Origin of the sequence: Crocosphaera chwakensis CCY0110 (assembly GCF_000169335.1) — a bacterium.
GTDB lineage: Bacteria > Cyanobacteriota > Cyanobacteriia > Cyanobacteriales > Microcystaceae > Crocosphaera > Crocosphaera chwakensis.
Genome location: NZ_AAXW01000031.1, coordinates 1 through 56,631 on the forward strand (window position 1 = coordinate 1; position 56,631 = coordinate 56,631).

The window sequence follows — 56,631 nt, forward strand, 5'->3', positions numbered from 1 at the left end:
CCAAAAATAGTTATTATCATCAGAAACTAATAAATAATAACTCCATCTAAATAATGATAATTGTTTCACAATAACTTCCTTTTAAAATAAAGAAGGTCATAGATGACCTTCTTTGTTAACCTAACTAATTCCCCAAAACTCTTCTGATTCTTTTATTGATTCTCTTTGATTAATAATTTGATTCCAAATTTTTAAACCACCGATCAAATTAATGTATTCTTGTTGGTCTTTAACTTCAAAATCTCTAATACATTCTTCATGGTTATCGTGATTTTGTATCCAGCATTCTCTCACCAGTTTTCTGATTTCAGTTGACAGTTCTAAAAAAGTTCCCTTTACTTTAATTTCAGTGTAATAACGAGGCTCAAAATCAGAATAAACAATCAAAAAATTGTATGTTTCTACGGGAGATTGAGTTTTTGATGAAAGAAGTTCAATGATTTTTTGAGAGTCTCTTTCATTGAAAGTTCTAATTTCTAGTAACATAATTTTACTTTCATAAATATCATTATAAATAATTGCGTCAGCAATAAAAAATGAAAGTAAAGTATAATTTCTCTGCTTTATAAGTATTTTAACCAGTTAATGGTGTAAAATAAAATGAAGTGGCTTTGATTATTAATATTTTATTAGTAAAATTGTTAGTGATTAGTGTTATGAAAAACTCAGAAGACTTTGATAACTCGTTAGATTTTGAAATTCTTGATGAAAAAAAATGGGTTGAATTAAATCAAGCTAAAATCGAAGCTAGAAAACAATTATGGTCTTTGCCTCCAACTGAAGCACAAGAACAAGTTAATAGTATTTTGTTTCCGAATTTGTGGGAAGTTGACAGAGAGGCATTATTGACCTGGAATGAGAGTATTCCAAAAATTTTTGAAGATGACGAAATTAACCTCTAAAAATAAGTTCTAAAATTAAAACATTTATCTTTGTAATAGAAAAATCAAACTAGAAACATTTTTTCTAGTTTGATAGTATCTTAATTATCTAACTAAAATTAGTTTCCGTAAAATTCTCGCCAGTCTTGAAAAGTTTGATGTTTTCTTTCATATCGTTTGCCATCAAGAATTAAGTGGTAATCTTCCCAGGTAGCTTCGGGTAAACTAGGATTGAATTTCCATCCGAGAGGCTTGAATTTTGGAACAGTCTGCCAATCAGGACGGAAACAAAATGGCTCATTAGGCTGAAAAGGACGCTTAATGAAAGGTGTTTTAAGTCCTAACCAATCCTTGAGTAAAGTATTCCCGTGGGCTAAAATACTAAGGTAATATCTTTCACTAATTTTCCCTTTTTGTAATAAGGCAAAGAGTCTCCCATCGTGGATAAAATTATGGCAAAAATGGCACAAAGCTACGGTTCCTGTATATTCAGTTCGTCCACTGTTAAAGCAGATAGAATAACATTCGTGGCTTTCTAACCACTTTCTAAACTTAGCTTGAGAGGGAGAAACCCCACAACTCCAACACGCATTAAATTTAGCCTTTGCTGTTGCTTTGGTTTGCTCCCACCACTTTCTAGAAAGTAATTCCCTTGGTGGCATTCCGTGAAGAGGTTTGGGAATATTTGGGTGCATTAACAAATAAGGGTATGGCATGATTATTTGACAATAACTTCATAAAAAAAAATAACCGTCAGGATAAGTTCTGACAGTTATTTTGAGCTAATTAAATTGTGAATGTAACTGCATAACAACCTCTTTCATTTGAGATAAGTCGAGTTCTAATTTTGGATATCTAGAACATCCGAGACAAGCAGTAAAGAATTTACAGTCTGTTTCTTGTGATAAAGTTTCAATGAAATGTTTATCAATATACCAACCTTCGTGTCCAGTTACACCATTAAGTAAAATCAAAGCATATCCGTGAGTTCTTTGTTCACAAATCCAGTGGACTTGGCGTTTTTTCACTTGACCATTAAAAGTTTCTACTGCATCAATAGAAGCATAATGCTTATCAATAAGATAGCAAAAACCTTGTTTGTTTTCTTCTTCTATTCTTAAGTTTTCTAAGTTTTTTATCAACTCTTTAAAGCTCATTTTTGATTTGACCTTAATTATCTTCAAAAAAAATAAGGGCGTAAGCCCTATATTGTGCGACAATTATGATGCTGGACGTGCCATTAATCTAGCCCAACTACGAATTTGTTCAATATTCTCGTAATCTCTATTAGCTTGAGGCGTGATTTCTCCTAGCACGGTTTCTATGTCTTTAAACCGTAGTTTTCTATCATCGGCATGAGCCAAAGTCACAGCTTCGGTTATAAGATAGGCTAATTCTGCACCAGTGAAATCTTCGGTTTTGTCTATCAACATTTGCACCTGTTCAACACTAAGATTAATGCCAAACTTTTTGAGGTGAATTGTCAAAATATCCTCTCTCTCAGAGGCATTGGGTAAATCAACAAAGAATATCTCATCAAATCTGCCTTTGCGTAAGAATTCTGGTGGTAGGCTATTAACCTTATTAGCAGTAGCAACCACAAATACAGGTTGTTTTTTCTCCTGCATCCAATTTAGAAAGGTTCCTAAAACCCCCTTGGATACTCCACCATCATGGGTACTAGAACCTGCATCAAAAGCTTTCTCGACCTCATCGATCCAGAGGCAAACAGGTGCGATCGCTTCTGCGGTTTTGAGAACTCTCCTTAAATTCTTCTCGGTTTCACCCAATAACGAATGGTACAAACTTCTGATATCGAGGTGCATTACAGGTACTCCCAATTCAGAGCCAATGTTCTTAGCGATCAAACTTTTCCCACAGCCGGGAACTCCGACTAACATGACCCCTTTAGGTTGAGGTAGTTTCTTATTAGGTGAAGCAAAGAGTTTCTTGCGTCGAGCTAACCAAGTTTTAAGGGTTCTCAGTCCCCCAACTTTCACATCGGGTTCATTGGATAATTCTACTCCTAATCGTTTTAGCTTAGCGAGCTTAAACTGGCTAACTTGTTGTACTAAAACATCATGGTTCAGGTTGGGATATTTCTTAAGAGTGAACCTCAGAGCATCATTAATTTCTGCGATCGTTAATCCCTGGCAACTTCTGATTAACTTTTCCCCAACATGAGGTTTAGTTATACCTTTAGGAAAGCGATTAAACAGTTGTTTCAAGAAAGCTTTGATCACCGCAGCACTGGGTAAGCCATAATCTAAAATATGAATCAAACCCTCAAACATTGGTAAGTTAATGTCTTCTTCTAATAAGAGAATCGTTTGAGGAGTGATTTTAAGTTTATGTGCCAGATTAAATAATCTAGCAACTACTAACGGATCTGCCTTTTGCCCTGTTAGAAATTGTTGAAAATTATGCAAGACATAAACAGCTTTATCTTGAGTGTCCTCGATTTGCTCTAAGACGTTCAGAGGATCATTGGTATTAGGCAGTGGCTTAAATTCTCGTTGCCCACATTTTCCTAAGCCTTTGTCATAAGTCCAGAAAAAGACTTGATAGCCCCCGTTAGGATAATTAGCAGTATAAGCGGTTAATTCTCTGGTAAAAGAACTAACGCTACTAGGACTGCAAGTAATTCCCAAAAGACTAAAATTAGCTGTAACAAAATGTTCTAATTCTGTAAAGATCATAATACAAAAATAAGAAAAAATATCATTCCCTGCTATTTCGCAAGAAATGATATTTATCCTTAAATTAAGTTAGAAACTTGCCCTCCTTTAAATTTACCTTTGATAATTTGATGGTATAATCTACCTATAGAACCAGTGGTAGTCGTTAATCTTCCCCATAGACTTAATGGTGCCTCAAAATAACGGTAAGTTCCACCACTTTTAAACTGAACATAGAGAATTGAATTTTCATGGTCATATCCGATAGCATCTATAGATGTACTCGCTTTACACGGTAAATGCTCTATTCTTTTAATAAGAATACCATCAATTAATTCCTCTTGTTCAGTCTCATTTTCTGAAAAACAATGACTAAGAATATCCAATTCACTACTAAACATTTTTTGTCCTCCATGATAAAATAAGTGTGAGAAAATCTCACACTGTATTGTTAATTTTTTTAAGTAAGCTTTAACCTTGAAGTAATCTCCTTAATAAATGACAATCTTGTTTAGGAGTCACTTTCTCAAGTAGTCCTGTTTGGTCTTTAGGGACATATATATCAAGAGATGGAGATTTATTATCAAATTTGACTATTTCTCCACATAAAACTCTAGGTTTAAGACTAACAAAAACAATCTCATCCTCATCAGTAGCAAAAGAAGAAAAAGTAATAGTTATCGGTCTTTCTTGTGGATCTATAGGGTTTTCTTCCCAATCATTATCATCCTCAAAGACGAGATAACTCAGATAATCTATTGGTGTTTTCGGTCTATTGTTTTCTAATTTCATTGTAGTTAGTTTATCCTTAGACAAAATCTCATTCTTGAAAATGGCGTAAGCCAAAAAAAAGCAGGGTTAGTTCCCTGCTTTTATCTTTAATGATTCAAATGTTGTTGTTGATGGATTTGAGAATTTTGTCGATATTCAGGTTTAAATTCTCGATTATCTACTCCCCCTAATGCTTCTTCAAGAGGCTTCGTTAAAGACAAACAATTACCTCCTGATGAACCCTTAACTTCAATCGTAAAGTTTCCATTAGCATCAACGTTAATTATAATTTCTGAATTCATTATCTTTTACCTCTTAATGTGATTTGAACCTGACCGTTAATTGTTTCTTGTTGTTTAACTCTGTAGCCCAATCTTTGAGCAGTAGCAACAGCATAATTAGTGCCTAACTCTTGTTTAAAATTAGGCAATTTAGACCGTCTTAAATCGTAATCATCACAAACTAATTTGTAGGTATTTTCCTCATAAAGAAAGCCAATATCACTACTACTATTAATTTGCGATCGCTCTACTACAAGATGAGCTACTCCTTGACTACTCCAAGTGGTGTTAAGTTGAACAGGTTGCTGATGCTCTGTTACTTTTAATCCCATATTTTTCAAGGATTGAAGCAAAACTTTACGGTTATTGTACTGAGTCTTAATTGTCGAAAAGTGCGACATAATTAACTCCTTAATTGAATTAATATCAATTAAGATTTTGTCGCCAGACAAAAAAGTTGCTTAAATTCTTTGATAGTGTTTGAATGAAAAGGCTAATTTTTTTTGATTTCTTCGATTAAATCGTCTAGTTCAGCTAAGGATAGGTAACAAGAAATTAAACCATTAGAAGTTATCCAAAATACTTCAATGTGAGTTGATAAATTATTTGATTCATACATTAGTCCTTGATTGAGCCACTCAGCGCTAAAGCGACTGAGATTCCTGAAGTAGTCGCCCGCTTGTCGCATCCCTAAAGGGGGCTATCTGGCGGTCGGTTTCAGACGTAATGGCGAGCTGCTCTAAGGGGACTATGACTTCACCTGACTTTTGGACGCGCCTACTCATCTCGCAGCTTTTATTAGCTTCCCATGCCACCATCAGGACTGGCTCCAGCCCCGGATACTCTGATTGAGCATCCCGCAAGGAAAGCGTATCGTCATAAACGTGACGACTCAAGAATGCAGAAAAGAGATCGCGCTGCATTTCAAATCCACTCTCATCTTTATGAATCCGTTCTGATAGAGACTTCTTTATCCTAGTCCCCGTTAAGTGGGTTTGTGAGAGTGCGGTTTTCTGAGTCGAAAATCTTGTTACTAAACCGCCAGCACTTTCAGCCTTGCGGGTTAGTTCGCTCATGAAAAAACTTGGGGATTTATCTTTTATGGCTTTACCATATCGTTTCTGCCATCCCTTGACAGAAACTTTTTCAGTTTTGATTTGTTTGCCATGGCGTAAGACTTCGTTGACTAGCCTACGATTCTGGGACTTGGCATAAGCTGTTCGTTTACGTTCTATTTCAGCTTTTTTCGCTCTGATTCTTTGGTAGGTTTTCGAGCGGTTCCAAGGTTTCGTTTTGGCTCCTTTTTTAACTTTTCCCTTTTTGGTAACAGTTTTTCTTCCTTTCTTCGCCTCAAAGTCCGGCTCGAACTTGTCAAGATTATTGGCTCTTTGGGAGCGCTGCATCTTCCGTTGCAAACGAGCTATCTCTTTTTGGTAGGTAGGAACATTCTCAGCAAAGGGGAGAAGTCCTGCATCTTCATCGCTCACATAAGCAACGTTGGAGATGTTGAGATCGATACCGATTGAACCTTCTGCTACCTTGTTCTTTTCTTTGACGAAAGGCACTCCTTCGCAAATCAGTTGGACATACCAGCAACGTTTGCCGTTAAGGATACGCCAAAGCAATCGAACAAATTTGACTCTACTAGAAAGCCCATGACAGATAACTTCATTGTAGATATCAATTATCGCTGGAACTTTTAGCTTACCCCAGACCACCTGATTATCTTTCCAACGAAGCCCTTGCTTATTGCTCTTGGCTTCTACCGACTTAAAACGTGATGGAACTTTGAATCTCAGTTTTTTAGCACCACCAAATACGGTTCGTTCTACTGCATTGAATGCCCTAGTTGCTAGTTTCTGCTGGCACTGAGCATCAATCTTTTCAGCTATCCAATCAGATGCTTTTGCTGTTTGGGTAGCGTAAGACTGAATGTCATAATCAGAATATAGCTCTTTTGCTTTGGCATCCTTGTAAAGCCGATTGCGTTTTGATTTATTTTTAGCAGATTTTGGGAGAGATTTTGCCTCCTGCCATTCTAACGACGCTCTTGCTCTTTGAAGCCTTTTTTTTGTTTCCCCCAAACAGGCATTATATAACTGACGAGCAGCTTGAAACCTCGCCAGTAACTCTCTTTCAGTAAGGGAGTCAACTACTAAAGGTAGTTCGGTAACAAAGGATGGGGTACTTGCTTTCATACGGTCATTATACTACTATTTGTCGATATAAACAAGATATCGACAAATAGAAATGAGTGAAAAACTAAAATTCAACAGAAGAAATCATACAGTAGGATTAGCTACCGTTCACTTGGTTTGGATACCAAAACGAAGAAGAAAGGTACTGATAGGAGATGTCAAAAAACGCCTTCTAGAGATATTCGCAGAGGTAGCCAAAGACAATAGTTTTGTTATCCGCTCTCAGGAGGTAGCCCCTGATCATGTTCACTTGCTGATTGAATACAGCAGTCGAGATTCTATTGCTCAAGTAGTGCAAGCATTCAAGGGTAGGTCGAGCAGACTTCTAAGAAAAGAGTTTCCTGAACTATTAAAACTACCATCTCTTTGGTCTCGTTCATATTTTTATGAAACTACAGGTAAGGTTAGTAGTGAGAAGATAAGAGCCTATATTGAAGATCCGCATCACTATTAATTTATCCACTCGAATGATAAATCATTCCAACTGCTTTTCCACTCAGAGCTAAAGCTACTGAGCTATCAAGCGCGTCCCCTGTATCTTTATCAATATTTAAGACTTATTCCCCTCTCATGGATAGGGTTATTGTTTGTTTTGCTTTTATGTTTTTCATAAAATCCTCTTGAATTAACCAGCTTTTTGTAAGCTTCACTATGAACTGTCCCCAAATACTGTACCATTTTTGTCTTTAGCTTCTTGTTCTGGGATTGCTCACCGTTTTTGTGACTTTTTACCCGAAAACCTTTAAGCAACCGATAATAAGTATATTTTACGCCGTTTTTGATGAGACTGGTAGCTGAAATCCAAGTGTGGGGTTCAGCCACCTTTCCAAGCGATCTCAGTTGAGCTATTCGGGCTTTAATAGCTAGTGGGTTCATCTTAAACAAACAAGTTAATGCAGATTATATTAAAGTATAATCTGCATTAACTCAAAAGTCAATGGTTAACCGTGACTATTCCTCCCACTTGTACCATTACCATTGGGACTGGTAGTTGCTAACACTCTCATCCCCGTTACTCCTGTGGTCAGTTCGGCTGCTTTGATGAATTGCTCAAGTCGTTTTCTGGTGAGTTGGTTCTCTGCCAATTTTCGAGTTAATGCAGACATTTTCTTGATCCTCCCTGAAATGTTAAATTGTTGTCTGATAAAGTCAATAATTTCTGGTGGTTTCTCTGAAATAATTACCTCAATTTGACTGGCAAATAATACTTGTGTATCATCATCGATATCGGGTAAATTTTCTACTAATACGGGTAAATCTTTTGCATCAGTTTCTGTTTCGTCTTCGTCTTCTTCTGCACCTTTAAGAAATCTGGCAGACTTTTGATATTCATTATAATTTTCTTTTACTTCCTGGCTCATTTCAACAACTTCTTGTGCCAAATCTTCTAATGCTTCGGCTGGATAAATTGAACAAAGATCCTTAAATAATTTTCGTCCTTGTTTGAGCCAATCTTCTACTTCTTTATTAGCAGTCTTTTGGGCTTGGCTAATCTGCTGTTGGACTCGAACTTGTCCTTGAATTTCGTTGAGTTGTCGCTGTAAAGAAGCAATTGCTTCTAAGGATTGTTCAACAGCTTCGGCTTGATTGTCAATAAATTTCTGTAAGCTAGACATGATTAATTATCTCCTAAATAGTGAGTTGACTAAACTATTTGAAACGTAGAGAATGAATAGTTTAGTTAATGTTTTCATTGAAAATAATTGCGTCAGCAATGAAAAAAAAGAGCCTTAATAGTAAGGCTCTTTTCGGCTTGATTAGTGAATTTTTGAGACTAACAAGACGATTTCTTAGGTCAACATAAAATGGTAATCTTTCCATTAGTTACTCCTTCAATTATTTTCTTGCTCTTTTAAGTATTTCATTAAAGGTAAAGGTTCAATGAACTTTCCTTGAGTTCTATCAAACTCTTTCTTACCTCTTTCTAAGCAATTTCTGATTTTTAACCAATCATCGGTGAGAGGAATAGTTTGAAATCTTGATTGTTCATCGCATAATTGATCAAAAAGTCTTACACTTTCTTCCAGGTGATCGAAGATCATTTCAGCCATTTTTCGTAAAGTTCTTGTCACTCTCACTTTGGTCGCTTTCCTAGAAGAATTCCAGTGAATACTGCGCCACACGCGATTAAACGCCTCTGTTAGATTAGCTGCTGTCTCTAGTTCTAACAATAAAGAATTAACTGTTTCATCATCTAATTGCAAATCTTTTAGATGTTTAGCAGCAACACTTAAACTTGCCCAAGCTAAAATCATTGTAATCGGTCTTTCTTTCATTTTACTAACCCTAATTAAGAGAAAATAATTCCCAATTAGAGTTACGCCAGTAACAAAAAATAAGGGAGAATTATCTCCCTTAAAACCAAAGTGTGAAGATTATTCTTCTATGGATTTAATGGCTTTATTGATTTTAGTTTTCGTGATGAGTTTAACCACAACATCCCAATCAACTTCTCCAATTAAAACCTCCCAAAGTTCAGACAAAGGCTGATCTTGCTCTAGGGTTTCATAACTTCCAATATAAAGCTTTTCTAGAAACCAATCTTGTGTTATTTCAGCCCATTCAGCTTTGGGTAAATCTTTTAATTGAACTGCTAAATCGTAAGGAACATCGGTAACTAATTCCTTAAAGAAATCGTTATATTGGCTCATGTTTTTCTCCTATTTTTTCTAACTTAAAATTCTTTGCTTTCTAATTCATCAAGAGTCAAAAATTCTGATTCAGGAAACCAAGTTAATTCATAACCGGTTTTGTTCTTAAATCCATAAATTCCAAATAAGAAATAAGGAGGACTTGTTAAGCCTTTGCTAGTACGAGAAGTCGGTTCGACTAATCGAATGGTTGAGATAGTATAAATTTCATACTCATCATGAAAATCAATACCATTTTCAGAGCAATAGTACCAATCATCAGCAATTACTACTTTTTGTCCTACAGCATATTTGGGTTCGGGGTATTCGTAGAAATCATCGGGAAAGGATGGTTGTACTTTTATGACAATTTCCTTTTTCTTCTGTTGAATTTCGATCAAATCTGAGCGATCTGGTTCTTCTCTGTATTCAGCATAAGGAATTCCTTGATGTTCTACGATTTGTATCAATTGTTGTGCCATAATTAAAAGTGAATGATGTTTGATAGAAAGGGTTAATTTAACCCTTTTTTCACTCTCAAAAATTGGCGTAGCCAAAAAAAGACCGAGAAATTAATCTCAGTTTTTAAAATTTTATTCAACAAAAAAATTAGTCTTTAATAATTCTAAATTTGTCTTCTTCAGGAATTAAGGCTAATCTTGATCCTGAATCCCAAAGGACGTGAATTTGCCCTGTATCATCTACAAAATCTACGATTCCCTCTGATCCAGGTTGAAGTTTTGTGTAGGGATCATTGGTAAATATTAACTTAATTCTAGTTTTGGGTTGATATTTTTGTTTAATTGTTTCGACGTTCATTAGATTTTGTGTCTTAGCTTTTTTATTTTAAAAGTTGGCGGAAGCCAAAAAAATTTAAAATCAATACTCACCGTTCGCTCATTTTTCCAAGTGAGGTTCGGTCAAACAGGGAAAAAAGTTTGTCCAGTCAGGGGTTGAGCGAAAAAAGTCACCCAATTTTAGCCAGAAGCAAAGTAGTCAGTAGTATAAATAGACTCCTCTACATTCATTAACCTTAAGATTTTTTGTTGTACGAGGTTGAGTCCAGAAATTTCTATTGAGTCATCTCTATGTATATACAAAGTGATGTTATTAAAAGCCCTTAACATCTTTTCAGCAGTGGGACGTTTAGTGGTGCGTTTAGGATTTCCTGAGTAGAGTCGAGCTAAACTAGACTGAGATTGATGTAATTGACGACGCACCACAAATTCCATCAAAGTAAAAACCCTGAGAGCGATCGTTAACAAAAACATTAATCCTTTAATTTTCTTCTCGTCTCGAAAATAAATCGGTAGAGCAGATAAACGACCTTTTTTAAAGCGATGAAAACCCATTTCTGGTTGCCATTGTTGTTTATAAGCTTGCACGGCTTCTGTCAAAGATAGTCTTTCTGATGTGGCATTCGTTACATATAAACGCCAACCTGCCACTGTCTTAAAAGACTCAATTTCAGTTGACAAACGTTGATAGTTTAAGATTAAATTTATCTGGCGAACTCGTCGATAGGATGAGTCTTCACTGCGACTTCCACGACCTTTATAGACCTTTTTATAGCTAATATTTCTATCTATTGAGTATTCAACATACTTAGTTAAACGATAACTTTTAACAATTTCTTGTATCTTCTGTTCTAATCTTTTCTCGTCTTTACCTGGTCTTTTTTGTAGGGATAATAAGGCTTCTTCTCCTTTAGCTAAACGACTTTCTAAACCCTTTATTTGACGAGATGCCAAGGCATTCGATTTAAGAACTAGCCATCTTTCTTCCCATTGATAACGTTTTTCAGTTTCAGGTTCAACCCAAATATTTCCTAATGGCACTTCAAAACCCTTACCGATTTCTAAATCCTCTGATTCCCCCTCATCTGCTTGGTGCGGATAATCTCCGAGGGAACCTCGGAGTTCCGCATCCGCTTTTTCGACTATTTTAATCACTTCTGTTGGGGGATTTTTCACCCAATCAGCTAATAATTTTGGACGAGGTTGAGTCATAGCTAAGGGAAAACAATAGATTCCCCCCTCTCCCTGAATTTTAGCTCGATTAGACCAAGTTGACGCTTTAGAATCTGCTAAATATAGGAATTCTCTATGACCCAAGATTTCTCTCATTTTTCTCCACGTTGGCAGATATTCTGACTCATCTCCCCCATTTCCGGCTAAAGTGGCTCCTAATAATGGCATTCCCAATGGGTCTAATGTTGCCAACATTTGGCGGTATTGTCTTAAATCAGGTCGTTTATCTTTACTATACCCAAATTTAATCAGCGATTCTTCTTCAACGTCTTCTGAGATTTGATGATATACCGAAAAACTGGTGGTGTCACTTCTCGCTTGAGATGTGGGTAATTCATAGGCTTTGACCAAATGTTGGGATAATGACATCTCCATCTGGGGAAGGGCTTCTGTTAGTCCAATAATTCTCAATAAGTCTCCACAACGGTCATCCGTTGCTTCTTTTTCTCGGATTTCCCATTCAGTTATTGCTTTTAAACTTCTTTGATGCTCTGATACCCATGTTTCTAGGCAACAAATTCTATGGTCTGCCTCACTCACAATATAGGTTAATAATAACACCGCTAGTTGCCCGTAACTTAATCCTTTGCGATTGCCATGAGGGGCGGCTAGCTGATTATCTATGATTGACGCAATCTTCATTTGTTTTAGCCAATAAATAATTAAGGGGAGATCATCTATTCGTTCCGAATGTGTTTGTGCCGTAATTAATCGACTCCTTGTTGCCCAACACTTGACTCTACAAGGATTTTACCCCTTTTTCCCCACCTCACCCCTTCGATTTAAGCGAACGGTGAGTCAATAGATTGATTGTTTACTTTATAAATTTATGATATACTATTACTATAAGTAATATGTGTTTTAGGAGGCTAATTGCTGATAAATAGCAATTGGTTTTTCCTTTTTATTATTAGGATTATTATCTATTTATATAATAAAATTAAGACTCAGAATCAGGTGGATTAAGCCAATCTATATCAAAAGTTTGTAAAAGCTGTTTTTTCAAAGATTCAGGACTTTGTTCTGCTAGAAAATTAGGGTATTTATAGGGTGAAAATGTCAATACTTGTTTTTCTTCTGGAGTAAAAGAATCTGCTAAAATTTTTCCATCTCCTTCGATAAACCCAGTTTGTTCTAAAGAAGTCAATTGGTTTTGTTGATTTATTTTTCTTATAGCTTTTTCAAACTTTTTAAAATTACCTTTAATAAAACTCTCGTCATTATTGTTGTTAAAACTCTTAGCAATTTGTTCAGCAATATGCTTATTTTTCTGATTGTTCATTTTTGTTCTCCTTATTGTTTTTTATTGGCTTTTCTACTTTTTTTACTGACGGTTTCTCGGATTTATTCTCAGTCTCTTTCTCATTCGTTTTCCTAGAAATATCGTTGTTTTTGACTGGTTTCTTATACCAAGGAATCTCCTTTGTTGGTGGTTCCAAATCTTCTGAAAACCCAAAAGAATCCCTCGAAGGAATGAACTTAAACAATCCCTGAATAAACCACCGAGGGGGTAACTCTTCTTTGGCTATTTTAGGGTTAAACCGGAAGGGTGCAGATTCGTCGTCCCGTCTCATCAACACAGGAATATGGGCTGCTTTAAATTTTCCCTTGGGATCTTCTGCACCTTTGTTGCGGTAGATTGATATCACGGGTGTTCGTACCTGGGGAACAAATTGCCAGATACCTTTGAGCCTAAACTGTCCGGGTTCTTCATTCCAAGGGTTTTCCTCTTCCCATGCTGCCACCTGAAAGTAAATTTTGGGGGGTTTCCTCGGAATCATTAAACATTTGGGATACACACGAAAGAATAGGGTTTGATCGGGGTTAGCCTCTACTTGTTTCAACCAAGCTTTATAGCGATATCCTTGAAAGTAGAGGTCGTAACGCTTGCCACCTAACCGAATAAAAAAGTTACCCTCATCGTCTTTCTGTAGTTTTCCCTGGAGAGTCCCAATCCCTTGAAATATGGGTTTTTCTGTTGTAGCTTCATCTGTTGAGGCTTCTGTGGCTTCTGTGTTATTTTCTGGTTCTGAGGTGGTTGGGTTATCTCCATTACCCTCAACAGTTGTCGGGGCTGTTTCTTCTGGGGGTCGAGTTAAAGATTTCTGTTTCTGCTTTGGTGCGACGGTTGGATTATCTTCTATAGTTTCCTCTGTCGCTACTGATACTGTTGTTTGATCAGGGCTGGTGGGTTTCTTTTTAAGGCTACGGATTTGGGGTTTGGGGGACATTTCTTAATACTAATTAAGACTTACTTTTTAATTGATTCTTGATATTATGTAGGAATTAATTTATTAACAGTAAACAAAGTTAAGTTTATTGGGTATAACCATTTTAACTCAAAATTTAATAATAATCAATATCGAGTCAAGTTACCATAATAACTAACTAAAAAATTAGTTTAGAACTTTAAAAAATAATTCATTAAACTTACAAAAATACGAATAAATATACTATAATTAGATAAAAAGTATTTAGGTCAGCTATCATTATTTTAGGAATAAAGGCAGAGAAAAAAATGGAAGAAGTTTTATTATTTTCCTCAAAGAAAATAGCATTAGACGTTGCCTATCAATTACAATCAACTTGAGACGGTTGTAATGCTGTTATTTTTCAAAGAACTCTATTATTTAGATAAACAGATCAATTAGAAAACTAATTAAGAATCCGAACATTCCCAAGAAGATAGTTATTAATTGTAAGTTAGTTTTAAAATTGGGAATAAAGTAGGACAAATCTCTAAATTCAGGATCTTTGTAACAGGATTCTAGTTGCTCAAATTTTTCCTTTAAAAAATACTTCATAAAGTTTCTGGTTCCTAAGAATATAGCATAGCCTCCGTATATCAAATAGACTATATCCAACACTTTACTTAAAAAATCGAGCAAACTGAAGAAAATAAAGCAGTATATAAAAACCAATTTAATCCTGTCTTTTTTCTAAATCTAATAGCCGTGATAACTGAATCAAAGCTATAGCGAAGATAAATTTTTATTATTTTTAAGTTTTGATTATTCATTAGTTATTAAAGATAGAAAAAACTTTAATAATAGCAATTTTAGCAAACATTGCTAACTCCAGTAAAACCAAACTTCAAGGTCGTCCGGAAGTTCGTTCAGGTAAGCTAAAAAAGCTTTATTTCTCCAGGGCAAATTAGTCGATGAAACTTTATCTAAAGCCTGTTTCAGTTGTCGTGCCTGAACTCCCTTGATAGGATTTCCGTAAGGGTCTTCGGTAATAGAACCATACCCGTCTTCTGCTAAATAACAATCAATTTCTTTGATAGGTCTTCCAACTGTCTCAACCAAAGATTTAATTACCTCGAAAAGTTCGGGTTCAAAAGATAATCTAATTACATCGTGAGAAAAGTTACGACCTTGTAGATATTGGGGGAGTATCGCTAATTCTAATGACATTTTGGGTTTGAGTAATTGTTAGTATTAGTGATTTCTAATTATACAATTAATGATAGACGAAAAGAGAGTTTGCTTGTCCGACTTTCTCTTAATTTCTTCATCTAACAAAGATTCTATTTCTGAAGTTGTACGACCAAGAAGTAAATGAACAGGAAACCTCTCATCAGGAGGCGTATTATTGTAAATCTCAACTAAACTAATAGCATCACCTAAATCATCTTGAAACCTTGGACTTCCATCTTCTTTGGTTAACCAAATAACTCTACCTTGTTGATCAGCTAAGTTAATTAACTCAAAAAACTCAACGCATTTCTTAGCTGCTTCTTTGGATAAATCCGAAAGAGAAATCCTATCAGGATTGTAAACCGTTTCAGGCGTTGGATTTTCAAATAGTAGACTATAACCAGGGTATTTTCCATCATTGTTAAATACTCTACTTCTTCTACAGCTAAATATGAATGTATCAGAAGGATTATTTTCTATTAGCCCCTTTTTATAAGCTAAAATAGTCATTTTAAGAGAAAAGTATTTCATAGTAAATCCTCAAGAGTTTGTCTAGCCCAAGAAGGGGTAACATCAATTTCCAAACTATTATCTCGTTGCCATTGAAGTTGGTTTTTAGTCCAATATTGGAGTATTTTAACAGGAATAGAATTCATAGTAGCTCCTGCAGGACAGCAATCAATATTAGGAGGGGCGAAAGCTTGGATAACTTATAACCTTGTTAAATAATGCTCAAATACAAAACTCCATTTTGTAGTAATCATCGTTTTATAAAAAATATGTTTTTTATTATTAACTAATTCATGAGCCATTAAAAAACAAGGACTTTCGTTTTTATTTTTTCCTAAATATTCTTCTAAACGTAAAGCGGTTATTAAGTCTAAGTTAGCTGATATCAATAAGTCTTTATGTTCTATTAAAATTTGTGTAACAGAATCATTTTGTAGGGATTTAAAGGTAGGAACCCCCATAACCGTGAAAACACTTCTTAAACGAGCAAGACCATACCATTGCCATATTTGTCTTTCATTTAAACTCGTACCATCAGGACAAATAATCGATGTTTTTTCGGGAAACTTCTCTAAACTCTCACTAACTTTGAAAAACTCTTCAGAAGATTCTATAAAAGTTAAATTCGGCGGTAACTTTTCTCTTTTAATCTTGTTGTTCAGATCAATAATATAAACTGTAAAGTTTTGCTGGCTGAGATTATCAACGACTTGATTAATTATTGATAGTTCACAAAAGTCTTGTCCCACTAATAATAAACCTTGATTTTTTGTTGGGATAATTAAACTCTGTTTTTTAATAGTAAGGTTTAGAAAAAAATAGCCTTTGGTAGAATAGTCTTGTAATCTTTTTTTTAGATATTGCTGGTATCGGTTGAACTTCAAGGTTCTTATCCACCAACGATAAGATTCTTTAATTTTGTCTGTCCAACTTACAGGGACAACTAAATATTTTATTTTCCAAAAGTGAGCCACTCTCAATACAGGTAATAATTCTGACCAATCACCGAAAATGGTATTTCCAGCTATTTTTTTAGCTTTAAGGTCTTTAAGATTAAATTCTAATCTCTCAATAGTTTTTTCGTCTTCAAAAATGACTTTTATTAAATTCGATTTCATTAAATATTTTTCTTGAAATTTCAAATAATAATTTTTGTTTAATTATATTATAATATAACTAAACAATTTTGTGTCAAGCAAATGCTAAAAATCAAACAGGTTTTAAATATAAAATCTTTTACTTTGCAAAGACCTTGATAATTAACGTCTTCTTCTTCGCTGATATATGCAAAGGACGGGTCTTCTTTTATTTCTGTTTCAGTTACAAGATAAGGAATAAATATTTTCATGATGAAGTTAAAAATTACTTTTTATATATTAGCAGATAATTAATAGATTTTAATCTTAATTTTTATTAATTTCTTGTTCTAATATATTAGTAACTTGTTCTTTTTTTTGAGTTAAAATAGTCATTTCTTGTTCATAAGCTTGAATTTTACGATTAAGTTGATTAATTGTATAAAGATGAATTTTGGTAAGGAAATAGGTCAATATTTTAAACATAATTGAAATCAATTAGAAATTAAGAAATAAGAGGTAATGAGACATCCCATAAACCTTGTTGTCCCTTAATGGGAATAGGAGGAAATATTGGTTTAATATTATCTAATTGCCAAGCGAATCTTTCTGGTTCCCAGTGTCCACACATTTGTTCGGATTCAGATTGCTCATTGATAAACTCATCGGTCATTTCGATACAATCTGTCAGATCAACAATAGCAATGGCCATGCCTAATGGTAAACTGTCCCAAGGGTTTAATGTTAAATCAATGTTTAACATAGAAGCTAAGGATTCGTAGTTCAATCGTTGTTGTTTCGTGTTTTTCTTGGCAGCACAGATAACCAGTTTTCCTCGGTAGTTCGTCCCCCAACTGCGAGTTTCATAATGCTTAAACCCCATAGCAATTAAACTAGCCCAAGGTTGATGAAGAGAAATAGCTTTCACTTTATTTTTTGTGGGTTTAAGTTCAGAAAGTTCTTGTTTGATTTCAAGTAATCTTTGTAAAGCAGAATTAATTTTTTGCAGATCATTATTATCAAGCTCATATTGAATCGAAATTTGCTCAAGTCGTTCTTTTGAAATATCAGAAAAATCCTCTTCTAGTAATCGTCTATAAGCAAGATTTCCTTTGACTGTCCATCCATTTTCCAACAGCCACTTAATATCCATTTCTGCTAAAAAGTTCAAATCAGAATTTTTCATAAAATAATAAGAGATATTAATTTTGAGTTAACATAATTAACTGATTATCTTTAGGACGAAAATAATCGAACAGAGAAGCTCTACTTTTACAGAGGAGTAAACGTTAGCAAATTTTTAATTGATAGCTTTCTTCTGTCCACTCTGCTCCATAGCCAGCTTTTTTTTCTATGACAATTATCCTCATATCTTTTTTGGCAATATTAAGGGTAGACTTAATGGGTAAATTAAGTGGTGTTTTAACGTCAAATTCAGATTCTACCAGATCAAATGCTTTCTCAGGAAAATAATCTACACGAAAGCTAATGTAATCAGGTACAGAGTTTTCTTTACTTAAATAGTTAATAATAAAAATTTTTAAAGCTTCAAAAAAAGCAATATTTTCTTTATTTGTCACTTCTATTTTTCCCAATTGAAGAATTAGCGATAATTCTTTAGGAGTTGTAACCATGCCATTTTGTCTATGGCTTTCTAGAAATGAGTTCGTATCCCAAAATGCTACTACTATATCAGCAATTTGGCTTGGTGTTAGACTTTCCATTTTCTTCTCCTTTTTCAATATTACTTAAATATACTATAGCTGATTTTTTGTATTTAATTATTAAAAACATAAAAAGTTTAAATCACATTAATTAAGTTGACTAAGTTGATTCATAGCATACCGAAACCCATTAAGATAAGCTGGAGAATGAGGAGGATAATCACGAGTTATTCCATCATTGACGGCATCAGAACACCCTCTTGCAAATTCATCCTGTTCATGTTCATAAGCTGTTTTAAGCTTAATTTTTTTCAAGTTTCGATAACCATTCATAGAAATTGAGCAGTTAACCAATGTCTCAAGATTTTCTTTTTCAAAGTGTTTCCATTGAGGGCTATGATAACGTTTCTGATCATGATGGTAAAAAATTTCGCTGATACTTTCACTGAACATTAATTGCTTCTTCTTTTGTTCAGGAATATTATGAAACGGGTAATGCTCGAACCATCGAATCGGCTTAAGTAATTGGAAATGAAATTGAACGAGTGTGGCTAAATTCTCTGAACAGTTGGTGATAGAAGTTCCTGTATCCTCTTCGTTTAAATCTGAAAACAGTACAATTACAGGGTCTTGTTGCCAGATTCTCAGACGACATTTTGAGTCTAAAGGTTTATTTGGCTTATCGGGATAGCCAAAGCCATGCCAGGAGATAATTCTATCAATAGTGGGGTTGTTAGTCATGTTGACTCCATTTTTTTGTTATTAATTTATCTTATGATTTTTCAGAAACTCGTAATAACTTTTACCTTCAGAAGTCATCTTAATGAATCCTTCTTTAGTTCCTGTTCCATATTGAACACATTTATCGAAATCTTTAAAAGCTCCTTTCTTATAAACAAAAAGAAAGTTTTTTACCCAAACTCGATTAACTAATAGAGAAAGTATGTTGTAATGGGTTTGTCTTAAATATGTTCGTTTTTTAATGAAACTCATAGCGGATTTTTCAGAACGGAAATATAAAGTCTGCTCTCCATCTTTTACTCCATATTTTTTGTTAGGTTCAGTTCCTATTTTTCCTAGATACTCCATTTTTAACTCCTTTTTCTAAAAAGATAATAACTATTTTTTGGGTTCAGCAATGATGCGGAAACTCAAAGAATAACGGGGAACCTTCACAGGTGGTAAACCATGCTCCATCAAAGCATCGAAGCGAATTACATCCCCGTCATTTAATAGATGTGTGTTTGACCTGAATTTAAACTTAATTGAGTCTTTTTCACCAAATAGGTTAGGCTGGCTATCAATGATGTTGATAATGACTACCTCATGGTGAAAGACAGGTTTATCGATGTGGGAGCCGATGCCTACTCCGACGGGATAGTAGTACAATAAGCAGGAATTGGCAGCAGGATAATAGCGATCGCGTAAATCCCTTAGTAACGGAACTTCTTCAATAGGTGGTGCGTGAAAAATATTCCAGGACTTACCATAATTCAGAAGTTCTACCCCCAACCCGTGCCATTGTTCAAGGCGTTTCGTGTATTTGTCGTTGAAAAGCTCTGGGGTCAACGGCTGTTTCCTAGCCCATTGGATCAGGGGTTGGGTATCGATACGATCAATTATTTCGAGGGTGAAGCGAGGCATAATTATCCTAAAATTCAATCATTTTTACTGTTCTAAGCATTTTGCGATTTTAAAAAGTCTTCAATTCGTTTTTTTCTAGACATTAGTAGCTTCATCGCAGGAGTATTTTGAGCTATTCTGTCTGCTGAATCAAAGTGGTCTTTAAACTTTTGTACTTCAGCTTCCCAATCTTGAATAGTACCTCTTACTAATAAATCTCTTTGGAATTCTTTATTTTCAGATATCTCAATAGGCATATTCTTAAAATCATTTAGTGCCTGTTGAAACATTGGGCTTCTTAAAATTCGGTCTGTTGAAAAATTCATTTTTTGTTCCTCAAGATGACGGTAATAGTATAAAGGTTGTTTTAAACATCTTTTCTGTTTAAAACTAGAAGTGTATTACATCCTCTGGCAATAGTTAATCGTTCCAAATTACTATATTGAACGAACATTTCTTTTGCAGCTTGTAACGTTTTTTCCCGAAATTCAGGATCTTCACGATATTGTTTTTCTTCTTTGCGAGAGTAAAAAATAATCTCGTGTGGTCTGCAATAGTTGTATGGCTTTGAATGTAGTAACTTCCAAGCGTTATCTTTCATAGTTCATAATTTTAATTAATTAAATTAATAGTAGGGTGGGATTAAGGCTCTTGTGTTTCCAATTCTAGGATTTGTCTTTTCAGCTTATTAATGTGAGTACAAAGAATGTCTCTACCTTTAGGGTTGCCCTGTATCTGTGCTAAATAATGGTCAAGATGAATCTTAAGTTCTTGTAAGGTGCGTCGTTTCTTCATGGCTTTTAGCAGTGTTTTTTGCAGTTTCTAAAATCTCAGACGAAAAATATTTTGATGGGTATCGGGTAATATCGAGAATCAAGTAAAAAAGCTGGTTTTGGGCAATTTCAGCTAAGCGAAGATGATCATAAGACTCTAACGAAAGTTCAGTGGCTAAGTTTTCGGTTAGGGTGTCGATGGTGTTTTGATTAATCATTTTCTTGACTTTTGTTGGGTTTAATGGATGCAATCCTCGATGATTAAATTAAGGAGTGTGGTGTGAAAACTGTGTATATTTGAAGGGGAAAACTCCCCTTTTTTTCTGTGATTAATTGTTGTTGACTGCTTTAGTAAGGTGGGCATTACCCACCCTTTACCTTTAAAATTCAGCGTCTTGATGAGAACGATTGAAACTTGAGATGTAGAAACCTGGGAATTGGTCTTTATGAGGCTCAAAGGCTTTCATGACTGCTTTTTTGGTAAATTCAGGGACAACGAAGCTGATAATGATTTCTTGCTTTGGGAAGGTATGACCATCATCGGGATCTGTTTCTTGTTCATGGCTCCACAGAGTCACCGTAACTTCAATGGGATTGTGTTGTGGGTGTTGTTGGAGAGTGCGATCGCCGTCATGAATATGGGGATGAGAAGTAGGGGTGGTTTTCCCGAAAGCAGATGATTTCGGGGATGGTTGCAATCGGTGGGTAGGTTGCAAAGTAGATATTTGTAGCATAATAGAAAGAAAAGATAGTAAATAAATTTGTGTAAGAGCAGGAAAATGAGGATTTTTCGGCTCTTGTTTACTTTTGGGTCTAGCCCAAGTTTTGAGAGATAGAAAAATCTCTGTTATCTCTTCCCTATTCATATTAACCGCAGCGATTAATGAATGTCAAGTTCTGCGATTAATATATTCTGTGCTATGATGAATACGTAAACCGCAGGAGTTTATGAACATGATAGAGGGTAAGGTGATTTATGTACCTGTTACGGAAAAATCACCTATGCCAATCAAATGGCGTTTAGCTGTTCTTATGGCTGATCGAGAAATGGATTATAAAGCATTAGGGAAAGCTGCTAAGCTACACCCTAATACTATTTCCAAACTCAAAAATAATATACCTGAACGATTAGAAATGACTACACTAATCAAGCTTTGTAAGGCTCTTGAGTGTCAACCGGGAGAACTACTACAATATATTCCTGGCCCTGAAGACTTTGAAGAGGATGAGGATGAGACTAATGAGGTTACTACATAATCTGTATCAGTTCATAAAACCAGTGATTAGTATTGCAAGTGTTTTAGGAGTTTATTTTAGCTATGAATAGATCCAGCTAAGGTCTTCTGAGGGTATAACTGTTTATCTGAGGAGGAAGTGAAACTTAGAATTCCCCCATCCTGGTTTAAGACTTGTTCCCATTGGGAATCTCATATATATTAAAAGTATTCCTAAAAATAGGATCGTTAATGTACAGCAGACATTATTCAAGTAAAGAATCTTCTAAAAAGCCTGAAACGCCGACTCATTGGGGAATGCTCTCGACGTTTCTATTAGTAGGTTCTTTCTGTGAAATCTCTGCACCAACCAAAAGGAGAAGGTTATGAGATAAGAAAGAGATTAAATTTTTAGATACGACAGTAGCCGTAATGACTTTATCATAAAGAATCTTTGCGGTATACGCAACCCTTGTGTCAAAAATTGATCACTGTGGCTAAAAAACAGGGAATTAGGTAATAAATCTTAACTCTGATTAGATTAACTTTTTTATCTTGCAATTACTCATCCTTTTGGGCTGTTAAACCACCAGAAAGAAGAAAACCATGTACCCGAATTTTGCCTATCCCGATGACCAGGGGGACAAAGCATCCGATAAGCATTTACTAAATACTATGCTTTTCTTACAGGGCATAGAGTTAGTTAGATATTCAATTAAGTCGAAATAGGAAAGACTGGCGATGCTCTGTTCGTGGCCATAACTATGGAAGCTGGCAAGACAACAACTGGTGTTGCTACCTTCAGAACATACACCAGACCTCAAAGACATATATTTTTTATCATAGTTGTCTTAGCTTGAAAAATCCAAGTAGTAAGCCATTACTATAGGGCATCTCCAGTAGTACACAGTAACTGGAGTCCAAAATGAATAATATTAATGAACAACACCGTAACGAATGGGTCATAGGGTCAGGAGTTGACCTGGAAATCGTCTATCTCAACGTGAGATCGCTTATTGGTTCAGACACTTATGACTTCCTGTTATACAGTGAGAACGTACTCCGTAGAAACGATGGTCGAATTAACAACCGAACCCTAAAAGCAAACGGACACCTAGAGGACGGGGGATATGCTGTAAATGCCATTGATCTAGAAACAGGGGAGGACAATCTCTGGGGCCAATTTAAACCCAATAACCCCAAAGTCACCCCCGATGGCAAAGTGAGAAAATACGAGTGTCCCCCCTTTGAACCGGTCGAAGCGATTTGCTTGAAAGTCTCTCGGCGTATTGGGTTGAAAGTAGCTAAAAAGTCAGGTTTACTTAAGCAATACAGAGAACGTATCCGTTATCAATGGGCAGAAACCGAAGGCATCACTTACAAAGAATTTCTGAAACAAAAAGACCAATTGTTTTGGAAATGGGTAAAGGAGAATCTAAAGGTAGCGATCGCAGTGGTAGAGGGAACGAAAAAAGCAGGGGCATTGTTGTCCCAAGGAATCGCAGCCGTCAGCGTCCCTGGAATATGGAACGGTTCACCCAAAAACTCTGATGGGAATCCCACACTATTGCCACAGCTTCAATACTTAGCCCAACCAGGACGAGAAATCGTAATCGTCTTTGATCAAGACCAAAAACTCAAAACCCAAGCTGCGGTAATAGCAGCGAGGGAAAGATTAGCGTCGTGTTTCCGTGAAGCTTGTTGTAAAGTTTTGTTTCTGTCTTGGGATACTTCCGAGAAAGGAATCGATGATGCGATCGTTGTTAACGGGGCCCAATGGTTCGGTGAAGTATGGGAAAACAGATCCTCAGAACCAGCATCCATCAAAGTAAGCAAGTTAGAAATGAACAGACTGGAGTGGACAGAGAAAGGGTTAACAGACTATCTAGTGTCAATGTACAAAGACAGAATCATCTTTAATGGGGAAATCAAAGAATGGTATCTCTATGAAGACGAAACAAAAGGAGTATGGACACCAAGGACAAAAATGGAAGTAGAACAACGAATTTTGTTTGATTTGAATGACCTAACTGATGAGATAGACAATGTAAGAGAGCAAGTGCTAAAAGCAATTAAGGCAGTGGAAGAAAGTAATAGAGAGAAAAAAGAAAAGATAGAGATAATGAAGCAATTAAAAAAGCAGTTACCAAAAAGCAGAACGTATACGATAAGATTTGTCGAAAATTTGAGGAGACATATCTCGACGGTGCTACTAACAAAAAAAATGCAAACGAATAGTATTGAAGGAATAATACCGTTTCGTAATGGCGTACTAGACATAGCCAGAAAAGAATTACTACCCCATAGTCCTACCAATTACTTTACTTGGTCTTTGCCTTACGACTACAACCCTTTAGCCACAGGGGAACCCATCAAGCAATGGTTGCTCGAAATGATGCAGGGGGACGAATCCCTTGTCGAATTGATCAGGGCTTATTTACACGGGGTCGTAACGGGACGTGCAGACTGGCAGAAATTTCTAGAATTGATTGGGCCAGGGGGAACTGGCAAGAGTACCCTGATTAGATTAGCGATCGCCTTAGTGGGATTTTCTAATTGCCATGTAACAACATTGAAGCGGTTAGAAACCTCGAAGTTCGAGACAGCCAATATCAAGGACAAAAGACTGGTACTGGTAACGGATGCCGAACGGTACACAGGGGATGTCACCACTCTCAAAGCATTAACTGGAGAAGATAGCCTACCCTACGAGAAGAAAATGCAACAAGCAACTGGAGGATTTAAGCCCGATTGTTTGGTGATTATTGCCGGCAACGAGCATATCAAAACTGCCGACTACACCAGTGGACTGCAGCGTCGGCGTATCACCGTAGGCATGAAGCGAAAAATCAGTGAAGAGAATCAAAAGAACCTGATTAAGCATGATAACCAAGGGAATATATCAGGGGAATTTGTGCCATATATTCCTGGTTTTCTAAACTGGGTATTGGAGATGGAGAGTGAAAGTGCCTCTGAGTGCATCAAAAATGCCCATAAACGCTGCGTGAAGCTAACCTTAGAACGGATAGAGTCAATGGTAGAGAACAACCCCATAGCAGCGTGGTTAAACGAGAATATCATTTATGACCCCGATAGTTATACCCATGTGGGAAAAGCGATCGCTTCTAAAGAAAATGATGAGGTGTATATAGGAGCATCGAAGTGGCTGTACCCGAATTATTGTGCATTCTGTGAAGGCATCAAAGTGAATCCCATTAGCCTTAACCGATTCAGTACCCTGTTATTAGACCTTTGTAACCACCAACTGAACTTAGGGGATGTGACCAAAGACCGTAACCGAAACGGTGTTTTCATTCAGGGATTAAAAATCCGTGACCATTTGGATGATGATAAACCGTTTATAGAGGGACTGTGGTTGAAACGATTAACTGCAAAAGAAGCTCAAAAATCAACAGCCGTGACTGAAAGTGTGATGGCTGTTAAGCCCTATGTAATCCTCGAAACTCAGTCAGGAGAAGATTGTGATGGCTGTGAAGGCTCTTTTAAAGATTTTACTAAAAATGATTTTAATGTTGACCAACCTTTAAATTTGGAAAGGGAAAGTATTAAAGACAATGCAACTAAAAAAGGAGTATTGGAGAAATCCCCAAATAACCCATCACACCCGTCACATTCATCACCTGCAAGGGTTACAGAGGATAGCCAACCCATCACAACCCATCACAACCCCCCCAACCCCAGAAATCTCAGGGGAGAATTAATTAAATTGATTGATGTAGAAATGGCACAACTAGGATGGTCAACTAACACAGGGAAAGAATACTTGATGGCTAAATATGGTGTGAGTTCTCGTAAGCGTCTAAGTGATAATCAATTATTAGAGTTTTACCAAAACCTCAAAGCAACTTCAATGACCCCTCCTCGTCAAACCCCTGATTATGAAGTAGGTCAGATGTTGCAAGGATATATACCCCATCCTATGGGAATGATGAAAGTTAAAGGAAAAGTTGTTGAGGTGAATGGTGGCTTTTGGTTAGAAGATGAGCATGGGGTAAGTTATCCTTTATCTGTGATGGAGGGGATAACGGTGTTAGTTTAATTAAAGGGTTATCTATGATAATTAAGTTAAAAAGCCCCAAATATGGGGCAATGTACTCTATTAATTACTAAGTGCTTCTCTATACTAACGAATCCTAATAATTTATAGGGTAAAGAAAAGATAATTTAAGGTTGTTGATCATGTTATTCTAAAAAATAGTTAAGTTTTTAGAATAATGGATTATCCTCAATCAAAGTCTTCAAGTTCTAGCATCGGAACATTAGTCGCCATGAAATTAGAGGAGAATTGGGAATTAAAAGATTATAAAGAGAAAAAAGACTATCAATTATTTAAAAATCCATTTTTATTCGCCTGGGGATGTCATGATAAACAAATTATGAAGGCCGACTTAGATGAAGTTTGGGTAGATAAACGAATCCTTAATTCTCCTTATTCCAATCCTTCTAAAATTAAATATCTGTGGTTATTTGGTTATTTAGACATAAACGAAGAAGAAGATTATCAAATTAATCTGTTAGAAGAAATAGAACGAAAACTCGCTATTTTATTATTTGTTAAATGCTTCTGGCTTAACCGACTGATTTCCGTTAATAATTTAGAAAACAAATTTCTTGGCTTAAATGACAAGAGAAATCTTTTAACTTTCAAGGAACTTTTGAAAACTATCGAAAGTGAAACTCAGAAAATTAGTGCGGATCGTTTAGAGATTTATCCAAAAATTAATCAGATTTATCAAAAGCAGTTTTCGGAAAGTATTAGTGTTTATCAAGAAAAAATATTTGACTTAAAACCAGAATTAGATGAAGAGGTTGATTTGTTAGAAGAATGGATAGATGAGATTGTATATTTATTTATTGTTGAACAAATTTCTGAACAAGAAATTTTCGATTTAGATGAAGATGATTGTATTGAAAATGAAGATGGAGAATTATTTTTCAGAGAAGAACTAATTTTAGTTTTTCCAATTATTAAGTTAAAAATTAAAGAAATTGTGAGTTTAGACCAACGACTTTGGATACAAAACATTGAACTTAAAGCGAAATCAAAGTTAGTTGAGTTATATAAACAAGGAATAGAGGAAATCGATAAGACTACAGATCACTTGACTCAAAAAAGTAAGAAGATGAATATACAGCGTTCTCAAAAAGCTGATTCAAAAAGAAAAAAGAAAAAAAAAGGCTTTGGACTTTGAACTTTGGGACTGGTTATTTGAGGGTAGTGATTCCCATGTAGTGAAAAAATTTTGAGTAGTTCTTTTGCATTAATCAAGAAGCTGAAATACTTAACTCACCGTTCGCTTAAATCGAAGGGGTGAGGTGGGGAAAAAGGGGTAAAATCCTTGTAGAGTCAAGTGTTGGGCAACAAGGAGTCGATTAATTACGGCACAAACACATTCGGAACGAATAGATGATCTCCCCTTAATTATTTATTGGCTAAAACAAATGAAGATTGCGTCAATCATAGATAATCAGCTAGCCGCCCCTCATGGCAATCGCAAAGGATTAAGTTACGGGCAACTAGCGGTGTTATTATTAACCTATATTGTGAGTGAGGCAGACCATAGAATTTGTTGCCTAGAAACATGGGTATCAGAGCATCAAAGAAGTTTAAAAGCAATAACTGAATGGGAAATCCGAGAAAAAGAAGCAACGGATGACCGTTGTGGAGACTTATTGAGAATTATTGGACTAACAGAAGCCCTTCCCCAGATGGAGATGTCATTATCCCAACATTTGGTCAAAGCCTATGAATTACCCACATCTCAAGCGAGAAGTGACACCACCAGTTTTTCGGTATATCATCAAATCTCAGAAGACGTTGAAGAAGAATCGCTGATTAAATTTGGGTATAGTAAAGATAAACGACCTGATTTAAGACAATACCGCCAAATGTTGGCAACATTAGACCCATTGGGAATGCCATTATTAGGAGCCACTTTAGCCGGAAATGGGGGAGATGAGTCAGAATATCTGCCAACGTGGAGAAAAATGAGAGAAATCTTGGGTCATAGAGAATTCCTATATTTAGCAGATTCTAAAGCGTCAACTTGGTCTAATCGAGCTAAAATTCAGGGAGAGGGGGGAATCTATTGTTTTCCCTTAGCTATGACTCAACCTCGTCCAAAATTATTAGCTGATTGGGTGAAAAATCCCCCAACAGAAGTGATTAAAATAGTCGAAAAAGCGGATGCGGAACTCCGAGGTTCCCTCGGAGATTATCCGCACCAAGCAGATGAGGGGGAATCAGAGGATTTAGAAATCGGTAAGGGTTTTGAAGTGCCATTAGGAAATATTTGGGTTGAACCTGAAACTGAAAAACGTTATCAATGGGAAGAAAGATGGCTAGTTCTTAAATCGAATGCCTTGGCATCTCGTCAAATAAAGGGTTTAGAAAGTCGTTTAGCTAAAGGAGAAGAAGCCTTATTATCCCTACAAAAAAGACCAGGTAAAGACGAGAAAAGATTAGAACAGAAGATACAAGAAATTGTTAAAAGTTATCGTTTAACTAAGTATGTTGAATACTCAATAGATAGAAATATTAGCTATAAAAAGGTCTATAAAGGTCGTGGAAGTCGCAGTGAAGACTCATCCTATCGACGAGTTCGCCAGATAAATTTAATCTTAAACTATCAACGTTTGTCAACTGAAATTGAGTCTTTTAAGACAGTGGCAGGTTGGCGTTTATATGTAACGAATGCCACATCAGAAAGACTATCTTTGACAGAAGCCGTGCAAGCTTATAAACAACAATGGCAACCAGAAATGGGTTTTCATCGCTTTAAAAAAGGTCGTTTATCTGCTCTACCGATTTATTTTCGAGACGAGAAGAAAATTAAAGGATTAATGTTTTTGTTAACGATCGCTCTCAGGGTTTTTACTTTGATGGAATTTGTGGTGCGTCGTCAATTACATCAATCTCAGTCTAGTTTAGCTCGACTCTACTCAGGAAATCCTAAACGCACCACTAAACGTCCCACTGCTGAAAAGATGTTAAGGGCTTTTAATAACATCACTTTGTATATACATAGAGATGACTCAATAGAAATTTCTGGACTCAACCTCGTACAACAAAAAATCTTAAGGTTAATGAATGTAGAGGAGTCTATTTATACTACTGACTACTTTGCTTCTGGCTAAAATTGGGTGACTTTTTTCGCTCAACCCCTGACTGGACAAACTTTTTTCCCTGTTTGACCGAACCTCACTTGGAAAAATGAGCGAACGGTGAGACTTAAGTTGAGTTTAGTTCAGTGAATCAAAGATAAATTTATGAAGAAAGTTTCTAAAGAAATTAAACCTAAAAATACTGATAATAATGAGGACATTAATCCCGAAAATGAACTATTAGTTAGACAAACCAATAAATGGAAAAGGTACTCAACGACTTATAACGAAATCAGAGAGGAAATTAGATTAGATAGGCTTTGCTGAAAAAGTCACTCAAAAATTTATGCGGCCAAAAGCCAGTAATTTGCCTCTAAATTAATAACTTTAACTGCTATAAAAGAATTTAAAAAATCAGTTTTTGTTATCATTTTTTGCTTGTTTAGTTCAAGTGTTTTACTGGTAACAGAAAATGACAAAAGAAGTAATAATAACTGCCGAAGAAGTTGAGAAAGGTTGATTACTAAAAATGTAATAGCAATAGCAGTTTCTGATGTTTCTTTAAGCTTAGTTTTAACCAAATCTAGACTAAATTTTCTCTTCGCTTGTCCAAACTTTCCTTCAATTCTATTGCGAAATCCCTCATCTATTTTGGTTTGCCTTTTTTCTTCTTGACTGATATTCTTAGGGGGTCTTCCTAGTCCGATTCCACTTAATCTAATTCCTCTTTGCTTACACCAATCTTTATTAGCTTTACTTCGATAAATTCTATCTGCATGAACTGAGGATGGATAGCAACCATAAGTCTGTTTAAACTTTTCTACTTGTCCTTGTAAGTCTCCAGATTCATTAAAATTTTCCCAACTTATTCTATCTAAAAATATATAGTTATCTACATAACTTACTGAAAGTTTAGCTCCAAACTCTGTGGGTTTCCCTGCTTTTCCTCTCACGATAGGTCGAATATGCGGTTGATTTATACTGACAATTCTTTGGGAAACACTTTGAGTTTCTTTTTCCCACATCTGTTGTTGCTGTTCATAAACTTTTTTGACAACTTCTAGAAGATTTCTTTGTCTTTTATTTAGGCTATCTAGGGTAGCCCCCTCTAAGATAAGTTTCTCTATACTGACTAGATTCTTTTTAATATACTTAAGTTGTTTTCTAATCGCTTCTCTTCCCTCTTTTTTAGTAGAACGACGCTTTTTCGCTATTCTTAAATACTCAATTCTTGCTATATTTCGATACGTTCTTGGTTTTTTCTTGAGTCTTCTTTTTATGGATTTATAAAGACTGTCTATTATCTGTTCTGTAGCTTTTCTTCCTTGATTTAATATTTCTAAATCTGTCGGATATTTGATATCACCAGGGGCGCAGGTGGCATCTAATATCAGTTTACCTTTATTTTCCCTCTCTCCTATTTCTTCAGAGTCTGAGCTTGACTTTTCTTCTTTTTGTTCTGTCTTCTCTCTTCCCGTTTTGACCATCTCTTCATTAATTTTATTCACCATTTCTACATTTATCCTCTGTCTAAAATGCACCATCATTGAGGCTTCAAAGGGAGCTTCAAATGTATAGGCTTCTAATCCTATAAAGTATTGTAGATACGGATTTTCTCTTATTTGTTCTACTGTTTCCCTATCGCTTATTCCTAACTGTTCTTTGATTATTAACGCTCCTAATGCCATCCTAAATGGCTTAGCTGGCGCACCTTTTTCTATTTTAAACTGTTTTGCATATTCTTCTTCAAACTCATCCCAAGGTATCAACTCGGCCATGATCACCCAACGATTTTCTAATGATAACTTTGTTCCTGGTAGTAGTTCAAATTTTTCTGGGGTGATTGGCGAGTGCTGTTTCTTACGGTACATTTGTTTTAGTCAACCAGGTGCAAGGGACTTTTACCAATTTTAGAGCTTTTCGGGCAACTTTGGCGGCTTTTTTGTTGCACTTTTCGGGAGATAGATTAGTCTGTAACCTTGATGGATTAACTGTTCTATCCTTTATAAGCAAACTCTAGATAGTTACCAAGAATTTAATGATGAATATGGTCAAAATAAAGAAAGTGACCTTGTTTGTGAACAAGAAGATATAACAGAAGATTACTTGGATTCTATAATATTATATGATTAAACTTTTATTTGGATTGGTCGGAAAAGAAATGGGGAAACGAAAGAAAGGTTCTGGTTGGAAACACCCGAAAACGGGGGAATGGTGGCCATCAAAGAAGGACTATCATAAATACTGGGCTAAATACATCAAGCCAAAGTCCAGAAAGCAAAAAGAAAAAGAGGCTCAAGAAATGAAACAACTCGAAAATTCCACTTCTTTCTCTGAAGACTGGGAATATAACGGTTATTTTCTAGACAAAGATTAGCTCGAATGTTGAAGAGAAATTGAGTTAAAATATGACAAGGGTTGAAAAAATCAACAAAATGGATTCAAAAAACTATCATTATGTTCTGAGAGGAACAGTCAAAAAAGATGGGGAGATATTCTACTTAGAAATTCCTGATAAAACGCAGTTTAAAATTAAGCAACTACCAGCTAATTATCCCAGTGAAGAAAGTAGTTGGTTCACCACTCTAAATATGACTTCTGATGGAAAAATTATCTCAATTAACTTAGAGGAAATCTCTGATGAAGTAACAGAATCAGCTATGACGATGACGGGAAGAGTCACAGTTTTAGGGAGAAAGATGTCCTTTGCTCAACTTAAGGTTAGTCGTCCTCCTCTCAAAACCCTAAGAATTAGTGTCCATCCTGCCCATAAAGATATGAAAACAGGACAAACATGGTCAGTCACAGCAGTCCGTCAAGGGGATATTTTGGTGACGAAACAGTGTAAAATAATGGAAAAAGATAGAAAAGAGTAGCCTCAAAAAACTATTCTCATTCAAGGAACTTTTCTGCCGTTGCTTATGAAGATTAAGATTGAAAATCTCATTTAGTGATGGTAGAAGTTAGGAAATGGAGGGCAAAATTACCATCGAGTCCACCATTTAATTTTCTGTTTAGGGTATTCTTTAGTAGCAACAGTAAAAGTAACTGTTGAGTTCCAAGTTATAAGTTGCTCATTGTTATTGATAATTGCTATTATCATAATAAATATTCGAGTTCATACGGGAACGACTAAAACCTTCTTTTAGACTTTCTACGACGAAGCTTGGCTTTCGTCCCTCTCCAGAGAATCAACAAAATAGTACCAGGAACAAATAACAAAATTAGACCCATAAAATCTTGTGCTACTATGACGGCTACTATAGTTAAAAGTGCAAATCCTCCAAAAACAATCCAACCAGAAACGAGAATCCACCAAGGAATGCCTCCACTAGCTAGACCTCTAAAGGCTCGACCTCTGAGATAAATTTCTCCCATTGGATCATATCCAGAGGGAATTCGGTCTTGATAGGGGGACTCTGATTGTGAGGGAATATCTATAGAAAATTCGTCATCATCAATTTGATTATCATTGTTTTCAAATAATGACTCATGATTATTGTTATTACTCATGACTAACCTTTAATAAAGGAATAGCTATTTCTTATTGTACTTAAAATCATCTATGTAACTGTTAATAATTGTTGCTGAAACTGCTCCTTCATCCACGCTATTTCCTCTACCAACCCTTGCACCTGCGCTATCAATTCCCCTACCAACTTAGTTAGTGCTGGTTGTTTATCCTGTTGTCGTCTCTGAGAGGATGCGACACTAACTTGTTTTTCTAAGTTACGCAGCTTCTTCTCCAACTTCTGAATCTCGTTGCGACGTTTAATAGCCTCAACCATTTCCTGATACGCTGTACTCTCTTTTGTCCCCAAATACTGTACCATTTTGGTTTTTCGTTGAGGATTCGGGTTATCTTCGGTAGCAGGAGGGTAATAAGCTATCATCAACCTCTGATAAGTGTAGCGTTTACCGTTTTTCTTGGTAATGCTGGTGGTTCCAATCCAGGTGTTCGGGGGTGCGACTTTTCCTTGACGTAGTTGAGCAATACGGGCTTTGATGGCGGCTTGAGACATTGGTTTAGCGTTAGTGCTGACATATTTTATTGTAGATCAGCACTAACTAAAGGTCAAGGGGCGATCGCCATATAATCAAATATAGTGATTTCTAAAGAAAAATCAAGGATAAAGGGGTCAACTTCCTTAACGATGGCAAAATCAAGGGAATGTTGTTAAGAGATTACGAGGAATGGCGATCGCTTATTGACTAATTAAGTATATACACTGAACTCTGAATTTTTTTATCAACTAAATTCAGCAATTGCCGTTGGAACCTCAAATCGAGGGATTTTTAATGAATTCAAATGATGATAGGGTTATTAAATAAGTGCCTATCGTTTAAAAAGTAAATGACAAAAGTAATTGTTATTCATGGGATATCAGTACGAGAGTCTAAAGACGTTAAGACTTTTGAGTGTATAAAACAGAGACTATCTGAGGAGATTCCAGATATCAATGTCATCTATTGTGCATGGGGAGATTCTCTTGGAGGAAAATTAAATGCAGGGGGAGCATCAATCCCTCTCTATGATTCAACGAAAAAATCAGTGGAAGTGCCTTCGTTAGATGAAAATACTCTTCGTTGGATACGACTTTTTCAAGATCCTTTGTATGAATTACGATTATTATCTTTAGATTCACCAGAAGATGATTTTTTCAGTAACAGTAGTTTGAAAGATAAAGTTGCAGCTTTTAACCCGTCAGAGCAACTAACACAGCAATTTAATCAATGTGGGATTGAAGATATTTTTCAGCAAGCTATGAATAATGTGATTAATTCAAATCCCTATAAAAATCTAGTCAATATAGAAAATCAAGAAATAATAGCTAGAGCGGTAATTGCAGAAGCCATAGTTATAAGTGATAGAAATAACAAAGAAATTCCTCTCATAAATGACTTAAAGCTAAGAGAAGAACTGGTAGAAAGTCTAAGTAATGAAATTGATTCAACTTCAGAACGAGGTGGAACCGAAAATATTATTTCTAAGATATTTAAAATACTGATTCCATTAGGAAAATCAATGTTAACAAGATATCTTCGAGGTGAAAGAGGACTTATTTCTGATGGGATAACTCCATTTGTTGGAGATGTCTTACTGTATCAAGGACGAGGAAAGAAAATCAGAGGTTTGATTAAGTCATATATTGAGGAAGCGGATGAACCAGTTGTGTTATTAGCGCATAGTTTAGGGGGAATAGCTTGTGTAGACTTACTGATTGAAGAATCTTTAAGTGAACAAGTTAAATTATTAATTACTGTAGGTTCTCAGGCTCCTTATTTTTACGAACTTAATGCCCTTCAAAGTTTAGAGTTTGGAAAATCTTTACCAGAGCATTTTCCTTCATGGTTAAACATTTACGACTTACGGGATTTTCTAAGTTATATTGGTGGTACAATTTTTCCTGATAAGGTTCAGGATGTTCTTGTGGATAATCAAAAATCATTTCCTGATTCTCATAATGAGTATTGGAATAATACTGCCACATGGAAAGCCATTGTGGGGAGAATTAAGACGTTGTGAGTGAATCTATCTGTCAAAATACCTATGCTTTAGTTGTTGGAGTAGAAAAATATGAGAAGGGGTGGTTGTCACTAAATGGGCCGGCGAAGGATGCTTTAAATTTTGCTGATTGGTTATGTGGAGTAGGTGTTCCTCCAGAACAGATTTTTTTGCATATTTCTGAGTTAGAAGAAAATCAAGTATTAGTGAGTGATTTTAAATTAAATAAGGAGACAATAAACCTACAAAAAGCCACAAGAAACGCTATTGATGAATCTCTAATTAATAAGATTAGAGTATCTGGTGGAGAGACGCTATATATATTCTGGGGAGGTCATGGTATCACTGATGAAAATGGATTCCGTAGATTACTTTATGATGATGGTGAGCAAAATGTAAACTTAAATTCGTTACAAGAATCACTAAAAACTCGTTATTTTTATAATTTTGAAAGACAGGTAATTTTAGTCGATACCTGTGCTAAGTATTATCAAGCTGAAAGGTCAAGTAAATATTCGCCGCTCAATTTAAGAAACGAAGACTATAAACAAGAAATACATCGCCCTTGCGAGCAGTTTGTTTTTTACGCTACATCAGAAGGATATGCAGCTATCAATAAAAATAATGAAAAAACAGGGTTATTTTCTAAAGAGTTATTAAATCAACTAAATCGGGAGAAGGCATTACCTAGTCCAGAAGCGATGAAAAATGTAATACAAAATATAAAAAGAGTGTTTGAAACTAATCATCAGGATTATCCCATTCCCATTTATCTTTGGTTTCGACAACCCCCTGGTGATCAAGAAAGATTTTGTTTAAATCCTAACGCTATTCAATCTGATTTTGTTGAAAGTCGTGAATCTATTACTGATACAGAACTATTTAAGGGGTTATTAAATCTGAATTTTCGGGAGCAATATTGGAAATTTTGTAAAGAAACTAGAAATGATGTCGTTAAACCTTTTCTTTTATGTGGAACAAAAGATAGTGGAATTGAAATGTTAAAAGATAAGCTAATTAATCCATGTATTAAATTAGATTCAATACAAGATGAATCAGGATTAAGTACAAGAGTTGAGGCACAAGAACAAGTACCTTGGGCAATAACCTTAAATGGAAATTTAGGGATAGACTCTTCTTTCGTATGGCAATCTTTTGCTCCTTATTTAAACTCAGGAAATACACTGAATAAGAAAGAAGTTATTACTAAAATATCTAATTATTGTCGCCAAAGATCGATTGTGATTATCTTTCAGATATCCCATGAGATTCCTAAATGGTATTTCGATGAAATCCTTGAAGAAATCTGTCAACCTTTACTAAATGAGGTTTCTTCTACTCAAGAACAGGGAAATAAAACCAATGAAAATAAAGTGTTTATTTTCTTTCTCGATTATAAGAAGAGCTTTATCCATTTAGACTCTAATAAAATCTGTCAATTACTAACCAATAATTTTCAAGAATCAGATATAGAAGAATGGCTAACAGATACTCAAAAAGAATTAGAAGAAAAAGGATTATCTGCGAATTTTGCTCTCAATCAAGCTTCAACTATTTACCGAGACAGTGAAATGGATGGAAAGAAAGGAAATCCTCGCAAAGTTTACAAAGAAATTTATCAGCATTTTCATATAAGATGGAGTAATTCTGAAGTTCACAGGAGGGTCGGTGATGTTTAATCTCAAAGCAGCACTTTGTCAACAAAATAAAACCCCTTATGAGGGTACAGAAGTAAAACTAGAAAATCCAAATAAGCTGTTAAATGATAACAGCAAAGATAGTGACAAAGAAAGAGAATGGGAGCCATATATTCCCCCAGATGAATTAATTAATGTTGTTAATTTAACACTGTTATTAGAAAAACGACCATTACTTTTAAAAGGAGAGCCAGGATGTGGTAAAACCCGTCTTGCTCAGGCAGTTGCCACGGAGCTAAATATGCCTTATTATTGCTGGAATATTAAATCAACAACAAGAGCTAAGGATGGATTATATCGCTATGATACTGTTAAACGATTACAAGATTCTCAATTAGCTGGAAGTCAAGTCTCCTCGATTCGGGAAGCTGCTACGGCCAGATTAGCAACCTCAGATATTATTGAAGAATATTCTTTAATAAAAAAGATTGAAAATAATCAAGAACAAAATGAAGAAACAGGTAACTTTTATTTAAGATATGGAGCATTAGGGAAAGCTTTTAGTAGTGATAAACAAGCTGTAATTCTAATTGATGAAATTGATAAAGCTGATATTGACTTTCCTAACGATTTGTTACAAGAATTAGATCAGGGTGGGTTTTTAATCGATGAAATAGGAAGACGAAAAGAGCTAATTAAACGTCCAATTATTTTTATTACCAGCAACGATGAAAAAGATTTACCAGAGGCTTTTCTCCGTCGCTGTCTTTTCCATTATATAAAATTCCCAAAAATTGAAGACTTAGAAAAAATTGTGCAAGCTCATTTTCCTGAATCGGGAGAGGACTTAATTAAGATGGCTGTAAAGAATTTTTGTCAGTTACGTTCCCTAATGGAAAAACGAGAAATTAGCAATGCAAAAAAAGTAACCACCAGTGAACTAATTGATTGGTATCGAGTTTTAGTTTGTAATCCTGATGGGGAAGAAGATACAAAAAAACAACTGATGGATAAGAAAATTATTTTTCCAGAAATTCTCCTCAAGCGGTTAGAAGATAGTACGTTAATTGAAGAGATGAGGTCTTAGCAATGAATCCTCATCATTTACCTCTATATTATTTATTTAACGCCCTACGTCGTCAAGGATGGTCACTGGGGATAGATGATTACGTAACGGCGGTTAAGCTTTTAGAAACAGGTATTATTGTTGGTAATTCTAGGATTGGCGAAGAAACTGAAAAAAGAGACTTAGAACAATTATGTTCCTGGTTATGGGCAAAATCCCCCCAACAAGAAGAAATTATTTATCAACTTTGTCAACAAATTAGAGTTAATTATTCGGTTAAACTCCCTTTCTTAGATAGTGTAACTAAAGTACCAGAAACGACAAAAAATAAAGACAAACCACAAGTTCCTCAGAAAAAAGAACCTCCTTTACTTCCACCACGTCGGTTGTTTCAATCAGAAATTGAGAAAGATTATAGTATTCCCCTTAATCAACCCACAGGGGAAGTGGCTCAAGCGGTAAAATTAACTGAACTAGATGATGATAGCCAAAAAAGTCATCGTTCATTTGTTTTTTTAAGAGAATATTTTCCAGTGACTCAACGACAAATGAAGCAATGTTGGCGATCGCTGCGTCGTCTGGTTCGAGAAGGAAAACCCGAAGAACTTGATATTGAGGCAACAATTCATAAAGTTAGTCAAATTGGTATCTTCACCGAACCTGTTCTACGTCCCCGACGCACTAATTGTTCTGATTTAATCTTATTGGTGGATCAAATGGGGTCAATGGTGCCATTTCATTATCTAAGTCGTCAATTAATCGAAACAGCCCAACGGGGGGGGAAACTTCGGAAAACAGATGTATATTATTTTCACAATTGTCCAAGAGACTATCTTTTTCAAGAACCTAGTCTTTTTGAGAAAATGTCTTTAACGGATGTTTTCGCAAATTTAGATAATCGTGCCGTCGCTTTAATTATTAGTGATGCCGGAGCAGCAAGACATCATTATGATCGAGACAGAATTGAACAAACACAAACGTTTCTTAAACAATTAAGAACAGCCGTTCGTTATTGTGCTTGGCTTAATCCCATGCCTCGTGATACTTGGGAGCAGACTTCTGCTTCTGTTATTGCACAATTTATTCCTATGTTTAGTTTAAGTCGAAATGGATTAAATGCAGCGATCTCCGTTTTGAGAGGCAGATCCCTTTCCTCCCTTTCTTTAGACAAAAAACAAGAGGCTTTAGAAGAAATTTTTGTTAGTTATAGCAAAGGAGGAGACTTCAATGACAAAAGTTGAGCTAACTCCTCAAGAAATTGCAGCAAAAGAGCGAATTGAAGCGTTTTGTGAACAATATGGGAAGGATGGACAAAGCTATTTTAACCTGGCCTGTTATGCAGCATTTCCTCTTGTTTTGACTCCGGATCTTCTTTATCAAATTTGGGCAATTTTTTGTGTTAAAGACACGCCTTGGATAGCGGTGGCTCACATTCTGCTTTCTCCTCTATGTCAAGAAATGGGCTATGAAACCTATGAAATGGAATTAGAAACACGCAATCAACTTCTTAGAGTGCTTAATGAACAACAATTAACAGAAATGGGTCAGTTTATGTTGCAGTATCTTGAAAAAAGATTAGTTGGTACTGATCCCCATACCCAAAATATTAAAGAACGTCAGAAAATAACAGCTTTAACTTACACTAAACCCAGTTTAGCCGCTAAAGAATTAGCTCAAAAACTCAGTCAAGGGATTAAATCTGAAAATATTAGAGAAGCATTCCGTTGGACAACGTTTCTCAAAACATTAGCACGACCCTTAATTGAAAGGGGTTTTGAACCTCTTTTGACTTATAACGATATTATTCTTAATACTGCTTATCAAAGAACAAATACTTCAGAACATAACGCTTTAGTTCAAAAATTTGAGCAGCAAAAATTAGCTTTTTCTCAAAAAATTAAGCTCAAAGACCCTCTTACTTTACCTTCTGATAACGCTTCACCTAGTCTTTCTACTCAACTCAATATTAAGCTAATAACCTTTGATATAAACGTTGCCACAATTGTTGTTGACGATAATGGTAAGGATGAAAAAGAGGAAGAAAAAGCCCAATTAGGGGAATTTGAAACAGTTTTTGTTAATCGTCGTGGGGAAACGATTAAAACACAGCCATGTGAAGCTTACTACTATAAAGAACCATTAGACTTCAACAACTTGGATGAAGCCTCAGAAAATTCAGAAGTTGAGGGCGATAATAACCTAGATGGAGAAGCCAAACCAACCGTTGAACCGATAACCATGATCTATATCCCAGAAGGGGAGTTCATCATGGGATCACACTCTGAGGAAAAAAATAGAGATGACAGCGAAAGTCCACAACATCGGGTCAAAATACCTCCTTTTTTCATGGCTCAAACCCCCATTACTCAAGCACAATGGCGGGCGATCGCTTCCTTACCTCAAGTTGAACGAGAACTGAAACCTGACCCATCAAGTTTCAAAGGAGATAATAACCCTGTTGATAGTATTAATTGGTACGATGCTATAGAATGGTGCGCTCGTTTATCAGTCCATACTGGGAGAGAATACCGTTTACCCAGTGAAGCGGAATGGGAATATGCTTGTCGAGGGTTTGAACGTCCTCCTGTTGATGTACCTGAGACAGACACAGAAGAAAATTCTATTAATGAAAAAGTTTATCCTCCTTTTCACTTTGGAGATACTATAACCGATAAGTTAGCCAACTATGATGCGTCTTATACCTATGGGGATGAACAGAAAGGGCAATACCGAGAAAAAACAATCCCTGTGAGGTCTTTTAAACCGAACGCCTTTGGTTTGTACGATATGCACGGGAATGTTTTTGAGTGGTGTTTAGACCCTTGGTATGATAGCTATAAGAACGCACCCACAGATGGAAGAGTGTGGGATGAAGAAAATCAGCAAGAAGATTATTACGATCATATTGTAAAGAATATTACACAAATGTTGACAGATGAGCGCAGTCGTGTATTACGAGGCGGTTCCTGGATCGGCATTCCTTATCTTTGCCGTTCCGCCTTCCGCAACTACGATGCTCCGCGCGACGGCAGCTACGGTTTTGGGTTGCGTGTAGTGTGTTGTCCCCCAAGGACTTAGTTGCACTCTGCTCTTTTGCCCTTTTTCCCTTTGCCCTTCGCACCAAAAATGGCTACTTTACAAAACTTAATATAATAGAAATAAAAAGCAACAAACAGTAAAATTAGTTGAGGGAATAAGTGGTTCTTTTCTGTCATAATCAGAAATCTGTGTATAGGAAGTTAAGGGAAAAATCATTCGTGAGTGAATTACCAGTTATTCAGAAAACCTATGATTTTGTAAAGTGGATTGTGCCAATATTAAATAAGTTGCCCCGTGACCATAAATTTCTGTTAGGGGATAGAATGATTACTGAGCTTTATGAGTTATTGGAAGGATTACTAAGAGCCAGATACGCTAAAGAAAAGTTAACTCAGTTACAAAGTCTAAATAGCGAGTTAGATGTTCTTAGATATCAAACACGATTATTGTATGATTTCGAGTTAATTTCTCTGAAACGCTATCAATACATTAACCAGCAATTACAAGGAATCGGCATTGAGTTAGGTGGATGGATCAAACAACAGAAACAGCAAAATATTAATCTTAAAAATCAGCATAACAATCATTATCAACACAGAGCTAATTTGAACTAAACAGAAACTATGAAGCGATATGGCAATCTGTACCCGAAAATTGTTGAGTTTGAGAATTTGCTTAAAGCAGCCAAAAAAGCACAATTAGGCAAACGATTTAGGGATAGCGTTTTAGAATTTAATGATAACTTAGAAGGCAATTTACTAAAACTACAAAAAGAACTCAAAAGCCATACCTATCAGCCAGGAGAGTATTCCACTTTTAGGATTTATGATCCCAAACCCCGATTAATTTCGGCTGCGCCTTATCGAGATAGAGTGGTTCATCATGCACTCTGTAATGTGATTGTGCCATTGATTGAAAAAAGTTTTATTCCTGATTCTTATGCTAACAGAGAAGGTTATGGAAGTCATCGGGCTTTAAAACGGTTTATTGGCTTTGACCGAAGTAGTAAATATATTTTACAGTGTGATATCAAGAAATATTTTCCCAGTATCGACCATGAAATCCTAAAGCAACAGATTCGTCACTATCTTAAATGTTCAAAAACGTTATGGTTAATTGATATTATTATTGATAATAGTAATGAACAAGAACCTGTAAATGATGTTTTCCCAGGAGATGATTTATTAACTTTAACAGAACGTAGAAAAGGGTTAGCTATTGGAAATTTAACCAGTCAATTCTTTTGTAATTTATATCTTAACAAGTTTGATCATTTTGTTAAAGAAGAGTTGAAAGCTAAGAAGTATGTTAGATATGTGGATGACTTTGCTTTATTCTCTGATAATCAAGATTTTTTGATAACGTCCAAGCAATTAATAGAAGATTATTTAACGACGTTAAGATTAAAACTTCACCCTGTAAAAACTCAGTTATTTGAAACAAAATATGGAGCTAATTTTTTAGGTTTTCGGGTCTTACCTCATCAGGTTCGAGTGAGAAATGATAATCTTAGGCGATCGCGTAAAAGATTGAGACAGCTACAATATGATTATCGTTACGGTGAAATCTCGTTAAAAGAGGTGGTACAGCGATTGAGCAGTTGGGAGGCACACCTAAAACATGGTGATACAGAGCTACTGAGACGACAGATTTTTGACCATTGGGTGTTTCAACGAGAAAATTGGAGTTAAGCCTAAGAAAATCTAAAGTTTTGGTGAGAAGTTGCCATAATCAGGGAAGATCGAGAATGGGCAGGCATGAAAACGAGGCGGTTCCTGGATCAACAATCCTAATCAATGCCGTTCCGCCTACCGCAACAACAATAATCCGCGCAACGACAACAACAATTATGGGTTGCGTGTAGTGTGTTGTCCCCCCAGCACTCTTCTATTCCAGAGCTTGTAAATGGGAATTTACGGGGAGCGTCCTGAAGAGTCCAGACCTGTCCTGTGGGGTGAATAACTCCCGAAAATCAATCAGATTGGAGAGCCTAGTAGGGTCAACCCGAACCGTTTTCCAATCTACTTATTTTTGAGAGGACATGGCTCAACTAAGGATTAAACGAGAACCAAAGCAAGTTCAAGGGTTCGTAGAAGACTTAAACGGTGTTCCCTTGGATATGATACTCATCCCCTCTGGAAGTTTTATGATGGGTTCTCCATCCTCAGAAGAAAGCAGTTTTGACAGGGAAAGACCTCAGCATCGCGTAACGGTACCGTTGTTTTTTATGGGACGCTATCCGATTACTCAAGCGCAATGGAAAGCGGTTGCTGCTATGCCAGAAGTAGGAAAAGAGCTTAAGTCTAACCCGTCCGAATTTAAAGGGGATAAGCGACCTGTAGAGAGAGTTAACTGGTATGATGCCATAGAATTCTGCGCTCGTTTATCAGTCCAAACCAAACGTAATTATCGCTTACCCAGTGAAGCGGAATGGGAATATGCTTGTCGTGCCGGAACCACAACGCCTTTTCATTTCGGGGACACTATCTCAACTAATTTAGCTAATTATAACGGGACAGATGAAAAGTATGGAGCTTATGGGAAAGGGGAAAAAGGGGAATATAGACGTGAAACAACGGAAGTCGATCAATTTGATGCAGCTAACCCGTTTGGGTTAAGCGATATGCACGGGAATGTGTTTGAGTGGTGTTTAGACCCTTGGCATGATAACTATAATGACGCACCCACAGATGGACGAGTGTGGGATGAAGAAGATTATTACGATGATATTGTAAAGAACATTAAACAAATATTGACAGATGAACGTAATCGTGTAAGACGAGGCGGTTCCTGGTTCCCCGATCCTTATCGATGCCGTTCCGCCTACCGCGACGGCTTTAATCCGCGCTTCGACTTCTACGATTTTGGGTTGCGTGTAGTGTGTTGTCCCCCCAGGACTTCTTAGCACTCTGCACTTTTTGCCCTCTTGCTCTCTTCGCGCCAAAAATAGGATTGTTATAAAACTTAACAATAAAACCATCAAATTCTCAACATACTTTTACCCAATTTCGAGATCATTGTTGTCTTTTTGCATCTTTCTGCTGGCGTGGGGACACGGTTTGAAAGCCTTACCAGATGACGCTTGAAGATAAACTGGGTTTTTGATTTCTGGAGTAAGGGTTTCCCCAGACCTCCCTAAACGACAACTCTCAGCACCTTTAAGCCAGCTTGAAAACCTTAAAAAATATTGTTAAGAACCATGAATAGTGTGCATACTATAGTGACAAAGAGTGTAAGCTGGGGGGGCAGGGTTTGGATACTATGAGGTAATCTAATGGTTGCAGTGTTGAATAACAAGAAAATGGCAACGAAAAAACCAAGGGTCGTTTTCTATGTCAGTGAACAGACAAAAAGTAAGTTAGAGAAATTGGCAGCGCATCATAAGCGTTCTGTCTCAAACTTTGTCGAAGTTTTAGTAGAAGAGGCTATTGAAAAAGCCGAGGAAGAAGGTCATCTTAAGGATGATTAAAAAAAGCTGGCTAACCCCGATGGCAATTATGGAAATCTTTTCCTAACCAACAGGGCTGAACCAAGCCCAAAACTTACAATTTATTATTTCTATTCTCTCCTAAGATTCCCCGTTAACGCCAGTTTAAGGGTAGCCAGAAGCTAATTAACCCTTCTGGAGACATGAATGAAAGTTATACACAGTCTGCTGTTGAGCGGATCTAAATGTGATGGAAATTTTTTTCTAAAATCCATCACTTGCTCCCTAATATCGTGGCTAGGGGGTACGTATGTCTTGGATTAGATATAATCGCAGCACTCCCTGTCCGGTATGTAATGGAGATCGCCATGATTGCCGACAAAACACAAGCACTGGCTTGGTTCACTGTCGAAGCAACGAAGCGAACCCTTTAGACTATGTATATCGTGGCCAGGACGCTTGGAACTTCAATCTTTGGGCATATAAACCCGATGCTGAGAAGTGGGCCGATGAACGTCGCCAAGAATGGTTAGAAGACCAGCAACAGCAACGGGACTTACGGCAACAACAGGAACGAGAACAACTTAATGCCCTGCTACCCATACCCGAAAGGGATAAAGTAATCAGGGAAATTCTCAACCAATTAGAGTTAAGCGATCGCCATGTTCAAATCCTGAGAGAAAGGGGAATAAGCGATCGCCAAATAGAACAAGCTAACTACCGAAGCGTAAGCCAATGGCAAAAACTAAGCTCACCCGTTACTAACGAACTATCAGGGGTGAAATATGATGGTTTAAGCTTAATTAACCATACAGACGGGATATTAATCCCTATTCCTAATGAAGACGGATTATACACTCATCTGAGAGTTAATGATCTGACCCCTGAAACTGAGAACAAATACTATCCCTTGAGTAGTGCCAAGCGTGGGGTGAAGTATCATCTACCATCAGGGGAGCAACCCATCGCCGTTTATTTGCCCCAGGAAGCCCCCGAAAAGGAAATAATAGGGTTCACTGAAGGTTTAGAATACAAACCCCTTCTAGCCTCATCTAAGGTGGGGATTCCTGTTATCGGAGCTAGTGGGGGGAACTTTGGCAGTAGTTCTGAAGCTGTAGAGAATGCGATCGCCTCAATCAAGTCCAGATATGGATGGGATGAAGTTGAATTTATTCTGTATGCTGATGCAGGTAGTATTATTAATCCCAATGTAGCGATCGCCTATGAAAAATTAGGAAAAATCTTACCTGATTTAAAAGTAGCTGACTGGGGCCAATTAGAAGATAAAACTGACTTAGACATTGACGAAATTGATGTTGAAAACCTTGAGATAACCTTAATTCCGATTAAGGAGTTCAAGGAAAAATCAGACCAATTAGTTTACCATCAAAAAGCATTTAAAGCCTGGAAAAGTTGTAAACAGTTCACCCCAACCAAAACAGTAGAGCAGGAGTATTTAGACTTACCTGTACCCGATAAGAACTCTGTCTTATGTGGCAAATCAGGGTTAGGAACAGGTAAAACCACCAATACAATTAAATGGTTTAAAGACTCTTTAGAGAACTATGGGGCTGTTAGTTTAGGATACAGAAACTCGTTATTGTATCAGTTTTGTGAAAAAACCTCTAAGGCTAAAAAAGAAACAGGTAAAAACATAGAATTTACCCATATCCATGAACAAGAAAGTAGTCTTTATATTAGAAACCCTTTAGGAAAAGTCACAGCTTGTATTAACTCTCATTACCGTTTTAACCCTAACGACTTCGATGAGAAAGTATTATTACTAGACGAAATCATTTCAGTGTTAAAACATCTGTTATTTTCTCGAACTATTAATAGTAGAGAACAAGCAATAGAATTAGTCAAAGAAGCCATTAAAAAAGCCGATAGAATTATCTGTTTTGATGGTAATCTCTCAGATATGTATTGTTATTTTATCGAAGCCTGTGACCCTAGCAAAAAGATAGAAAAAGTAGAAAATACCTATAAAGGTAATAAAGCTAACTTAGTTTTATTAGAAGGAACCATTAAGAAAACAAAACTAAGAAAACGAGATCATGCCCCTTGGTTATATGACTTAATAACTATTAGCGATATGACAGGAGCGATCGCCTCTGACAATCAAACCTTACTAGAATCATTACACAGAATTTTAGATAAGTTAGGTTACAAAGTATTAAGAATCGATAGTAAAACAATTAACCAATCAGAAGTTAAAGAGTTCTTAAAAGACCCTGATAAGTATTTAAGGGAAAATAAAATAGACAGATTATTATTTTCACCTTCCTGTGAGAGTGGCTTAGATATTAAGATTAGTAACTATTTTACTCACTTCTTCGGTTTATTTTATGGGGCATTAGATGCTGATTCGATTACTCAGATAATAGGGAGAATCAGGGATAGTCAAGTAACCCGTTATTTATGGGTAAATCCCTTTACTAAAGTAAATGACAAGAATAGTATTAAATCACCCTTCTTAGAAAAACTACAATATCATTTTAATCAACGGCTAACCCGTGACCTTCATTTAGCAATGGTTGGGGAAGATAATAAAGCAGAACTAATCAGTGAACTATTAAGTAAAGTCAAAGAAGACTTAGATACTCCTGAGAGTAAACTAGCCCAACGATTAGAAGCAATGATCAATTATGAAAAAGCCAACCTTAGACAGTGTGTTTATTGGTTATTAGAGCAACAGGGATATGATATTTGTAATCGTTATACTCCTGAATATCAAGACCCATTTAAAACTGTTAATAAAGAGGTTTCAAAAGAGAAGATAAAAACTAAGGTTCAAGACTCAACAAGTATCTTTGAGTCGTCTGACAAGTACCTAGACAAGCCTTGGATGATGCTAAGCCAAGACGCTCATTGGGAAGATAGATGTGCGTTAATGAAAGCTAAATTAATCAAACTTTTACCCAATATTCAAAACTCTGCTTTTTGGAGTCCTGAATTAATTTACTTGGTTAAATATAAATATCCCAATCTAATAACTCAAATAGAAAATAGAATCTATCTAGAGAAATTTGACCAAGAAAACTCACCAGCCCTAGTAAAAGTAAAACGCTTTTACAACAACTTATTAAATAAAGTCAGAAGAGGAAAACTTTGCCCCTGGAAAATTAAGCCCCGTTACCTATTCCTAAAAGCCTTGTTTGATCTAAGGTTACTGTATTTTATCGAAGTGTCCGGGGAATTCACAGCCGATAGCGAACCGGTACAGGAGTTGATTAAACGAGCTAACCTAAAACGGATCTGGCAGGGTTTAGGAAGGCGGCCATCAAAAGACCCCATCAAGTTTATACGGTGGCTTCTCAATCAGATCGGCTATGATTTAAGCGATCGCCGCCTCTCGGATGAAGGTAGAACAAGGGTATATAAGGTGGTACCGGTCAAAGTAAATGTCAAAGAAGTCATCGAATTCGACCAACACGATAATTTTGTTCATGGGGCCATCAGCAAGCTGACCGAAATAATTGAGGCCAGAATCACCCGTGACTACTCACCCGAACATCTCCAAACTCTCAGATGGGATGACGAAAACGTACTACAACAACAATCTTGTAGTACGAAATCCGAGCTAAAAAATGTCAATCAAACTCATGAGTCTAAAAATAGCTGTAATCTAGACCAGCAAAAGAAAAGTAATGATCCAGATGTGCCAATAATTGTTAAAGAAGATCAGCCACATCTGGATCAAGAATCGATACTACAAAAAGCCAGTCCGCCGAGTGATTGGCCTGTGAAGATAGGGCAATGGGTACGGATTCAGGGTGACTTGTTGGATGATTCCCTAATCGGGGCTAAAGCTGTAATTAAAGAGCTTAGGGAGGGATTAAGCCGTTACGCTATCCTAGAAGTTAATGGAGTTAGGAGATCGTTACGAGTTGATTATTTAACTTCTGTTTAATTTTTAGCTAAAATCATCGGTTATATAGGCAGTTTACCTACTATAATAGACCTAGAAAAAGAGGAAAAAGAATGAAAAAATCTGATAGAAAACATAAGAGAAAAAAGAAAAAATCTCTCACTTCGCTATCCTCTGAAACTACGTTGGCTTTATTAAAAGGGGAGAAAAAGTCGAGACTGATTAAAGAATCGAATCCTAGTCCTGAATATAAACCTAAAAAATTAATACCAGATTTTGGAGCTTATTATCAGCAAAATCTAGACGAGAATAAACCTTGTATATTTATGCTCATGAATGATGAAGATTCCAATGGAACGGTGTGGCAAAGAAATAAATATAATGAATTTGGTTCGTTAACAACGAAAGTGGAAATGTTCTCAAAAAGGAAAGACCCTATCTATAAAGCGACTCTGTTTGAGAGTGAAAAATATTTAGCAACAATTGAGTTTAAAGATGAGATGGTTCAAGCTTTTGAAGAAGGCTTATCGACAATTACAAATGATATGAGTAAAGCCATTGTTTTTCTGGCCACTCCCAATTTTTCAGAAAGCTACGTGACAAGCATGGGAGAAAAAGTTTTACCATTTCTTGGTTCAAATGTGTGCATAATGGAAGAAGATTCTCTTAATGAGAGTATTTCTGTTCATTTGGATTATGATATTGATGAAATTGAGTGTTTGCTAGAAACTTATCTCTAATTGTCGAAAATAATCATTTTTAGGGAGTTATCTGACAATAAAATCTGTCCAATTTTTTGACTAAATAAGCTATAAAAATATCTTTTCTAATAGCTAAATAAAGAGTCCGTTCTGATAGTTTGGCTCGGAGAATTTTGTCATATAAAATGTATTGTCCTCAAGCATTTTTGAGGTCTTCTATCTCGGATGAACCAATAAAACTTTTTATTAGTAATGTTAGCGATTGTAGGTTTTGAGATATTTATTGACGAAATCCTCTGTAGTTAAACACTCAAAATCAGCAATAGCTTTGAGTAATTCTCTATTACCTGAAACCAAACAATCAGCTTGTCCATATTTAGCTGAAAGATAAATTTCAATATCTTCTGTTGGAATAATTTTACTATTCATTAACCTCAATTTTTCTTCACTCCAATCTGTAGTAGAAGAAACATAATAAATATCTAACCAACGCCAGATATTAGAGATAAGTTGACCAGCTTGATCTTTTCCATATAAATACTTACCTACTCTTCGGATTTGGTCAAGAAGTTCATCGGAAAAAATAATTTCAGACGAAAGAATAGGCTTGGAATTTCGATAGCCAAGAGATTCTAAAATGAGACTTTCAGGGCTAGTTTTAATTGCATCACCAATGATAAAAATGTTAGTATCTAAAAAGACCCGTTTTAAGGAAGACATTATTCTGCTCTACCTTTTTCAGAGAGCATTTCAAGTTTAACTTTATGAATAAGCTCCATTACTTTTTCAGGAGTATCATACCCTTGTTCAACCATAATTTGATGACGTTGCTCAAATTCATCTAACTCATTTTCAGCAATGATGATGATATCAACTTTTCCATCATTTAAAGGCTCTTGAAGTGTGAGTTTTATTTCATTATTATGGATGGTTCCTACAGTTTGTATGATTTTCATGAGTTTAGTAATTGTATTGATTTGATCATTTTTAACCAGTTTTAAGAGTATTAGTTATTAGCAAGTTTTGGATATTTCATTTTAATATTAATATGGGTATTGGCTCTATCTTAACATAGATATAAAAGAGTTTTAAAATCTTTATTTTTAGTAAATAATAGGAATAGTAAAAAAGTAAGACTTAAATATTGATTTATGTTTGTCATTCGCTAAAAAAGATAACATCAGAAATAGAAGGAGCCAATTTACTCTTAGAATTATGATATCGTCCCAATTGATGGGGAAAGATGATGATGTTCAATTTCAGTTTGACCAACTTTAATAATTAATCTTTTGTTAGTTTTCCGTAAATCCAACCCATTATAAATGCGATCAGAAAAATTATCAAATTAAGTATTAATGTATTCATTGTTTTTCTCTCTTTAATTAATTAATAGTGATAAAGTTAGAAATAGGCTGGTCATGTTTAGCATTATGACGTACAGAAAGCTGATGATAATTATGATGTTGTTCGAGGTCAACAGAGCGATATCGGAGGTATTCTTGAAGAAACTTCCCAGAGACTTGAAAGCCCTCTGAACGGATTAAATCAGCAACCATAGGATTAGAAATATACCACTTTTCCTGGTAAGTACGGTTGGGATCATTATTATAAGTCTTAATAGCATTAATGGCACGGTCAACAGTGTCTGCTCTAGGATCTAGATCGAGATCAATAACCGGTTGAGAACGAGGTTTTTTTTGTTTATTATTCTCAGACGTTTTACTTTGATGATGAGTTGTTGAATTATCTTGATGAGTATTAGAATTTTTGTGATTATTATTAGTATGATTAGGGTCAAGAAGGGTTTTAAATTGTTCTATGATAGCTTCAAGTTCAGCGACTTTTCCCTGTGCCTCATCCCGTTGAGATGAGGTCTCAGAAAGCTTTTGCTCAAGTTGTTCAATATTAGTATTAAGGGTTTCAATCTCTAGATGAAGCTGTTCATTCTCTGATGATAAATCAGGTAGGGAGTGATTTAGGGTGCGTTCATTAGCTAATTTTAACTGTTCAGATAAGAAAGTCACCTGTTTGGATTTATCTTCAATTAAAGTATCCTTTTCGGCAAGTAAAGCATCTTTACCCTCAATAATAGCTTGATACTTTTCTAGGTTACTTTGTACGGCTAAATCATACTGTTGTTTCAACATGGTCATCATGAGTTCGGAGTTCGGAGTTTGGGGTTCGGGGTTGGGGGTTTTGGGTTCACTCTTGTTATTCGGTTCATCAATGGGAATAACGGTGGTTTCAGATTGTTTATTGTCCTTGCGCTCCTTATCGTCATCCTTGTCGTTATCTTTATCGGAGAAAGTCAACAGAACAGAGACATCATCGAGAGTAGGGAGTTGAAAGAAAAGGATAAGAAAAGGTTAAGTTACCCATAAGTTTTCTGTCGTTATTTAAAGTTAAAATAAATAATAAGTAGAAAAAGAGTTAAGTATTTTAAGAATAACTAATAGAAAAAGTGGCTAAAAAGAGAAAAGAGATTTTCGTTTAGAAAGCATAGATTGACCAAAAGTATGATTAACCCATTGAGACAAATCAGCATTACTAACAGTCATTAAAGCATCTTTAATAAACTGAGGAGTGAGATTAACCGTGCTGAGAGGAATAGTAAGTAAAAGAGAACGAAGTTCTTTAAGAGGACAACGTTTAGAGAAGTATTTATAGCGACCAAAAAGAGATTCAAGGATATCAGAAGTAGCCAGGAGAGGATAAGGAGGATGGGAGGATAATTGAGTATAGAAATAGTTAAAAAGTTGATGTTTAAAAGGGAAGAGACAAGGAGGAATATCTAGAGAAGAAAGAGATTTGTGGAAAAGAAAAAGAGAAGAAGAATTCAAGCCTTGGGTTTTAACAATAGTTTCAATTGAGCGAGTCATGTGTAAGAGAGTAGACCAAAGTTGGATATGTTTTTGATAAGGAAAAAGCCAAGAAAATTTTTCAAAAAACCGACGAGAAATGTGTTCTGTAGGATAATGAGGAAGAAGTTGAAAAAGGAGAGTAAGAGGGATAGAAAGCATAGTTCTAGCCCAATGGAGAAGAGGATCAAGATTAAAAAAACGACATTGAGAACGTTGAGGAGGAGGGGAAGCAAAAGCGAATTCAGTTTGTTGAACTTGGAGAAGACAGTGATGACAATCCGATAAAAATTGAGGAAAAAGATCATCAGAAAATAATTGTTTTTCTAGTAAATTAGCCATAGCATGAGTGACATCATAAGTATAATAAAGACGAGGGTGATAAGATTGAAAAAGTTGAATACCTTTTTTAAGATTAGAGCCATGATCACTGATGATTTGAAGAGGAGTCCCAATTTGGAAACTGAGAGAATGTAAGATAGATTCAATCCATTCACCAGTAGCTTCAGTAGTAACTTCAAGAGCAAGAATTTGACCGTCAGTATAGGTTAAAGCCCGACGTTGAGATAAGACGTGAGTCGACCAATATTGATAGGGAATACCATAGATAACAAAAGCTTTTTCTTGACCAAGTTCAAGAGTGAGATCAGCAATAAAAATCCAGTCATCACGCTTTTCTTTGGGACGTTGTAATTCATATAAACCAAGACGTTCAACCCAAGACTTAATAGTAGTAGAATGAGGAGAAGAAGGAGAGGAAAAAATGGAGATAGAAGTAGAAGCCCCTTGATAAGAATGTCCAGCAAGAATAACTTGTTTGACAGAAATAGAGATAGTAGAAAGGGAATATCGATGGTGAAAAGGGGAAGGGGAGTGTTCATCGAGATCATCAGGGTCAGAAGGAGGAGTAGTATCCTCTGAAGAAGAAGTAGTAGTAGAAGAGGCTAATTGTTGTTTAAGATGGAAAAGTTCTAATTCTAAGTGATAGACTTTTTGCTCTAAAAAACGAACTTGTTGTTGAGACTTTTGAGCTTTAGTTCTCCAGCGATCACGACTTTTTTTTAAAGTACGAGTCTTCTCAACATATTGACGAATTTTCTCTTGTTTTTTAGCAGCATTCTCTTTCCATTTTTGACGACATTCTTTTTCGTAGCGAAGTTGGCGAGAGAGGGGCATTGTGGAGTTAGAGTGATTCATAAAAGGATTCCAGAATGAAGAACATAAAATAACTGTATAGTATATAAGTACGAAATAAAAGAGGTGCATTTGTGCGAATAAGTGAGGAGAATCATCTTTATCGATAATTGCGACAAGGATAATCAGTAAAATAAGAAAAGCGGAAAAGTGAAGCCCAACTACTGCAACAAAATCGGGAATTGGAAGACGCGATTGCGATCGCCCAAGCAGCCAAAGTCGAGTTTCTCGCCAACATGAGCCACGAAATCCGCCCCCCCATGAATTTAATAGTGATTATTCCTTATTATTGGAAAGATAGAGTTTTATAAGTTTGTGTAACTCATTTGGATTGAACCAATATTAGTAAATGGGGAAGCAAGAATAATTAAACTAAATCACTAAATAAAGCGAAAAGCCCACAAATTACTAACAAAACTAGCATCACGATATATAATCTTTGATTAAGCAAATTAAGCTGACTTTCTAAGCTTGTTAATTGAGCTTGCATAGCTTTCTTATCAGATTCATCTCTTTGTTCTAAAGTGATAAGTCGTTGTTCAATTTCTTGCTTATCTAACGCATCAAGAGCCGGACGATTCAGTTCTTTGACCTGTCGAATTTTCTGCTCTACTTTATCTAACATCTTGTCAATTTCTTGTTCTAATCCTTCTGAGTCATTTAATCCCATCTTTTTATTCCTTAGTAAAAATCAAGTTTTCCAAACGACCAAACCGAACGCAGCACAACAAAGCAATAACAAACAGAGAATAACAACAGACATCACAGAAACAATTCTAATCTCTTTTTTAAGTCTAGTTAATTTCTCCTGAAAATAGGCTTTATCCCAAGTTTCATAATGTTCTAGTTTACTCAATCGTTCTTTAAGTCTTTCTTTTTCCCAAGGGCGTATGGGGCGGTTTAATTCTCTGAGTTGCTCAATCCTTTGCTCAGATTGAGTGAGCATTCGGTCAACTTCTTTATTAAAGTTTGTCGGTTGTTCTTCAGTCATAATTGAATAGAAGCCATGTTTAACATGATGAATATTTGTATGTAGTATAAAGAGTTAAGCTTTCCAATCACCGATACCATGCCATAAGAATTCGACAGTACGTTCAAAAGCATCAGGAATAAACAACCAAAAGAGAGTGTCGTGCATTCCATGAACGTCACTCATGCCACCCTCGTCATATAACATTTGTCCTCCGAGTCGAATTTGTTTTCTAGCCTCAATATCTTTAGAAAAAAGATTACCATCAAGAAAATCATGAATAGTAATGGTTCCAGTTAGATTGAGGACACCTTCATAAATTAACCATCTAGCTTTTTGGAAGGGAAGACAGCTATCAATATCATAATCATAAATTCTCTTAATACCATTGAGTTCCTTTTCTAGTTTTGCTAATTGCTTGTTAAGGGTTGAGAGAATCGAATCGGAATCAAGATACTTTTCGAGTAATTGGAGTTCGGCAGAAGACTTGGAACGAGAGGGTTGAGAAACTGTTTCGGGTAATTTAGATTTCTGTTGACCCGACAAAAGTTTGTACTGAGTTTCGGGAGATAATTGGATAGTCGATTTCTGAGATTTTCGGTTTCTTCTTCTTCTTTTGGTCATAGTTTCGTTCTTGATAATATAAGTTTAGAAGTCAGGTTAGGGGGGTATTTCAATAATAATTAATCCTCTATCAAAGGGAGAACAAAGGCTTTAAGTTGTTGAGAATCTTTGCCCCGATTATGAGTACGAGGATTAGAAACATTACTATTACTATGAAGTTGCTCAATTTCTGATTGATGTTCTTGTTGAAACTCAATGGCTGCCTGCCGGTGAATACCAAAGGAAGTCTCTAATAAACAAGTATTAATCGCCCAAGTCTGGTCAGGATGTTGTTGGTTCCATTGAGTAACAGCATCAAGAACCTTTTGAGCTTTATCTTTAGCCGCACCCTTATGTCCACGAGTTTTACGAGTTTTTTTCCTACTCGTTTTAGCTGTGGTCTTGGGTTTCGTTTTTTGAGAGGTTTGAGAATTGTTACCATCAGTATCAATAGGCAACTCAAGTTGTTCACCTAAAAGGGCTTTTTTAACAGTTTCAAATCGTTTAACCGTCTTCTTAAGTTTTTGATTTTCCTGTTCATAATCATGAACTTGTTTTTTCAACTGAGTGAACTGTTTTTCATAAGAATCATTTTGTTGTTTAAGTTGGGTAATCTGACCTTGCAGTTGTTGAATTTGTGCTTCATAATCGTCGTTATTAGCTTGAGGGTGAGTTTGTGTCGGGTTAATATCCCGTTTAGCCAACTGTTGGGTTAACAAAGCGATGGTTTGCGCCTGATGATGTAGAGTTTCAGTCACCAGTCGCCAGTCAAACCTCACCAGTTTGTCTGTCTCTGGCTTTGAATCTTCTGTTTCAAATGGTTCTGTTTTAGAAGAAGAGGTTTCTAACTGTTGCTGAACCCACTCAATTAGACCATGAAGTATTTGTGATGGTTCTCCATCAAGATTAAGCTGTTGACCAATTTCTATTAACCGCTTCTGATCTTCATCAGAGATTAAAGACTGTTCAGACTCATTTGTAACTGTATAATCGCCAGTGGTTTGTCGATAAAAATCAATTACTTCATCAAGGTCATTAAAAGGAAGATGAGTGCGAATCGCTTGAGTGACATAAGGTTGGCAATGATTATCAATGTAACTAGGAGTCTGGTAACGTAAATCCTGTGCATCAGGATGTTGTCTAAGCTTTTGTACAGACTCAACCACAACATCAGCAGAAATCAATGTTTTGAGTGTTGACTTAGCACCTAAACCCGTTGGGGAAAAAGTAAGAGTAAAGGGATCATCAGAAGTTTCAAAGGTTCCCGATTTAATTAACTCACCAGGAGAACGACCCGTAACCGCCATTAACGCAGCAACTAAGACTGTATAACCACCACTACTGAACATTTGGGATAAGCTTATCTTTAAGGATTCTTGTAACTGATGATCAATGAAATCTAATAACGGTGCTTCAAATATCTCTGTTTCAGGTTGAGGGTCTTGAGCTTGATTCAAGGGTTCTGGTTCAGGAGTTATTACTTTATCTGTATAATCGTGTTGATCAGTCAAAGGAAACTCAGCTAACTTAACCCCTTTATCTCCCAATCGGTTCCCTTCTGTGTCCACTAAATAATAATGGAAATAATGGGGAGTAGCAGGACTATTAGGAGCCACCTGTTCAGAGAGAACGTGACCTAAATAATGCTGAAGAAAACGGTGTTCATGACGGAATTCAGGACAGAAAAAGTGAACAGCGATCGCCCCATAAACACCCCTTAAACGATGAACAGAAACATAATTCTTACCAGGAATGACAGGAACTATCTCTGTCTCCTGAAACAGTTTCTGAACCATTCGATTAACTTGTACATTAAAACCCTTAACCTCATTACTTTGGCTACTAAAGTTTTGAAGCTTAGCCACAGCAGGAAGTTTACGAAACTGTATAATAGCTTGAATAACCTGAGTAGCAGGAAGGATAGTCAAAATATCAAAGCTAGTGGGTTCACCTTCTTTCTTTTTCTGCTGTCCTTCAAAGTGCAGTAAATAAGGATGGTTAGTGAGAGTAAAATTACCTTTAGTTAAGACTTCCGTGTGTCGTCGTCCCGTCGCACCAGCAATGGCGATCGCTAATTTATACTCTAAGCGATCTTTATTTTTTGTCTGTATTAACTTTTGAATCTCGTTTAAATAACGATGAAGTGGTACAGGTTGTAAATTATCCTGACGTTCGTTATTAATTGAAGTGGTTTGATTTCTGAGGGCTTTATAAGTCTGTTGATCATACTTGAGATAAGTTAAAGCATAATGTTCATGAGTTTCTGCCTGTTTCCCTGTATCATGCTTATGATAGGTATAGCGGTGGGAATTATTATCCGTTAGAGGTAAATCACCATCATTAACAGCTTGTTCAATAGCATGACGATATTTAGCCAAAATATCAGAACCAATGGTACTTTTGGGGTATCCCTCTTCCAATAAAGCGATTTCAGCTTTACATAAAGCCTGTATATCAGCTTCATTATTGGTTCCTTTGAGACTCTCAAGGAACCAATAAATGAGGGTTTGCCTTTCATCAGAAGTCAGTTTAGTTCGCTTGCCGGCCTGAATGCGATCGCGATAATCAGCGAGAATATCTTGACGAAGTGCGGTTAAATCCCCTCGTTGACAAAAATGAATTAAGCTCTGAGTCTGCTGTGGAGATGTCATTAGACCTTTGAATTAATATAAAGGTTGAACTTATCTGTTATAATTATATCTGTATAATAAATAAAAGTCAAGAATTTACAAACAAAAGTTAAGAGATAAAAAAAGCATAGGATGTAAACTTTAAAAATATTATGGTAAACAGGGGTAATAAATTGTGAGCAAAAACGAAAGAAAAAGCCATTAAAAGCAGAACTAGAATTAGATTAAGGGAACAACTATCAAAGGATGGAAAGGA

Annotated in this window: 65 protein-coding genes; 21 read left to right on the forward strand and 44 right to left on the reverse strand. The window is 36.0% G+C overall.

Features of this window, described 5'->3' with window-relative positions; all coding sequences use genetic code 11:
* Positions 1-120: 120 nt before the first annotated feature.
* Positions 121-486 (reverse strand): hypothetical protein, encoded by a 366-nt coding sequence (locus CY0110_RS17305; RefSeq protein WP_008276801.1) that lies wholly within the window; start codon positions 484-486, stop codon positions 121-123.
* A 170-nt stretch (positions 487-656) separates the two neighbouring features.
* Here CY0110_RS17305 and CY0110_RS17310 point away from each other — a divergent pair, with 170 nt between their 5' ends.
* Positions 657-902 (forward strand): hypothetical protein, encoded by a 246-nt coding sequence (locus tag CY0110_RS17310; RefSeq protein WP_157464598.1) that lies wholly within the window; start codon positions 657-659, stop codon positions 900-902.
* 98 nt (positions 903-1,000) lie between these two features.
* Here the strand turns inward: CY0110_RS17310 and CY0110_RS17315 are convergent, their stop codons facing one another.
* From CY0110_RS17315 to CY0110_RS17350, 8 genes are all read right to left on the reverse strand, one after another.
* Positions 1,001-1,597, reverse strand: coding sequence for a hypothetical protein (locus CY0110_RS17315; protein WP_157464599.1), 597 nt, complete (start codon positions 1,595-1,597; stop codon positions 1,001-1,003).
* Positions 1,598-1,663: 66 nt separating this feature from the next.
* On the reverse strand, positions 1,664-2,038 hold the full coding sequence (locus CY0110_RS17320) for a hypothetical protein (RefSeq protein WP_008276804.1): 375 nt from the start codon (positions 2,036-2,038) through the stop codon (positions 1,664-1,666).
* Positions 2,039-2,101: 63 nt separating this feature from the next.
* Positions 2,102-3,580, reverse strand: coding sequence for an AAA family ATPase (locus tag CY0110_RS17325; protein ID WP_008276805.1), 1,479 nt, complete (start codon positions 3,578-3,580; stop codon positions 2,102-2,104).
* A gap of 59 nt (positions 3,581-3,639) precedes the next feature.
* Positions 3,640-3,960 carry a KTSC domain-containing protein gene (locus CY0110_RS17330; protein WP_008276806.1) on the reverse strand — a complete coding sequence of 107 codons (321 nt, stop codon included), beginning with the start codon at positions 3,958-3,960 and terminating at the stop codon, positions 3,640-3,642.
* A gap of 70 nt (positions 3,961-4,030) precedes the next feature.
* On the reverse strand, positions 4,031-4,351 hold the full coding sequence (locus tag CY0110_RS17335; protein WP_157464600.1) for a hypothetical protein: 321 nt from the start codon (positions 4,349-4,351) through the stop codon (positions 4,031-4,033).
* 86 nt (positions 4,352-4,437) lie between these two features.
* On the reverse strand, positions 4,438-4,632 hold the full coding sequence (locus tag CY0110_RS17340; protein ID WP_008276808.1) for a DUF2997 domain-containing protein: 195 nt from the start codon (positions 4,630-4,632) through the stop codon (positions 4,438-4,440).
* Positions 4,632-5,012, reverse strand: coding sequence for a DUF1257 domain-containing protein (locus CY0110_RS17345; protein WP_232285747.1), 381 nt, complete (start codon positions 5,010-5,012; stop codon positions 4,632-4,634). The genes CY0110_RS17340 and CY0110_RS17345 overlap by 1 nt, the downstream gene beginning before the upstream one ends.
* Before the next feature lie 243 nt (positions 5,013-5,255).
* Positions 5,256-6,809, reverse strand: coding sequence for an RNA-guided endonuclease TnpB family protein (locus tag CY0110_RS17350; RefSeq protein ID WP_008276811.1), 1,554 nt, complete (start codon positions 6,807-6,809; stop codon positions 5,256-5,258).
* Positions 6,810-6,861: 52 nt separating this feature from the next.
* Here CY0110_RS17350 and tnpA point away from each other — a divergent pair, with 52 nt between their 5' ends.
* A complete protein-coding gene (gene tnpA, locus CY0110_RS17355) occupies positions 6,862-7,263 on the forward strand; it encodes an IS200/IS605 family transposase (RefSeq protein WP_008276812.1) in 402 nt (133 codons plus the stop codon).
* 89 nt (positions 7,264-7,352) lie between these two features.
* Here the strand turns inward: tnpA and CY0110_RS17360 are convergent, their stop codons facing one another.
* The 23 genes from CY0110_RS17360 to CY0110_RS30995 form a co-directional block, all read right to left on the reverse strand.
* Complete coding sequence (locus CY0110_RS17360) at positions 7,353-7,685, reverse strand: hypothetical protein (protein ID WP_008276813.1); 333 nt, start codon at positions 7,683-7,685, stop codon at positions 7,353-7,355.
* 65 nt (positions 7,686-7,750) lie between these two features.
* Positions 7,751-8,425, reverse strand: a complete 675-nt coding sequence (locus CY0110_RS17365) for a hypothetical protein (RefSeq protein WP_008276814.1) — start codon at positions 8,423-8,425, stop codon at positions 7,751-7,753.
* Positions 8,426-8,641: 216 nt separating this feature from the next.
* Positions 8,642-9,085 (reverse strand): hypothetical protein, encoded by a 444-nt coding sequence (locus CY0110_RS17370; protein WP_008276815.1) that lies wholly within the window; start codon positions 9,083-9,085, stop codon positions 8,642-8,644.
* A gap of 99 nt (positions 9,086-9,184) precedes the next feature.
* Positions 9,185-9,460 carry a hypothetical protein gene (locus tag CY0110_RS17375; RefSeq protein WP_008276816.1) on the reverse strand — a complete coding sequence of 92 codons (276 nt, stop codon included), beginning with the start codon at positions 9,458-9,460 and terminating at the stop codon, positions 9,185-9,187.
* A gap of 23 nt (positions 9,461-9,483) precedes the next feature.
* Entirely contained in the window at positions 9,484-9,921 is a 438-nt protein-coding gene (locus tag CY0110_RS17380; protein WP_008276817.1) for a hypothetical protein, read from the reverse strand.
* A gap of 127 nt (positions 9,922-10,048) precedes the next feature.
* A complete protein-coding gene (locus CY0110_RS17385) occupies positions 10,049-10,258 on the reverse strand; it encodes a DUF4314 domain-containing protein (protein WP_008276818.1) in 210 nt (69 codons plus the stop codon).
* A 158-nt stretch (positions 10,259-10,416) separates the two neighbouring features.
* Positions 10,417-12,177, reverse strand: coding sequence for an IS1634 family transposase (locus CY0110_RS17390; protein ID WP_456297540.1), 1,761 nt, complete (start codon positions 12,175-12,177; stop codon positions 10,417-10,419).
* A gap of 232 nt (positions 12,178-12,409) precedes the next feature.
* Positions 12,410-12,751: a hypothetical protein gene (locus tag CY0110_RS17395; RefSeq protein ID WP_008276820.1), complete on the reverse strand. Its 342-nt coding sequence runs from the start codon at positions 12,749-12,751 to the stop codon at positions 12,410-12,412.
* The gene (locus tag CY0110_RS17400; protein WP_008276821.1) at positions 12,732-13,700 is read right to left on the reverse strand and encodes a hypothetical protein; all 969 of its coding nucleotides are present in this window, start codon (positions 13,698-13,700) and stop codon (positions 12,732-12,734) included. The genes CY0110_RS17395 and CY0110_RS17400 overlap by 20 nt, the downstream gene beginning before the upstream one ends.
* An 840-nt stretch (positions 13,701-14,540) precedes the next feature.
* Positions 14,541-14,885, reverse strand: coding sequence for a hypothetical protein (locus CY0110_RS17405; protein WP_008276822.1), 345 nt, complete (start codon positions 14,883-14,885; stop codon positions 14,541-14,543).
* 24 nt (positions 14,886-14,909) lie between these two features.
* Positions 14,910-15,419 (reverse strand): hypothetical protein, encoded by a 510-nt coding sequence (locus tag CY0110_RS17410; RefSeq protein ID WP_008276823.1) that lies wholly within the window; start codon positions 15,417-15,419, stop codon positions 14,910-14,912.
* Positions 15,416-15,544 (reverse strand): hypothetical protein, encoded by a 129-nt coding sequence (locus CY0110_RS31430; RefSeq protein WP_008276824.1) that lies wholly within the window; start codon positions 15,542-15,544, stop codon positions 15,416-15,418. Before CY0110_RS31430 ends, CY0110_RS17410 begins: the two co-directional genes overlap by 4 nt.
* A 54-nt stretch (positions 15,545-15,598) precedes the next feature.
* Positions 15,599-16,516: a hypothetical protein gene (locus tag CY0110_RS17415; RefSeq protein WP_008276825.1), complete on the reverse strand. Its 918-nt coding sequence runs from the start codon at positions 16,514-16,516 to the stop codon at positions 15,599-15,601.
* Positions 16,517-16,801: 285 nt separating this feature from the next.
* Positions 16,802-16,960: a hypothetical protein gene (locus CY0110_RS30005; protein WP_008276826.1), complete on the reverse strand. Its 159-nt coding sequence runs from the start codon at positions 16,958-16,960 to the stop codon at positions 16,802-16,804.
* A gap of 19 nt (positions 16,961-16,979) precedes the next feature.
* Entirely contained in the window at positions 16,980-17,660 is a 681-nt protein-coding gene (locus tag CY0110_RS29380) for an ASCH domain-containing protein (protein WP_008276827.1), read from the reverse strand.
* Between the two features lie 103 nt (positions 17,661-17,763).
* Positions 17,764-18,198 carry a hypothetical protein gene (locus CY0110_RS17430; RefSeq protein WP_008276828.1) on the reverse strand — a complete coding sequence of 145 codons (435 nt, stop codon included), beginning with the start codon at positions 18,196-18,198 and terminating at the stop codon, positions 17,764-17,766.
* Positions 18,199-18,285: 87 nt separating this feature from the next.
* Positions 18,286-18,879, reverse strand: coding sequence for a hypothetical protein (locus CY0110_RS17435; protein WP_008276829.1), 594 nt, complete (start codon positions 18,877-18,879; stop codon positions 18,286-18,288).
* 21 nt (positions 18,880-18,900) lie between these two features.
* Positions 18,901-19,227 (reverse strand): hypothetical protein, encoded by a 327-nt coding sequence (locus tag CY0110_RS17440; protein WP_008276830.1) that lies wholly within the window; start codon positions 19,225-19,227, stop codon positions 18,901-18,903.
* 30 nt (positions 19,228-19,257) lie between these two features.
* Positions 19,258-19,782, reverse strand: coding sequence for a 2OG-Fe(II) oxygenase family protein (locus CY0110_RS17445; protein WP_008276831.1), 525 nt, complete (start codon positions 19,780-19,782; stop codon positions 19,258-19,260).
* A 32-nt stretch (positions 19,783-19,814) separates the two neighbouring features.
* Positions 19,815-20,087 (reverse strand): hypothetical protein, encoded by a 273-nt coding sequence (locus CY0110_RS17450; protein ID WP_157464601.1) that lies wholly within the window; start codon positions 20,085-20,087, stop codon positions 19,815-19,817.
* A gap of 41 nt (positions 20,088-20,128) precedes the next feature.
* Complete coding sequence (locus tag CY0110_RS17455) at positions 20,129-20,362, reverse strand: hypothetical protein (RefSeq protein ID WP_008276833.1); 234 nt, start codon at positions 20,360-20,362, stop codon at positions 20,129-20,131.
* Positions 20,363-20,524: 162 nt separating this feature from the next.
* The gene (locus tag CY0110_RS17460) at positions 20,525-20,752 is read right to left on the reverse strand and encodes a hypothetical protein (protein WP_008276834.1); all 228 of its coding nucleotides are present in this window, start codon (positions 20,750-20,752) and stop codon (positions 20,525-20,527) included.
* A gap of 162 nt (positions 20,753-20,914) precedes the next feature.
* Entirely contained in the window at positions 20,915-21,400 is a 486-nt protein-coding gene (locus CY0110_RS30995; RefSeq protein ID WP_008276835.1) for a hypothetical protein, read from the reverse strand.
* A 136-nt stretch (positions 21,401-21,536) separates the two neighbouring features.
* On the opposite strand from CY0110_RS30995, the gene CY0110_RS17470 reads away from it, so the two are divergent.
* The 5 genes from CY0110_RS17470 to CY0110_RS30010 all read left to right on the forward strand — a co-directional run bounded on the left by CY0110_RS17470 (position 21,537) and on the right by CY0110_RS30010 (position 29,200).
* A complete protein-coding gene (locus CY0110_RS17470) occupies positions 21,537-21,791 on the forward strand; it encodes a helix-turn-helix domain-containing protein (protein WP_198139194.1) in 255 nt (84 codons plus the stop codon).
* A gap of 882 nt (positions 21,792-22,673) precedes the next feature.
* Positions 22,674-25,808, forward strand: a complete 3,135-nt coding sequence (locus CY0110_RS17475; RefSeq protein ID WP_008276837.1) for a phage/plasmid primase, P4 family — start codon at positions 22,674-22,676, stop codon at positions 25,806-25,808.
* Between the two features lie 175 nt (positions 25,809-25,983).
* Positions 25,984-26,961: a V-type ATP synthase subunit I domain-containing protein gene (locus CY0110_RS17480; RefSeq protein WP_008276838.1), complete on the forward strand. Its 978-nt coding sequence runs from the start codon at positions 25,984-25,986 to the stop codon at positions 26,959-26,961.
* A gap of 211 nt (positions 26,962-27,172) precedes the next feature.
* A complete protein-coding gene (locus CY0110_RS17485) occupies positions 27,173-28,906 on the forward strand; it encodes an IS1634 family transposase (protein ID WP_456297541.1) in 1,734 nt (577 codons plus the stop codon).
* Positions 28,907-29,038: 132 nt separating this feature from the next.
* Entirely contained in the window at positions 29,039-29,200 is a 162-nt protein-coding gene (locus CY0110_RS30010; protein ID WP_008276839.1) for a hypothetical protein, read from the forward strand.
* Positions 29,201-29,217: 17 nt separating this feature from the next.
* Here CY0110_RS30010 and CY0110_RS17490 read toward each other — a convergent pair whose 3' ends face one another.
* Positions 29,218-30,744, reverse strand: a complete 1,527-nt coding sequence (locus CY0110_RS17490; RefSeq protein WP_008274984.1) for an IS5-like element ISCysp17 family transposase — start codon at positions 30,742-30,744, stop codon at positions 29,218-29,220.
* Between the two features lie 254 nt (positions 30,745-30,998).
* Between CY0110_RS17490 and CY0110_RS17495 the strand changes: the two genes are divergently transcribed.
* Positions 30,999-31,250, forward strand: coding sequence for a hypothetical protein (locus CY0110_RS17495; protein WP_008276840.1), 252 nt, complete (start codon positions 30,999-31,001; stop codon positions 31,248-31,250).
* 58 nt (positions 31,251-31,308) lie between these two features.
* Positions 31,309-31,749, forward strand: a complete 441-nt coding sequence (locus tag CY0110_RS17500) for a hypothetical protein (RefSeq protein WP_157464603.1) — start codon at positions 31,309-31,311, stop codon at positions 31,747-31,749.
* Positions 31,750-32,005: 256 nt separating this feature from the next.
* Here the strand turns inward: CY0110_RS17500 and CY0110_RS17505 are convergent, their stop codons facing one another.
* Complete coding sequence (locus CY0110_RS17505) at positions 32,006-32,386, reverse strand: hypothetical protein (RefSeq protein ID WP_008276842.1); 381 nt, start codon at positions 32,384-32,386, stop codon at positions 32,006-32,008.
* A 50-nt stretch (positions 32,387-32,436) separates the two neighbouring features.
* Positions 32,437-32,895 (reverse strand): transposase, encoded by a 459-nt coding sequence (locus tag CY0110_RS17510; RefSeq protein WP_008276843.1) that lies wholly within the window; start codon positions 32,893-32,895, stop codon positions 32,437-32,439.
* A gap of 332 nt (positions 32,896-33,227) precedes the next feature.
* On the opposite strand from CY0110_RS17510, the gene CY0110_RS17515 reads away from it, so the two are divergent.
* From CY0110_RS17515 to CY0110_RS17565, 11 genes are all read left to right on the forward strand, one after another.
* Positions 33,228-34,400, forward strand: a complete 1,173-nt coding sequence (locus CY0110_RS17515; protein ID WP_008276844.1) for a hypothetical protein — start codon at positions 33,228-33,230, stop codon at positions 34,398-34,400.
* Complete coding sequence (locus tag CY0110_RS17520; RefSeq protein ID WP_008276845.1) at positions 34,397-36,058, forward strand: caspase family protein; 1,662 nt, start codon at positions 34,397-34,399, stop codon at positions 36,056-36,058. Before CY0110_RS17515 ends, CY0110_RS17520 begins: the two co-directional genes overlap by 4 nt.
* A complete protein-coding gene (locus tag CY0110_RS17525; RefSeq protein WP_008276846.1) occupies positions 36,051-37,103 on the forward strand; it encodes an AAA family ATPase in 1,053 nt (350 codons plus the stop codon). The genes CY0110_RS17520 and CY0110_RS17525 overlap by 8 nt, the downstream gene beginning before the upstream one ends.
* Before the next feature lie 2 nt (positions 37,104-37,105).
* Entirely contained in the window at positions 37,106-38,323 is a 1,218-nt protein-coding gene (locus CY0110_RS17530) for a VWA domain-containing protein (protein ID WP_008276847.1), read from the forward strand.
* Positions 38,310-40,160, forward strand: a complete 1,851-nt coding sequence (locus CY0110_RS28715) for a formylglycine-generating enzyme family protein (protein WP_008276848.1) — start codon at positions 38,310-38,312, stop codon at positions 40,158-40,160. The genes CY0110_RS17530 and CY0110_RS28715 overlap by 14 nt, the downstream gene beginning before the upstream one ends.
* A gap of 179 nt (positions 40,161-40,339) precedes the next feature.
* The gene (avd, locus tag CY0110_RS17540) at positions 40,340-40,735 is read left to right on the forward strand and encodes a diversity-generating retroelement protein Avd (protein WP_008276849.1); all 396 of its coding nucleotides are present in this window, start codon (positions 40,340-40,342) and stop codon (positions 40,733-40,735) included.
* Between the two features lie 9 nt (positions 40,736-40,744).
* Positions 40,745-41,812, forward strand: a complete 1,068-nt coding sequence (locus CY0110_RS17545) for a reverse transcriptase/maturase family protein (protein ID WP_008276850.1) — start codon at positions 40,745-40,747, stop codon at positions 41,810-41,812.
* Between the two features lie 350 nt (positions 41,813-42,162).
* Complete coding sequence (locus CY0110_RS17550) at positions 42,163-43,026, forward strand: formylglycine-generating enzyme family protein (RefSeq protein WP_008276851.1); 864 nt, start codon at positions 42,163-42,165, stop codon at positions 43,024-43,026.
* A 369-nt stretch (positions 43,027-43,395) separates the two neighbouring features.
* Positions 43,396-43,590: a ribbon-helix-helix domain-containing protein gene (locus CY0110_RS17555; RefSeq protein ID WP_008276852.1), complete on the forward strand. Its 195-nt coding sequence runs from the start codon at positions 43,396-43,398 to the stop codon at positions 43,588-43,590.
* 268 nt (positions 43,591-43,858) lie between these two features.
* Positions 43,859-47,461 carry a plasmid replication protein, CyRepA1 family gene (locus tag CY0110_RS17560; protein WP_008276853.1) on the forward strand — a complete coding sequence of 1,201 codons (3,603 nt, stop codon included), beginning with the start codon at positions 43,859-43,861 and terminating at the stop codon, positions 47,459-47,461.
* Positions 47,462-47,532: 71 nt separating this feature from the next.
* Positions 47,533-48,159, forward strand: coding sequence for a hypothetical protein (locus tag CY0110_RS17565; protein ID WP_008276854.1), 627 nt, complete (start codon positions 47,533-47,535; stop codon positions 48,157-48,159).
* A gap of 19 nt (positions 48,160-48,178) precedes the next feature.
* Here CY0110_RS17565 and CY0110_RS31530 read toward each other — a convergent pair whose 3' ends face one another.
* The 5 genes from CY0110_RS31530 to CY0110_RS17585 all read right to left on the reverse strand — a co-directional run bounded on the left by CY0110_RS31530 (position 48,179) and on the right by CY0110_RS17585 (position 52,175).
* Positions 48,179-48,307 (reverse strand): hypothetical protein, encoded by a 129-nt coding sequence (locus tag CY0110_RS31530; RefSeq protein WP_332306405.1) that lies wholly within the window; start codon positions 48,305-48,307, stop codon positions 48,179-48,181.
* A gap of 68 nt (positions 48,308-48,375) precedes the next feature.
* Entirely contained in the window at positions 48,376-48,840 is a 465-nt protein-coding gene (locus CY0110_RS17570) for a PIN domain-containing protein (protein ID WP_008276855.1), read from the reverse strand.
* The gene (locus CY0110_RS17575; protein ID WP_008276856.1) at positions 48,840-49,076 is read right to left on the reverse strand and encodes a hypothetical protein; all 237 of its coding nucleotides are present in this window, start codon (positions 49,074-49,076) and stop codon (positions 48,840-48,842) included. The genes CY0110_RS17570 and CY0110_RS17575 overlap by 1 nt, the downstream gene beginning before the upstream one ends.
* A 426-nt stretch (positions 49,077-49,502) precedes the next feature.
* A complete protein-coding gene (locus CY0110_RS17580; RefSeq protein ID WP_008276857.1) occupies positions 49,503-50,432 on the reverse strand; it encodes a coiled-coil domain-containing protein in 930 nt (309 codons plus the stop codon).
* A gap of 153 nt (positions 50,433-50,585) precedes the next feature.
* Entirely contained in the window at positions 50,586-52,175 is a 1,590-nt protein-coding gene (locus CY0110_RS17585; protein ID WP_232285748.1) for a hypothetical protein, read from the reverse strand.
* Positions 52,176-52,354: 179 nt separating this feature from the next.
* On the opposite strand from CY0110_RS17585, the gene CY0110_RS31435 reads away from it, so the two are divergent.
* Entirely contained in the window at positions 52,355-52,483 is a 129-nt protein-coding gene (locus CY0110_RS31435) for a histidine kinase (protein ID WP_008276859.1), read from the forward strand.
* A gap of 56 nt (positions 52,484-52,539) precedes the next feature.
* Here CY0110_RS31435 and CY0110_RS17590 read toward each other — a convergent pair whose 3' ends face one another.
* From CY0110_RS17590 to CY0110_RS17605, 4 genes are read right to left on the reverse strand one after another with little or no spacing between them, the layout of a single operon-like run.
* Positions 52,540-52,842, reverse strand: coding sequence for a hypothetical protein (locus CY0110_RS17590; RefSeq protein WP_008276860.1), 303 nt, complete (start codon positions 52,840-52,842; stop codon positions 52,540-52,542).
* Between the two features lie 21 nt (positions 52,843-52,863).
* Positions 52,864-53,163 carry a hypothetical protein gene (locus tag CY0110_RS17595; protein WP_008276861.1) on the reverse strand — a complete coding sequence of 100 codons (300 nt, stop codon included), beginning with the start codon at positions 53,161-53,163 and terminating at the stop codon, positions 52,864-52,866.
* Between the two features lie 54 nt (positions 53,164-53,217).
* The gene (locus CY0110_RS17600; RefSeq protein ID WP_008276862.1) at positions 53,218-53,766 is read right to left on the reverse strand and encodes a hypothetical protein; all 549 of its coding nucleotides are present in this window, start codon (positions 53,764-53,766) and stop codon (positions 53,218-53,220) included.
* A gap of 59 nt (positions 53,767-53,825) precedes the next feature.
* Entirely contained in the window at positions 53,826-56,396 is a 2,571-nt protein-coding gene (locus CY0110_RS17605) for a protelomerase family protein (RefSeq protein WP_008276863.1), read from the reverse strand.
* Positions 56,397-56,631 lie beyond the last annotated feature (235 nt).

What these genes read in the sequence shown, in the direction of transcription:
- tnpA (WP_008276812.1), top strand. Translation starts at nt 6,862, where the DNA reads ATGAGTGAAAAACTAAAATTCAACAGAAGAAATCATACAGTAGGATTA.
- CY0110_RS30995 (WP_008276835.1), bottom strand. Translation starts at nt 21,400, where the DNA reads ATGAATAGGGAAGAGATAACAGAGATTTTTCTATCTCTCAAAACTTGG.
- CY0110_RS17590 (WP_008276860.1), bottom strand. Translation starts at nt 52,842, where the DNA reads ATGGGATTAAATGACTCAGAAGGATTAGAACAAGAAATTGACAAGATG.
- CY0110_RS17565 (WP_008276854.1), top strand. Translation starts at nt 47,533, where the DNA reads ATGAAAAAATCTGATAGAAAACATAAGAGAAAAAAGAAAAAATCTCTC.
- CY0110_RS17460 (WP_008276834.1), bottom strand. Translation starts at nt 20,752, where the DNA reads ATGATTAATCAAAACACCATCGACACCCTAACCGAAAACTTAGCCACT.
- CY0110_RS17360 (WP_008276813.1), bottom strand. Translation starts at nt 7,685, where the DNA reads ATGAACCCACTAGCTATTAAAGCCCGAATAGCTCAACTGAGATCGCTT.
- CY0110_RS17415 (WP_008276825.1), bottom strand. Translation starts at nt 16,516, where the DNA reads ATGAAATCGAATTTAATAAAAGTCATTTTTGAAGACGAAAAAACTATT.
- CY0110_RS31430 (WP_008276824.1), bottom strand. Translation starts at nt 15,544, where the DNA reads ATGAATTCTATTCCTGTTAAAATACTCCAATATTGGACTAAAAACCAA.
- CY0110_RS17470 (WP_198139194.1), top strand. Translation starts at nt 21,537, where the DNA reads ATGCCAATCAAATGGCGTTTAGCTGTTCTTATGGCTGATCGAGAAATG.
- CY0110_RS17400 (WP_008276821.1), bottom strand. Translation starts at nt 13,700, where the DNA reads ATGTCCCCCAAACCCCAAATCCGTAGCCTTAAAAAGAAACCCACCAGC.
- CY0110_RS17495 (WP_008276840.1), top strand. Translation starts at nt 30,999, where the DNA reads ATGATTAAACTTTTATTTGGATTGGTCGGAAAAGAAATGGGGAAACGA.
- CY0110_RS28715 (WP_008276848.1), top strand. Translation starts at nt 38,310, where the DNA reads ATGACAAAAGTTGAGCTAACTCCTCAAGAAATTGCAGCAAAAGAGCGA.
- CY0110_RS17365 (WP_008276814.1), bottom strand. Translation starts at nt 8,425, where the DNA reads ATGTCTAGCTTACAGAAATTTATTGACAATCAAGCCGAAGCTGTTGAA.
- CY0110_RS17345 (WP_232285747.1), bottom strand. Translation starts at nt 5,012, where the DNA reads ATGTCGCACTTTTCGACAATTAAGACTCAGTACAATAACCGTAAAGTT.
- CY0110_RS17605 (WP_008276863.1), bottom strand. Translation starts at nt 56,396, where the DNA reads ATGACATCTCCACAGCAGACTCAGAGCTTAATTCATTTTTGTCAACGA.
- CY0110_RS17455 (WP_008276833.1), bottom strand. Translation starts at nt 20,362, where the DNA reads ATGAAAGATAACGCTTGGAAGTTACTACATTCAAAGCCATACAACTAT.
- CY0110_RS17440 (WP_008276830.1), bottom strand. Translation starts at nt 19,227, where the DNA reads ATGGAGTATCTAGGAAAAATAGGAACTGAACCTAACAAAAAATATGGA.
- CY0110_RS17530 (WP_008276847.1), top strand. Translation starts at nt 37,106, where the DNA reads ATGAATCCTCATCATTTACCTCTATATTATTTATTTAACGCCCTACGT.
- CY0110_RS17430 (WP_008276828.1), bottom strand. Translation starts at nt 18,198, where the DNA reads ATGGAAAGTCTAACACCAAGCCAAATTGCTGATATAGTAGTAGCATTT.
- CY0110_RS17340 (WP_008276808.1), bottom strand. Translation starts at nt 4,632, where the DNA reads ATGAATTCAGAAATTATAATTAACGTTGATGCTAATGGAAACTTTACG.
- CY0110_RS17370 (WP_008276815.1), bottom strand. Translation starts at nt 9,085, where the DNA reads ATGAAAGAAAGACCGATTACAATGATTTTAGCTTGGGCAAGTTTAAGT.
- CY0110_RS29380 (WP_008276827.1), bottom strand. Translation starts at nt 17,660, where the DNA reads ATGAAAAATTCTGATTTGAACTTTTTAGCAGAAATGGATATTAAGTGG.
- CY0110_RS17560 (WP_008276853.1), top strand. Translation starts at nt 43,859, where the DNA reads ATGTCTTGGATTAGATATAATCGCAGCACTCCCTGTCCGGTATGTAAT.
- CY0110_RS17410 (WP_008276823.1), bottom strand. Translation starts at nt 15,419, where the DNA reads ATGAAATACTTTTCTCTTAAAATGACTATTTTAGCTTATAAAAAGGGG.
- CY0110_RS17385 (WP_008276818.1), bottom strand. Translation starts at nt 10,258, where the DNA reads ATGAACGTCGAAACAATTAAACAAAAATATCAACCCAAAACTAGAATT.
- CY0110_RS17405 (WP_008276822.1), bottom strand. Translation starts at nt 14,885, where the DNA reads ATGTCATTAGAATTAGCGATACTCCCCCAATATCTACAAGGTCGTAAC.
- CY0110_RS17480 (WP_008276838.1), top strand. Translation starts at nt 25,984, where the DNA reads ATGGATTATCCTCAATCAAAGTCTTCAAGTTCTAGCATCGGAACATTA.
- CY0110_RS17315 (WP_157464599.1), bottom strand. Translation starts at nt 1,597, where the DNA reads ATGCCATACCCTTATTTGTTAATGCACCCAAATATTCCCAAACCTCTT.
- CY0110_RS17525 (WP_008276846.1), top strand. Translation starts at nt 36,051, where the DNA reads ATGTTTAATCTCAAAGCAGCACTTTGTCAACAAAATAAAACCCCTTAT.
- CY0110_RS17325 (WP_008276805.1), bottom strand. Translation starts at nt 3,580, where the DNA reads ATGATCTTTACAGAATTAGAACATTTTGTTACAGCTAATTTTAGTCTT.
- CY0110_RS17490 (WP_008274984.1), bottom strand. Translation starts at nt 30,744, where the DNA reads ATGTACCGTAAGAAACAGCACTCGCCAATCACCCCAGAAAAATTTGAA.
- CY0110_RS17550 (WP_008276851.1), top strand. Translation starts at nt 42,163, where the DNA reads ATGGCTCAACTAAGGATTAAACGAGAACCAAAGCAAGTTCAAGGGTTC.
- CY0110_RS17505 (WP_008276842.1), bottom strand. Translation starts at nt 32,386, where the DNA reads ATGAGTAATAACAATAATCATGAGTCATTATTTGAAAACAATGATAAT.
- CY0110_RS17500 (WP_157464603.1), top strand. Translation starts at nt 31,309, where the DNA reads ATGGATTCAAAAAACTATCATTATGTTCTGAGAGGAACAGTCAAAAAA.
- CY0110_RS17445 (WP_008276831.1), bottom strand. Translation starts at nt 19,782, where the DNA reads ATGCCTCGCTTCACCCTCGAAATAATTGATCGTATCGATACCCAACCC.
- CY0110_RS17515 (WP_008276844.1), top strand. Translation starts at nt 33,228, where the DNA reads ATGACAAAAGTAATTGTTATTCATGGGATATCAGTACGAGAGTCTAAA.
- CY0110_RS30005 (WP_008276826.1), bottom strand. Translation starts at nt 16,960, where the DNA reads ATGTTTAAAATATTGACCTATTTCCTTACCAAAATTCATCTTTATACA.
- CY0110_RS17305 (WP_008276801.1), bottom strand. Translation starts at nt 486, where the DNA reads ATGTTACTAGAAATTAGAACTTTCAATGAAAGAGACTCTCAAAAAATC.
- CY0110_RS17320 (WP_008276804.1), bottom strand. Translation starts at nt 2,038, where the DNA reads ATGAGCTTTAAAGAGTTGATAAAAAACTTAGAAAACTTAAGAATAGAA.
- CY0110_RS17600 (WP_008276862.1), bottom strand. Translation starts at nt 53,766, where the DNA reads ATGACCAAAAGAAGAAGAAGAAACCGAAAATCTCAGAAATCGACTATC.
- CY0110_RS30010 (WP_008276839.1), top strand. Translation starts at nt 29,039, where the DNA reads ATGAAGAAAGTTTCTAAAGAAATTAAACCTAAAAATACTGATAATAAT.
- CY0110_RS17450 (WP_157464601.1), bottom strand. Translation starts at nt 20,087, where the DNA reads ATGAATTTTTCAACAGACCGAATTTTAAGAAGCCCAATGTTTCAACAG.
- CY0110_RS17395 (WP_008276820.1), bottom strand. Translation starts at nt 12,751, where the DNA reads ATGAACAATCAGAAAAATAAGCATATTGCTGAACAAATTGCTAAGAGT.
- CY0110_RS17475 (WP_008276837.1), top strand. Translation starts at nt 22,674, where the DNA reads ATGAATAATATTAATGAACAACACCGTAACGAATGGGTCATAGGGTCA.
- CY0110_RS17570 (WP_008276855.1), bottom strand. Translation starts at nt 48,840, where the DNA reads ATGTCTTCCTTAAAACGGGTCTTTTTAGATACTAACATTTTTATCATT.
- CY0110_RS17335 (WP_157464600.1), bottom strand. Translation starts at nt 4,351, where the DNA reads ATGAAATTAGAAAACAATAGACCGAAAACACCAATAGATTATCTGAGT.
- CY0110_RS17510 (WP_008276843.1), bottom strand. Translation starts at nt 32,895, where the DNA reads ATGTCTCAAGCCGCCATCAAAGCCCGTATTGCTCAACTACGTCAAGGA.
- CY0110_RS17575 (WP_008276856.1), bottom strand. Translation starts at nt 49,076, where the DNA reads ATGAAAATCATACAAACTGTAGGAACCATCCATAATAATGAAATAAAA.
- CY0110_RS17350 (WP_008276811.1), bottom strand. Translation starts at nt 6,809, where the DNA reads ATGAAAGCAAGTACCCCATCCTTTGTTACCGAACTACCTTTAGTAGTT.
- CY0110_RS17375 (WP_008276816.1), bottom strand. Translation starts at nt 9,460, where the DNA reads ATGAGCCAATATAACGATTTCTTTAAGGAATTAGTTACCGATGTTCCT.
- CY0110_RS17585 (WP_232285748.1), bottom strand. Translation starts at nt 52,175, where the DNA reads ATGAATCACTCTAACTCCACAATGCCCCTCTCTCGCCAACTTCGCTAC.
- CY0110_RS17330 (WP_008276806.1), bottom strand. Translation starts at nt 3,960, where the DNA reads ATGTTTAGTAGTGAATTGGATATTCTTAGTCATTGTTTTTCAGAAAAT.
- CY0110_RS17310 (WP_157464598.1), top strand. Translation starts at nt 657, where the DNA reads ATGAAAAACTCAGAAGACTTTGATAACTCGTTAGATTTTGAAATTCTT.
- CY0110_RS17595 (WP_008276861.1), bottom strand. Translation starts at nt 53,163, where the DNA reads ATGACTGAAGAACAACCGACAAACTTTAATAAAGAAGTTGACCGAATG.
- CY0110_RS17380 (WP_008276817.1), bottom strand. Translation starts at nt 9,921, where the DNA reads ATGGCACAACAATTGATACAAATCGTAGAACATCAAGGAATTCCTTAT.
- CY0110_RS17555 (WP_008276852.1), top strand. Translation starts at nt 43,396, where the DNA reads ATGGTTGCAGTGTTGAATAACAAGAAAATGGCAACGAAAAAACCAAGG.
- CY0110_RS17545 (WP_008276850.1), top strand. Translation starts at nt 40,745, where the DNA reads ATGAAGCGATATGGCAATCTGTACCCGAAAATTGTTGAGTTTGAGAAT.
- CY0110_RS17435 (WP_008276829.1), bottom strand. Translation starts at nt 18,879, where the DNA reads ATGACTAACAACCCCACTATTGATAGAATTATCTCCTGGCATGGCTTT.